The sequence below is a fragment of the Coprococcus sp. AM100_B19A genome (assembly GCF_027662015.1).
Lineage (GTDB): Bacteria > Bacillota > Clostridia > Lachnospirales > Lachnospiraceae > Allocoprococcus > Allocoprococcus comes.
In genome coordinates this window covers 230686-288356 of sequence record NZ_JAQDKN010000002.1, presented here as the reverse complement: position 1 = coordinate 288356, position 57671 = coordinate 230686, and the positions used below count along the sequence as shown (strand labels likewise).

General features: G+C 43.2%; 57 protein-coding genes, 1 tRNA gene and 1 pseudogene (2 of these 59 only partly in view). 7 read left to right on the top strand and 52 right to left on the bottom strand.

The window, feature by feature from the left end:
* The 4 genes in view from ruvB to PGQ33_RS03550 are tightly spaced (at most 14 nt apart) and all read right to left on the bottom strand, a layout consistent with a single transcriptional unit that may run on beyond the window.
* Positions 1–151 carry the 5' end (the start) of a Holliday junction branch migration DNA helicase RuvB gene (gene ruvB, locus PGQ33_RS03565; RefSeq protein WP_117556028.1) on the bottom strand. It extends 851 nt beyond the left edge of the window, so only the first 151 of its 1002 coding nucleotides appear in the window; the start codon lies at positions 149–151; its stop codon lies beyond the left edge, outside the window.
* Positions 152–161: 10 nt separating this feature from the next.
* Positions 162–773, bottom strand: coding sequence for a Holliday junction branch migration protein RuvA (gene ruvA / locus PGQ33_RS03560; RefSeq protein WP_055155575.1), 612 nt, complete (start codon positions 771–773; stop codon positions 162–164).
* A gap of 14 nt (positions 774–787) precedes the next feature.
* The gene (locus PGQ33_RS03555; protein WP_055155576.1) at positions 788–1291 is read right to left on the bottom strand and encodes a Gx transporter family protein; all 504 of its coding nucleotides are present in this window, start codon (positions 1289–1291) and stop codon (positions 788–790) included.
* A 3-nt stretch (positions 1292–1294) separates the two neighbouring features.
* Positions 1295–1699, bottom strand: a complete 405-nt coding sequence (locus PGQ33_RS03550) for a NusG domain II-containing protein (protein WP_118198345.1) — start codon at positions 1697–1699, stop codon at positions 1295–1297.
* Between the two features lie 463 nt (positions 1700–2162).
* On the opposite strand from PGQ33_RS03550, the gene PGQ33_RS03545 reads away from it, so the two are divergent.
* Complete coding sequence (locus tag PGQ33_RS03545; RefSeq protein ID WP_270205265.1) at positions 2163–3149, top strand: FAD:protein FMN transferase; 987 nt, start codon at positions 2163–2165, stop codon at positions 3147–3149.
* A gap of 96 nt (positions 3150–3245) precedes the next feature.
* Here the strand turns inward: PGQ33_RS03545 and PGQ33_RS03540 are convergent, their stop codons facing one another.
* The 5 genes from PGQ33_RS03540 to PGQ33_RS03520 all read right to left on the bottom strand — a co-directional run bounded on the left by PGQ33_RS03540 (position 3246) and on the right by PGQ33_RS03520 (position 8337).
* Positions 3246–5330 (bottom strand): sensor histidine kinase, encoded by a 2085-nt coding sequence (locus PGQ33_RS03540; protein WP_270205264.1) that lies wholly within the window; start codon positions 5328–5330, stop codon positions 3246–3248.
* Positions 5302–6009, bottom strand: coding sequence for a response regulator transcription factor (locus PGQ33_RS03535; RefSeq protein WP_117823222.1), 708 nt, complete (start codon positions 6007–6009; stop codon positions 5302–5304). Before PGQ33_RS03535 ends, PGQ33_RS03540 begins: the two co-directional genes overlap by 29 nt.
* A 159-nt stretch (positions 6010–6168) precedes the next feature.
* Positions 6169–6864, bottom strand: coding sequence for a hypothetical protein (locus PGQ33_RS03530; RefSeq protein WP_270205263.1), 696 nt, complete (start codon positions 6862–6864; stop codon positions 6169–6171).
* 125 nt (positions 6865–6989) lie between these two features.
* Complete coding sequence (locus PGQ33_RS03525; RefSeq protein WP_117834114.1) at positions 6990–8030, bottom strand: GH25 family lysozyme; 1041 nt, start codon at positions 8028–8030, stop codon at positions 6990–6992.
* Between the two features lie 13 nt (positions 8031–8043).
* Entirely contained in the window at positions 8044–8337 is a 294-nt protein-coding gene (locus PGQ33_RS03520) for a phage holin family protein (RefSeq protein ID WP_173826027.1), read from the bottom strand.
* A gap of 537 nt (positions 8338–8874) precedes the next feature.
* Between PGQ33_RS03520 and PGQ33_RS16945 the strand changes: the two genes are divergently transcribed.
* Positions 8875–9141 (top strand): tyrosine-type recombinase/integrase, encoded by a 267-nt coding sequence (locus PGQ33_RS16945; protein WP_334303943.1) that lies wholly within the window; start codon positions 8875–8877, stop codon positions 9139–9141.
* Between the two features lie 157 nt (positions 9142–9298).
* On the opposite strand, the gene PGQ33_RS03510 is transcribed toward PGQ33_RS16945, so the two are convergent.
* The 9 genes from PGQ33_RS03510 to PGQ33_RS03470 form a co-directional block, all read right to left on the bottom strand.
* Complete coding sequence (locus PGQ33_RS03510; protein ID WP_008375150.1) at positions 9299–10309, bottom strand: GGGtGRT protein; 1011 nt, start codon at positions 10307–10309, stop codon at positions 9299–9301.
* Between the two features lie 60 nt (positions 10310–10369).
* The gene (locus PGQ33_RS03505; protein WP_022220480.1) at positions 10370–11062 is read right to left on the bottom strand and encodes an iron-sulfur cluster assembly scaffold protein; all 693 of its coding nucleotides are present in this window, start codon (positions 11060–11062) and stop codon (positions 10370–10372) included.
* Positions 11063–11161: 99 nt separating this feature from the next.
* Positions 11162–12637 carry a GNAT family N-acetyltransferase gene (locus PGQ33_RS03500; protein ID WP_182420256.1) on the bottom strand — a complete coding sequence of 492 codons (1476 nt, stop codon included), beginning with the start codon at positions 12635–12637 and terminating at the stop codon, positions 11162–11164.
* 43 nt (positions 12638–12680) lie between these two features.
* Complete coding sequence (locus tag PGQ33_RS03495; protein WP_117834109.1) at positions 12681–13931, bottom strand: competence/damage-inducible protein A; 1251 nt, start codon at positions 13929–13931, stop codon at positions 12681–12683.
* Position 13932: 1 nt separating this feature from the next.
* Positions 13933–14475 carry a CDP-diacylglycerol--glycerol-3-phosphate 3-phosphatidyltransferase gene (gene pgsA, locus PGQ33_RS03490; RefSeq protein ID WP_117834107.1) on the bottom strand — a complete coding sequence of 181 codons (543 nt, stop codon included), beginning with the start codon at positions 14473–14475 and terminating at the stop codon, positions 13933–13935.
* Positions 14472–15812: a 30S ribosomal protein S12 methylthiotransferase RimO gene (gene rimO, locus PGQ33_RS03485; RefSeq protein ID WP_117834105.1), complete on the bottom strand. Its 1341-nt coding sequence runs from the start codon at positions 15810–15812 to the stop codon at positions 14472–14474. The genes pgsA and rimO overlap by 4 nt, the downstream gene beginning before the upstream one ends.
* Positions 15813–15930: 118 nt before the next feature.
* Positions 15931–16173 (bottom strand): DNA-directed RNA polymerase subunit omega, encoded by a 243-nt coding sequence (rpoZ, locus tag PGQ33_RS03480; protein WP_022220478.1) that lies wholly within the window; start codon positions 16171–16173, stop codon positions 15931–15933.
* Positions 16174–16189: 16 nt separating this feature from the next.
* Positions 16190–16813 (bottom strand): guanylate kinase, encoded by a 624-nt coding sequence (gene gmk / locus PGQ33_RS03475; protein ID WP_022220477.1) that lies wholly within the window; start codon positions 16811–16813, stop codon positions 16190–16192.
* A gap of 69 nt (positions 16814–16882) precedes the next feature.
* On the bottom strand, positions 16883–17761 hold the full coding sequence (locus PGQ33_RS03470) for a YicC/YloC family endoribonuclease (protein WP_008375132.1): 879 nt from the start codon (positions 17759–17761) through the stop codon (positions 16883–16885).
* A gap of 196 nt (positions 17762–17957) precedes the next feature.
* Here PGQ33_RS03470 and PGQ33_RS03465 point away from each other — a divergent pair, with 196 nt between their 5' ends.
* The gene (locus PGQ33_RS03465; RefSeq protein WP_117834103.1) at positions 17958–19694 is read left to right on the top strand and encodes an Rqc2 family fibronectin-binding protein; all 1737 of its coding nucleotides are present in this window, start codon (positions 17958–17960) and stop codon (positions 19692–19694) included.
* 175 nt (positions 19695–19869) lie between these two features.
* On the opposite strand, the gene murI is transcribed toward PGQ33_RS03465, so the two are convergent.
* Positions 19870–20652 carry a glutamate racemase gene (murI, locus tag PGQ33_RS03460; protein WP_117834102.1) on the bottom strand — a complete coding sequence of 261 codons (783 nt, stop codon included), beginning with the start codon at positions 20650–20652 and terminating at the stop codon, positions 19870–19872.
* The gene (locus PGQ33_RS03455) at positions 20633–21217 is read right to left on the bottom strand and encodes a DUF3877 family protein (protein WP_117834100.1); all 585 of its coding nucleotides are present in this window, start codon (positions 21215–21217) and stop codon (positions 20633–20635) included. Before PGQ33_RS03455 ends, murI begins: the two co-directional genes overlap by 20 nt.
* Positions 21218–21431: 214 nt before the next feature.
* On the opposite strand from PGQ33_RS03455, the gene PGQ33_RS03450 reads away from it, so the two are divergent.
* Positions 21432–22832, top strand: coding sequence for an aldehyde dehydrogenase (locus PGQ33_RS03450; RefSeq protein WP_270205282.1), 1401 nt, complete (start codon positions 21432–21434; stop codon positions 22830–22832).
* A gap of 183 nt (positions 22833–23015) precedes the next feature.
* On the opposite strand, the gene PGQ33_RS03445 is transcribed toward PGQ33_RS03450, so the two are convergent.
* From PGQ33_RS03445 to PGQ33_RS03375, 15 genes and pseudogenes are all read right to left on the bottom strand, one after another.
* Positions 23016–23570 (bottom strand): VanZ family protein, encoded by a 555-nt coding sequence (locus PGQ33_RS03445; protein ID WP_270205262.1) that lies wholly within the window; start codon positions 23568–23570, stop codon positions 23016–23018.
* A gap of 632 nt (positions 23571–24202) precedes the next feature.
* The gene (locus PGQ33_RS03440) at positions 24203–24634 is read right to left on the bottom strand and encodes a DUF2752 domain-containing protein (protein WP_227084694.1); all 432 of its coding nucleotides are present in this window, start codon (positions 24632–24634) and stop codon (positions 24203–24205) included.
* A gap of 49 nt (positions 24635–24683) precedes the next feature.
* Positions 24684–25238: a hypothetical protein gene (locus tag PGQ33_RS03435; protein ID WP_270205261.1), complete on the bottom strand. Its 555-nt coding sequence runs from the start codon at positions 25236–25238 to the stop codon at positions 24684–24686.
* 252 nt (positions 25239–25490) lie between these two features.
* Entirely contained in the window at positions 25491–26282 is a 792-nt protein-coding gene (locus PGQ33_RS03430; protein WP_008375116.1) for an RnfABCDGE type electron transport complex subunit B, read from the bottom strand.
* A gap of 18 nt (positions 26283–26300) precedes the next feature.
* Positions 26301–26876, bottom strand: a complete 576-nt coding sequence (locus PGQ33_RS03425) for an electron transport complex protein RnfA (protein WP_008375114.1) — start codon at positions 26874–26876, stop codon at positions 26301–26303.
* A 14-nt stretch (positions 26877–26890) separates the two neighbouring features.
* Positions 26891–27592, bottom strand: a complete 702-nt coding sequence (gene rsxE, locus PGQ33_RS03420) for an electron transport complex subunit RsxE (RefSeq protein WP_118198360.1) — start codon at positions 27590–27592, stop codon at positions 26891–26893.
* A complete protein-coding gene (locus PGQ33_RS03415) occupies positions 27585–28187 on the bottom strand; it encodes an RnfABCDGE type electron transport complex subunit G (RefSeq protein ID WP_022220471.1) in 603 nt (200 codons plus the stop codon). Before PGQ33_RS03415 ends, rsxE begins: the two co-directional genes overlap by 8 nt.
* Entirely contained in the window at positions 28187–29158 is a 972-nt protein-coding gene (locus tag PGQ33_RS03410) for an RnfABCDGE type electron transport complex subunit D (RefSeq protein WP_022220470.1), read from the bottom strand. Before PGQ33_RS03410 ends, PGQ33_RS03415 begins: the two co-directional genes overlap by 1 nt.
* 25 nt (positions 29159–29183) lie before the next feature.
* Complete coding sequence (rsxC, locus tag PGQ33_RS03405) at positions 29184–30503, bottom strand: electron transport complex subunit RsxC (RefSeq protein WP_022220469.1); 1320 nt, start codon at positions 30501–30503, stop codon at positions 29184–29186.
* A gap of 325 nt (positions 30504–30828) precedes the next feature.
* Entirely contained in the window at positions 30829–31908 is a 1080-nt protein-coding gene (gene rpsA / locus PGQ33_RS03400; RefSeq protein ID WP_008375104.1) for a 30S ribosomal protein S1, read from the bottom strand.
* Positions 31889–32743 carry a 4-hydroxy-3-methylbut-2-enyl diphosphate reductase gene (ispH, locus tag PGQ33_RS03395; RefSeq protein ID WP_270205260.1) on the bottom strand — a complete coding sequence of 285 codons (855 nt, stop codon included), beginning with the start codon at positions 32741–32743 and terminating at the stop codon, positions 31889–31891. Before ispH ends, rpsA begins: the two co-directional genes overlap by 20 nt.
* 47 nt (positions 32744–32790) lie before the next feature.
* Complete coding sequence (locus PGQ33_RS03390) at positions 32791–32928, bottom strand: hypothetical protein (protein ID WP_156337624.1); 138 nt, start codon at positions 32926–32928, stop codon at positions 32791–32793.
* A gap of 41 nt (positions 32929–32969) precedes the next feature.
* Complete coding sequence (locus tag PGQ33_RS03385) at positions 32970–33725, bottom strand: metallophosphoesterase family protein (protein WP_270205259.1); 756 nt, start codon at positions 33723–33725, stop codon at positions 32970–32972.
* A 2-nt stretch (positions 33726–33727) separates the two neighbouring features.
* A complete protein-coding gene (locus PGQ33_RS03380; protein WP_195501796.1) occupies positions 33728–34267 on the bottom strand; it encodes an RNA 2'-phosphotransferase in 540 nt (179 codons plus the stop codon).
* A 155-nt stretch (positions 34268–34422) separates the two neighbouring features.
* A pseudogene (locus PGQ33_RS03375) lies at positions 34423–34971 on the bottom strand (tyrosine-type recombinase/integrase); the annotation flags it as partial.
* On the opposite strand from PGQ33_RS03375, the gene PGQ33_RS17125 reads away from it, so the two are divergent.
* Positions 34948–35310 (top strand): zinc-ribbon domain-containing protein, encoded by a 363-nt coding sequence (locus PGQ33_RS17125; RefSeq protein ID WP_442872446.1) that lies wholly within the window; start codon positions 34948–34950, stop codon positions 35308–35310. The pseudogene PGQ33_RS03375 and the gene PGQ33_RS17125 sit on opposite strands and share 24 nt — an antisense overlap.
* 166 nt (positions 35311–35476) lie before the next feature.
* Here the strand turns inward: PGQ33_RS17125 and PGQ33_RS03370 are convergent, their stop codons facing one another.
* A complete protein-coding gene (locus PGQ33_RS03370; protein ID WP_270205258.1) occupies positions 35477–36643 on the bottom strand; it encodes a C40 family peptidase in 1167 nt (388 codons plus the stop codon).
* A 242-nt stretch (positions 36644–36885) separates the two neighbouring features.
* On the opposite strand from PGQ33_RS03370, the gene PGQ33_RS03365 reads away from it, so the two are divergent.
* A complete protein-coding gene (locus PGQ33_RS03365) occupies positions 36886–37254 on the top strand; it encodes a VOC family protein (protein WP_117556070.1) in 369 nt (122 codons plus the stop codon).
* Positions 37255–37358: 104 nt separating this feature from the next.
* Here the strand turns inward: PGQ33_RS03365 and PGQ33_RS03360 are convergent, their stop codons facing one another.
* From PGQ33_RS03360 to PGQ33_RS03335, 6 genes are all read right to left on the bottom strand, one after another.
* On the bottom strand, positions 37359–38858 hold the full coding sequence (locus PGQ33_RS03360; RefSeq protein ID WP_270205257.1) for a glutamate synthase subunit beta: 1500 nt from the start codon (positions 38856–38858) through the stop codon (positions 37359–37361).
* A gap of 12 nt (positions 38859–38870) precedes the next feature.
* Entirely contained in the window at positions 38871–43406 is a 4536-nt protein-coding gene (gene gltB / locus PGQ33_RS03355; protein WP_055155606.1) for a glutamate synthase large subunit, read from the bottom strand.
* Between the two features lie 147 nt (positions 43407–43553).
* A complete protein-coding gene (locus PGQ33_RS03350; protein ID WP_270205256.1) occupies positions 43554–44333 on the bottom strand; it encodes a CPBP family intramembrane glutamic endopeptidase in 780 nt (259 codons plus the stop codon).
* A 19-nt stretch (positions 44334–44352) separates the two neighbouring features.
* Positions 44353–45498, bottom strand: coding sequence for an alanyl-tRNA editing protein (locus PGQ33_RS03345; protein WP_270205255.1), 1146 nt, complete (start codon positions 45496–45498; stop codon positions 44353–44355).
* Between the two features lie 51 nt (positions 45499–45549).
* Complete coding sequence (gene argS, locus PGQ33_RS03340; protein WP_270205281.1) at positions 45550–47316, bottom strand: arginine--tRNA ligase; 1767 nt, start codon at positions 47314–47316, stop codon at positions 45550–45552.
* 252 nt (positions 47317–47568) lie between these two features.
* The gene (locus PGQ33_RS03335) at positions 47569–48192 is read right to left on the bottom strand and encodes a hypothetical protein (protein ID WP_270205254.1); all 624 of its coding nucleotides are present in this window, start codon (positions 48190–48192) and stop codon (positions 47569–47571) included.
* A 258-nt stretch (positions 48193–48450) separates the two neighbouring features.
* Between PGQ33_RS03335 and PGQ33_RS03330 the strand changes: the two genes are divergently transcribed.
* Positions 48451–48522 (top strand) — tRNA-Arg (locus PGQ33_RS03330).
* Positions 48523–48541: 19 nt separating this feature from the next.
* Here PGQ33_RS03330 and PGQ33_RS03325 read toward each other — a convergent pair.
* The 10 genes from PGQ33_RS03325 to PGQ33_RS03280 all read right to left on the bottom strand — a co-directional run.
* A complete protein-coding gene (locus PGQ33_RS03325; RefSeq protein WP_117823178.1) occupies positions 48542–48784 on the bottom strand; it encodes a hypothetical protein in 243 nt (80 codons plus the stop codon).
* Positions 48785–48797: 13 nt separating this feature from the next.
* Positions 48798–51194 (bottom strand): FtsX-like permease family protein, encoded by a 2397-nt coding sequence (locus tag PGQ33_RS03320; RefSeq protein WP_270205253.1) that lies wholly within the window; start codon positions 51192–51194, stop codon positions 48798–48800.
* The gene (locus tag PGQ33_RS03315) at positions 51191–51856 is read right to left on the bottom strand and encodes an ABC transporter ATP-binding protein (protein WP_117556084.1); all 666 of its coding nucleotides are present in this window, start codon (positions 51854–51856) and stop codon (positions 51191–51193) included. The genes PGQ33_RS03320 and PGQ33_RS03315 overlap by 4 nt, the downstream gene beginning before the upstream one ends.
* 69 nt (positions 51857–51925) lie before the next feature.
* Positions 51926–53086: a sensor histidine kinase gene (locus tag PGQ33_RS03310; protein ID WP_270205252.1), complete on the bottom strand. Its 1161-nt coding sequence runs from the start codon at positions 53084–53086 to the stop codon at positions 51926–51928.
* Entirely contained in the window at positions 53073–53786 is a 714-nt protein-coding gene (locus PGQ33_RS03305; protein WP_008375063.1) for a response regulator transcription factor, read from the bottom strand. Before PGQ33_RS03305 ends, PGQ33_RS03310 begins: the two co-directional genes overlap by 14 nt.
* A gap of 347 nt (positions 53787–54133) precedes the next feature.
* The gene (locus PGQ33_RS03300) at positions 54134–54511 is read right to left on the bottom strand and encodes a PBECR2 nuclease fold domain-containing protein (protein ID WP_270205251.1); all 378 of its coding nucleotides are present in this window, start codon (positions 54509–54511) and stop codon (positions 54134–54136) included.
* Positions 54512–54526: 15 nt separating this feature from the next.
* Positions 54527–55360, bottom strand: coding sequence for a DUF5688 family protein (locus PGQ33_RS03295; RefSeq protein WP_270205250.1), 834 nt, complete (start codon positions 55358–55360; stop codon positions 54527–54529).
* A gap of 251 nt (positions 55361–55611) precedes the next feature.
* Positions 55612–56169: an elongation factor P gene (gene efp, locus PGQ33_RS03290; RefSeq protein ID WP_022220387.1), complete on the bottom strand. Its 558-nt coding sequence runs from the start codon at positions 56167–56169 to the stop codon at positions 55612–55614.
* A 142-nt stretch (positions 56170–56311) separates the two neighbouring features.
* A complete protein-coding gene (locus PGQ33_RS03285; RefSeq protein WP_055297273.1) occupies positions 56312–57319 on the bottom strand; it encodes a TRAP transporter substrate-binding protein in 1008 nt (335 codons plus the stop codon).
* Positions 57320–57330: 11 nt separating this feature from the next.
* Positions 57331–57671 carry the end of a TRAP transporter large permease gene (locus tag PGQ33_RS03280; RefSeq protein WP_055260595.1) on the bottom strand. It continues 949 nt past the right edge of the window, so 341 of the gene's 1290 nt are visible here — the last part of the coding sequence; its start codon lies off the right edge, out of view — the gene reads right to left on this strand; the stop codon is at positions 57331–57333.

Here is a 57671-nt window from a genome sequence, read left to right as displayed (position 1 = left end):
CTCCCCTGCTTTTTGCCGCTTCTATATAAATCTTAAGAGTCTCTTTTGCCTTCGCCTGTCCAATATAATCTTCCAGAAGCTGAGGTCTTAAATGGCTCTCAATTTTTACATCCTCTTCCAGATTCTCTGTGGTAATAATTCTTCTTCCCATCCTAATCCTCTTATATCAAATATTTGAGTGCACCCTTCAGCAGATCTTCCACCGTCGTGCTCTCATCCATTTCCACTTTTCGTACTGCCTGCAGTGCCTCAGTACTTCCATAGCCAAGCGCCGTAAGTGCCTGTACCGCATCTGCCTGAAGTCCTTGTGCATTTACCGTATCTTCAGCGGCTCCATTTGCCGCTTCCACCTGGTGATCCAGTACGTCCTCAATCTTCAGCTTATCCTTCAGTTCCACAATCAGCTTCTCCGCCGTCTTCTTGCCAATTCCCGGTGCTGCAGAAATTGCCTTGATGTCCTTCGACATCACGGCAAATCGAAGTTCGTCTGGTGTAAGCTGCGCCAGAATCCCAAGACCTCCTTTCGGTCCGATCCCACTGACACCGATCAGAAGCTTGAACACAGAAAGCGCATCACGGTTTAAAAATCCATACAGCTGCATAGCATCTTCTTTGACATTCAGATAGGTGTGGATCTTCACTTTACTCCCAACCGGCGGAAGCTGTCCCATCGCCTGTCCGGACATAAAAATCCCGTAGCCCACGCCGCCTACATCTACAATCGCTTTATCTTCTTCGAGAGCTACAAGCTCCCCTCTTATATATGAAATCATCTCTTCCTCCCACGCTATGACAATACGATGCTGCCAAGTCTTTTGAGCATTTCATTTGCCACAACTCCGATAATAAATCCGGTGATCACTCCTGCGATCAGAAGCACCGGCACATAATAGGCGACGCTGAATGTCTCCACGACCAGCATCGCTACGATCAGCTGACCGACATTATGAAAGACACCACCTGCCATGCTGACTCCAAAAACACTGAATGATCCCCGCTTTTTCAAAATCACCATCACTGCAAGGCTTAAAAGTCCGCCTGCCAGACTGTATAAAATACTAAACAGACTGGCAAAAATAAATCCGGACAGCACGATACGCGTCACCGAAAGCAACAGGGCATCCTTTCCACCCATCTTGTACAGTGCCACCACAACGATCAGATTCGCCAGTCCAAGCTTAACCCCCGGAATCCCGATCTGAAACGGGATCAGAGTCTCTACATAACTAAATATCAGCGCAAGGGCAGTAAATACACCAAACCACGCTATTCTGACTGTATTTTTCTTCATATCTTAATTCGTCACCGCATCCAGTTCGGCTTCTTCTCCATCGACAATTTTCAGAACAATCTTATTCGGAAGGCAGATAATACTCTCTCCGTTCCTTGAAATTGCTTTCTGGTGTACACAAATCTGATCCGGACAGTTGGCCGCTGCCATTTTCACTTTTCCGTTCTCGATCTGGACGGTGTTCGTTCCTCCGTTGATCTTAAATGCACGCTCTTTCTGCAGATCCAGTGTCTCTACCACTTTCCCGTCAATCTGTATTTCTACAACGCCTGCGCTTTTCTGGCTCGTGAATAGATGTCCTGCAAAAAAAATGCCTGCCGCAGCAAATACAAGAAGGACAAGAATCAGATCATTCTTTTTGAAACCGGATGCTTTCTCCTCATGGCTCTTATTTTCTTTATGGCTCATAGGGTTCTCCTTTTTCTTTGTTTATTCTAACACATCATTTTATCTAATGCAATCAAGTGTTCGATTGATTTTTTTCATGGGGGAACGTATAATGGGGTAATTGGCGAAATGGACGGTCTGTGGGAAAAATGGAATAGAGACGCCGAGGGAGGAAATGGAAGTGTGCAGCTCTCAAGTTGTGCATACCATTCCGATGAACCTCTTAGGGCGAAAATCGTGTTCAGCAATGGCTTCCACGATTTTTGAGTTTCATCTCCATTGCACAAAATAGAGAGCTGCACACTTCCATTTCCTCCCTCGGCTGGTTATTGACTTTTTGCACAGACCTGGGATTCGTAAATTTTCATTATGTTGTTTGTTGAAGGTTTATGAAAAAAATAATGCTGTGGATTATGTTTTGATAAATTTTACTGTATTGGGAAAATTTTATGTAATTAGTGTTTTAATGGTAGGAGGTTCTGCGATGAAAATAAGGAATTGGGGAATTGGTATTTGTTTGAGTTTGTTTGGGACTTTTTGTCTGGGCGGATGTTCTGGGAGTTCGCCGCAGCCGGTGTCGCGGACGGTTACCGTGTTTGATACGGTGGTGACGATTACGGTTTATGATAAGGATTCAGAGGATGTTCTGGATGCTTGTGTGGCGAAATGTGAGGATTATAATGCGCGGTTTAGCCGGACTTCGGAAGGAAGCGAGATTTATGAGCTGAACCATGCAAACGGGGAGCCTGTGACACTTTCGGGTGATACGGTGGATTTGATTCAGAAAGGCGTGGAATACAGCCGTCTGGCAGATGGAAAGTTTGATATTACGATCGCTCCACTTAGTGACTTGTGGGATTTTAAGAATAATACGGGGACCGTTCCGGATGATGCGGCGATTCAGGAAGCGAAACGTCATATCGGATATGAGAATGTGAGGGTTGATGGAAATACGGTTCAGCTTCTGGATCCGGAGGCGGCTATTGATCTTGGTGGAATTGCAAAGGGATATATTGCGGATCAGCTGAAAGCATATCTGAAAGAGCAGAATGTATCCCATGCGCTGATCAATCTGGGCGGAAATGTGCTGGCTCTTGGCGGCAAACCGGATGGCTCGGATTATAATATCGGGATTCAGAAGCCGTTTGCACAGAATGGAGAAGCGATCACCAGTGTAAAGATCAAGGATCAATCTGTGGTTTCTTCCGGGATTTATGAGCGGTATTTTAAGGTGGACGACAAGATTTATCACCATATCTTAGATCCGAAAACCGGGTATCCTTATAAAAATAATCTGCTTGGGGTAAGTATTGTCTGTGACTCTTCTACGGAAGCGGACGCACTTAGTACAACCTGCTTTGCGATGGGGTTAGATGATGGATTGAAATATATCGAAGGAATCAAGGGGGCAGAGGCACTCTTTATCACGGATGATTATGAGATTCATTACTCCAGCGGATTTCCAAAGTAAAAAAGTTGAATGATGTAGGTTGTGAGACAAATCAGAAAAATAAATGGTACCAGATTCAGTTGTAAAAAAAATTGAATCCGGTACCATTTATTTTTCTTATGCTTCCTGCTTCACTGTCTCTTCTCCCGGCAAAGCCCAGCGGATTTCGGCTTTGAAGAGGTCTGCCTCGGTTTCGATGTGGAAGCTTCCACCCTGGAGACCTACGAAGCTTTTTACGATTGCAAGACCAAGACCGGAGCCTTCGGTATTGCGGGACTCATCTCCGCGGACGAAGCGTTCTGTAATTTCTTCCGGATTGAAGGTGAGCTCGGTTGCGGAAATGTTTTTCAGGCGGATAAATACATCTTTCTCCGTCTTTTCGATTTCCACATAAACTCTTGTTCCCGGAAGTGCATATTTTACAATGTTATTCAGAAGATTCTCAAAGATCCGGTAGGTCTTCTGACTGTCCAGTCGAAGAATCACCTTTTCCTCCGGGAAAGTGATCCTGAACTCCAGACCTTTTTCTTCGAACTTATCTTCCAGCTCAAATTTTACCTGTTTAAACAGATTGACGATATCCACGTTCATCAAATTCAGCTTTACATTCTGGCTGCTTGCTTTGCTGATCTCAAAGAGGTCTTCGATCAGGACTTTCAGACGCATAGATTTGCGTTCCAGAATATCAATATAATCCTTTCGCTTTTCCTCATCTTTCTCGTCTTTCAACAGATTCACATAGGTTATGATCGCAGTCAGCGGTGTTTTCAGATCATGTGATACGTTTGTGATCAGTTCTGTTTTCATACGCTGGCTTTTTACTTCTTCCTTTACCGCTTTCTTAAATCCGGTCTGGATCTTCTGGATTTCATTACGGAACGGACTGAACACACCAAGATCACCTTCAATTTCTACATCCAGATTTCCATCTGCAATTTTATTAGTTGCCTCCAAAAGCAATGCATATTTTTTCCGGAGATCATTAAAATATTTTTGCAGGATCAGAAATAGGATTACAGAATATACGATCAGTCCTGCAATTCCGTAATACCAGAACGAACAGATCACCAGCAGGATTGCGAAATTAAACAGCACGATTTTCAAAATAATCTTATTGTTCTTTTCCTTGAAATTGAACTGATCCAGAGAATGATAAAATGCTTCGATCTTATTCTTGCACCAACGGATACCACCTCGGATTCCGTTTCCGAATCTTCTCCAGATCCAGATCAGCAGAACTCTTTTTTTCACATATTCCTTTACTCCAAGAAGCCGGATCTGGCGTACACAGCCGGATACCCAGTACATGACTGCAAAGAAAACAAACCAGACCAGAAAATCGATTGGCCACACATTTCCTTTCGCGTGCGTAATCAGTTCTCCAAGATAGCTGAAAATCAGGCTAATTCCAGTAATACCAGTCGCTATCGCAATTTCAAATGGTACATGGAAAATTTTTTCATCTCCTGTATGCAGATCTTTCTTTATCGGAATCAGCCATGCCAGAAATGCGACCAACAATATAAGGGTCAAGATTGTATAAACCGCCGCGTTTCCCACCATTGAAGTAATCGGATATACCCGCATAACATAAGCATTCAGCTTTGCTTCCGTCATCATGAAATAATAGGTCCTGTCTTTTGGTGAAATATTTTCAATCTCACTTTCATCTTCATATTCAAATATTTTTTCCGGCAGATTTGAGGTCAGGATCTTCAGAACAGCTTCCTGTTTGGTTACTTCCGTTCCCATCACCTGATCAATCTTGATTTCACCGTTTTTGTCAAACGAGATCTTAATCCCAAGAGCATAATCTGCAAGCTCGGTATCTTTCACTTTTTTCCAGGAATCTCTATTCGACCGGTATCCATCGATTACCTCTCCGTTTGCATCCTGCACCTGGTAATTCATATATGCAATCTGCCGGTTAAATTTCTCATCAAATTCCGGATAATAATCATCCAGAAACTTTACGTTATATTCGTTTCCGGATTCTTTGGAATACAATACATAGCAGTCCCGGATAAATGTCTTCATAAAGGACTCACTCGTCCGGTAGTTCTGTGTCAGACTGTCCTGCTCCTTTTTTGCATTCTTATAAAAAGTATTATAGTTTCCTAACACGATCACCGTCGCAAGTAAGATTACACCTAAAATCAGGACAATCCCTAGTTTATGCCTGTTTTTCGATTTTGTATCCAACGCCCCACACCACCTTTAAATATTTTGGTTCTTTCGGGCAGCTCTCAATTTTTTCACGGATATTCCGGATATGGACCATGATCGTATCGGTATTGATCGCTTTTTCATTCCATACACGCTCGTAAATTTCCTCTGCCGAAAAAACTCTTCCAGGACTCTTCATAAGGAGAAGCAGGATTTTGTACTCAATCGGTGTCAGGCGCACCGGCTCTCCGTCAACCGATACCTCCACCGTTTCTTCATTCAGCTCCAGACCGCCGATCACATGGATATTCTGATTTTCTTCACGGTCTCTTAGCTTCTCTGCAAACATCCGGTATCTTCTGAGCTGTGAATTCACCCTCGCAAGAAGCTCCATCGGTGTAAATGGCTTCGTCACATAATCATCTGCCCCGATATTCAGTCCCATGATCTTATCCACTTCCTCTGATTTTGCTGACAGCATGATCACCGGAAAATCATATTTTTCCCGAAGCTTCATCGTCATACGGATTCCATCCATCCGCGGCATCATAATATCGACGATTGCAAGATGGATTTCCTCTTTCTCGATCACTTCCAGACCTTCAATCCCATCTGCCGCCTGAAATACTTCATATCCCTGACTTTTCAGGTAAATTTCCACACCTTCTCTGATTTCCTTGTCGTCTTCAACGACCAGTACATGATTCATTTCCATAACTGCTTTTCTCCTCTTTTTCTCATCCTTGACTATAGTCTATCTCTTAAAGCTAAAGAGAACCGGAATAGATTTCTAAAGAATTTCTAAAAAAACGAAAAAGCTTTTCAGCAAAGCACTGCTGCCTTGCCAAAAAGCCCATCACCATCAGATACTTATTTAATAACCATAATAGCTGATACCACCACCAACTACTACAATCAAAATAAAGAAGACCACAAGTACATACGAAATAACCTGAAGAATCAAGGATGCTCTGCAGTAGTTACGCCGGTTCAGATTACCACTATTACCAAACGCCCAGATAATATACAGGATCAGTCCCGCACATGGAATAATTCCGACAATCAGCGTCAAAAGCCATTCTCCGGTAGAAAGTGGCGATAGATCCATCTGCTTTGGCGGCATCTGATAATTGCTCTGGCTATTGTAATTGTTATTGTAGCCATTGGCATTAAAACCGGTATTATAACCACCATTCTGATACTGGTTGTCAGAGTACCCATTGGTATAAGCTTCGCTCTGATTGGTTCCGTTATAATACGAATTTCCGTTGTAAGTATTATTTTCATAAGTTCCATCCGAAGTTCCGGAATGGCAAGCGTTTCCGCCCAGTGCTGACTGTCCGTAGCCGCTTCCGTTTTCTGACTTTGGCATTTCACCGTAAGTATATGCCGGATGACTTTTTTCTTCCTGCTTTAAATTATCGTCCGCTGCCTCTTTTGGCACGCTATTGTCATTCTTTGCCTGCGGCTCTGCTTCTGTATATCCTGCATTGGGATCGGTGTAAGAAGATGTACTCTTTTCCTCCCCTTCACTATTCTCAGTTGTCTGGTCATTTAAGTTATTATCCATATCCCAAAACCTCCTGTGTATTCATTTTTTTCATCATAGCACACCAAAAAGCTGAAAACAATAGCTCTTTTTACCAAATTACTGAATTCAAAGACCAGATTCTGAATATCAAATCTATTAGCCGGTTATTCGATCCGCAGCCTCTGACCGACATAAATCAGATTCGGATTTTGTAGTTTGTTCAACCTTGCGATTTCCTGATAAGATGTTCCGTATATCGCTGCAATTTCCGAAAGCGTATCCCCGGATTTGACGATATGATACTTGTTTTCTTCGGAATTGACTCTGCTTTGTACTTCTTCATACCGTTTCCCCAGAACCGTTTTCCGCACTTCCCCGTTGCCATATTTCCCGGCACGCACTTCCTTTGCCAGTGTCTCTGTACTGGCACCAGAAATATAGTCGATCATCCCCTGCACTTCTCCATATCTGGTTCCAAGCCGGCTTTTCCGTTCTTCCCCATTTCCAAATTCTCCACGCATCGTCCAAAAAACCAGATCCAGCGTAGTTCCTTCCTGGTTTTCTTCCTCTTCAGAAGGTTTCTCTGGAGTTGTCTGGTTTCCTTTTCCAGCATACCGGCTCCACGCCTGCCGGTCTCCGTAGAATTTATTCAAATCCAGATTGCCATTCCATCCGCTTAATCTTCCCGAAGAACTGTACTGCCGCATCACACAGGCATATGCACCCTCATTCCATGGATTTTCCTGGTACCCGATTGGCTCCATACTCGCGTACTGCGCTACCCACAGTCCATAGTTTCCGATATTCTGCAACCGGCTCATCATACTTTGCTGCACATAAACCACAGGATTGACGCTGGTCTTTGTTGAAATATAATTACACCAGGCTTTCACCCATTCCCGGTCATTCACACCAAATGCCGGATTGGACCGCCCTTCCCAGTCCAGCACAAGCATTGCCTCCCCCACACGGCTCCCTGCATTCTTCAGAAAATATTCTGCCTCCGCCTGTATATTTCCACCAGACGCATAGTGATAAATGCCCAGGCATTTCCCTGTTGTTTTCGCCTGACGGTAGGCTCTTTCGTAATCCGGATTTACATAACCGGTTCCTTCTGTCGCCTTAATCACCACAAAATCACACGGGACAACCGCAAGATTGATCCCACTTTGCCAGTTGCTGATGTCAATTCCATTTAATGCCATACCACTTCTACTCCTACTCTTCTTTTCCTGCCTGCTTGATGATCTGATGAATGTAGGTACTCAGTCCTGCAACAACAATGCCCTGCGTTATGGATGCGAAAACTGCGGTCAACACATCCTGTGCTCCTGCGAAATGTGCGGTAGATGTCACCCAGATCCCGCAGATGATAATGCCTGTCGCCCCAAGCGTGATCGGAATATATTTATCTTTGATAAATTCTGCTTGCTTAAGTGCAATTCCGAAAAAGTATAGAACTGCGGTCACAATAAGCAGTTCCGGTTTTACATAATCCATAAGTTGCTCCATTATCTGGATAGCCTGCCTTTCTTTTTTAGAACTTTAAGGAAGATTTTATATATAAACGATTCAATCAGATGTGATATTAGTATATGTGAGAAATAGGATTTGGTGTCAAAAGAAAGTAATGTCCTGTTGGCTTAATTTTGCATACGTATTGATTTAATGCGTATCCTGATCACTTATATAACCGGCTAAAAGAGCTTTCATTTCCTCTTCAAAATAATTTACTTTTTCTTCACTCACTGCTTTTACCTCCATACATAAAAATAGAAGACTCAGCTATTAACCAAGTCTTCCGTAATGTTTTTAGTCTGTTATTTTAATTTCTTTAATATCGTGTTCATTAAACCCTATCCAGTCGCCAGGACGTTGAGGACAATCTTCGATACAAATTCCAGCTACTCCTTCTGGCTCATTATCTTCAGGATAAATATAGTCAGATACAATTCCCTCAAATATTTCGTTATCAATATCTGTAATTTTTACTCTTTTGACGTGTCAGCTGTATACGGTATATGACTACGTTTAAGTGCTCCATAAGAGTTGAACAGTGAATACTTATTTAATTGTACCGATACGAATACGGCAAAATCTAATTTAATGCTAACATATGATAAGTATAGACGTAGAATAGAAGCACTTGTTGATGCTTTAGAATTGAATCCAGATCACAGAGCTCACGATGGTAGAAATACTTTTATAACGATGTGTAAGAATGCTGGTGTTGACGAATACGCTATTAAAACAATGGTGGGTCACGAAATATACGACATTACTGAAAAAGTCTATACTAAGCGTGACCCACAATGATTACATAATGAAATACTGAAAATACAGTAGTTTTTTTGATATCTAGTGTATCAGTAGGGTGTATCAGTAATGTATCAGTAGTATATCAGTTACCTACTTTTACACACTTTTTACTACTATCTACTGCATTCACAAGCCCTTATTTTACGCGGTTTTCTTAGAATTTACCAGCTTTGTGAGCTTCCTCGATACTTACAGCAACAGCGACTGTCATTCCGACCATCGGGTTGTTACCTGCACCGATAAGACCCATCATTTCTACGTGAGCCGGTACAGATGAAGATCCTGCGAACTGTGCATCAGAGTGCATACGTCCGAGTGTATCTGTCATACCGTAAGAAGCCGGTCCTGCTGCCATGTTGTCCGGGTGAAGTGTACGTCCTGTACCACCACCTGAAGCAACTGAGAAGTATTTCTTTCCTGCTTCTACGCATTCTTTCTTGTATGTACCTGCAACCGGATGCTGGAAACGCGTCGGGTTTGTAGAGTTACCTGTGATAGAAACGTCAACGCCTTCTTTCCACATGATAGCTACACCTTCACGTACATCATTTGCACCGTAGCAGTTTACTTTAGAACGGAGTCCGTCAGAGTAAGCGATTCTCTGAACTTCTTTCAGTTCTCCTGTATAATAGTCATAGTCTGTCTGAACATATGTGAATCCGTTAATTCTTGAAATGATCTTTGCAGCATCTTTTCCAAGACCGTTCAGGATAACACGAAGAGGTTTCTGACGAACTTTGTTTGCTTTTTCAGCGATACCGATTGCACCTTCAGCAGCTGCGAATGATTCATGTCCTGCAAGGAAGCAGAAGCAGTCTGTTGTTTCTTCAAGAAGCATCTTTCCAAGGTTACCATGTCCCAGACCTACTTTTCTCTGATCTGCTACAGATCCCGGAATACAGAAAGCCTGAAGTCCTTCTCCGATTGCTGCTGCAGCGTCTGCTGCTCTTGTACATCCTTTTTTGATTGCGATTGCTGCACCTGTGATGTAAGCCCAGCATGCGTTTTCAAAACAGATTGGCTGAATACCTTTGATCTGGTTGTATACATCCAGTCCGGCATCCTTTGTGATCTTTTCAGCTTCTTCGAGTGAAGCAATGCCATAGCTGTTTAAAACTTCATTGATTTTATCAATTCTTCTCTCATATGATTCAAATAAAGCCATTTAATTGTCCTCCTGAAAATATTGTTGCCTATATAACCCGTTAATTACTTATGTATGTAATTAGTTTTTACGCGGATCAATGATCTTAACGGCATCAGCTACACGTCCGTACTGTCCTTTAGCTTTTTCCCAAGCTTCGTTCGGAGTATCGCCTGCTTTGACAAAGTCTGTGAATTTTCCAAGACTTACGAACTGGTATCCGATGATTTCATCATGGTCATCAAGAGCGATTCCTGTTACATAACCTTCTGCCATTTCCAGGTAACGTGGTCCTTTTGCGAGAGTTCCGTACATTGTACCAACCTGTGAACGAAGTCCTTTACCAAGGTCTTCAAGTCCTGCACCGATCGGAAGTCCTTCTTCTGAGAATGCACTCTGAGTTCTTCCGTATACGATCTGTAAGAAAAGTTCTCTCATTGCTGTATTAATTGCATCACAGACAAGGTCTGTGTTAAGTGCTTCCAAAATAGTCTTTCCTGGAAGAATTTCTGAAGCCATAGCTGCGGAATGAGTCATTCCTGAACATCCGATAGTCTCCACAAGTGCTTCCTGAATAATACCATCTTTAACATTCAAAGTGAGCTTACATGCACCCTGCTGTGGAGCACACCAGCCGACACCATGTGTAAGACCGGAAATATCCTTGATTTCTTTAGCCTTTACCCATTTTGCTTCTTCCGGAATTGGAGCTGGTCCGTGGTTTGCACCCTGAGCTACCGGACACATCATTTCTACTTCATGTGAATAAATCATGTTAAAACTCCTTTCAAATACATCTGTTTTTCTTTTATAAGGCGTTTGTGATTGTTTTAACACCATATGTATTTATTTTCGCACAATTTTCGACATTCGTCAATTGTTACTTTGTACAAGATTCCAGAACTCACTGTCTGTTTTATATTCAATTATTTCTTTCATAGTAAACGGCGCTGTGATCCATCCACTCTCCGCAGAAGATTTTTTTCCATCTCCCGGGTAATGGTAAGTAATTCCGATCTCAATTCCATCCTTATCTACAAAGAATGCATCAAAGTACCGGTTCTCCAGGATTTCCCCATTTAAAATCTGTCGGAAATCATTTAATTTCACACTGCTTAACACCTCTGCCGATGGTGCTTCACCCTTCATCTTTTTCATCCAATCGTGCATAAATGCATCGCTTAGATCCACAATATCTGCCACTTCAAACTGCTTTGCGTCAGAAATACGGATGTTGCGGGTACGGAGGTCACAATACTGCGCAGAAGTATTTCCTGCATAATAAATATCATTGAATGCTACGCTGATAAAATCTTCTCCTGCATAAGAAACCTTGTACGTTACAAGACTTCCTAAAAACGGGTTCGATTCCTCCAACATTTTCTCTTTCATAGAATCACTCGGAGCCAGATATAAGGTATTGACCGTACTCATCGCACAGTCCTTCAGCATTTCATTGATCTTGTCAATATTTTCACCTTCCACACCTGTGATCTGCGGATATTTGACATCAAACTGCATCGGATATTCGCCTTTATTTCCATTGGAAAAATAAGTGTAATTTTCCTCCGTGATCGTATACGGCAGATTTTCTGCCTCGTAGTCTTCAATTGCCTCGATTCCCTGTGCTTCTTCAGAACTGCTGTCCTTATTATCCTCTTCATTTCCATTACTGCCAAAGATATCGTCAATTTCTCCGTCCTCATCCGGGTTATATTCAAAAAACTGTGACGAATCCTCCTGTTTTCCTTCACCACTCGCAAAATTGCTGATGATTTTTCCGAAAAGCAGTCCCAGGAATATCAGAAAAATAAGTACGGTAACTGCGATCCCGATAAAAAGTCCCGTATGTTTCTTTCCATTATAGAAAGATCTTACATTTGCCGGTGATATCATCAAATCCATCGGAACAAAACGGATCCCGTTCTTTTCCTGAACCGGTGCCAGATCCCGGAATCCCATATGGTGATAAGCTTCCGTACTCACAACCGATGCATTGACCGTCATACGCATCAGAGCAAACTGCATCGTACAGTATCTGCACATTTCACCAACAAGAGCCTTCGCAATCCCTTTTCTCCGCAAATCCGGGCGGACAAACAGAAGGGAAATATGTCCATCCCTCCGCACGGCTCCGACACCGCCAAGATCCTGTCCTTCTACCGCGCCAAAGACGATCATCTCTCCGCTTTCGACAAGAGGCATAAAATTCTCCATCTTGATAAAACGGGCAAATTCCTCGATTCCCTGCTGTGTACAGGAATTGGCGTTTTCTCTGATAAATACATCCCATACCAGATGCAGACCTTCCACAACCTCCTGACTGCTATATAGTCTTTTTATGATCATTTTTCTGTACCTCATCTTTTCCAGAATGAACTGGTTTTCTCTCTTACGCCCTCTTTAAAAGTTCTTCCCGCAAGAGCGTGATCGCACGTGCAACCGCATAGTCCCGGTTCTTCTCACGATTGCCGGTAAAACGGTACTCTCTTACCGTTACCTCTCCATTTACCGCACATCCGATATACACAAGTCCGACCGGTTTTTCCGCTGTGCCGCCGCCAGGTCCTGCGATTCCGGTTACACTAAGTGCCGCATCCGCACCTGCCGCCTTTGCTGCGCCAAGTGCCATCTCCGCTGCTGTCTGTTCACTGACTGCCCCGTAGGTTTCCAGTGTCTCATGCTTCACACCAAGAATCTTTTCCTTCGATGCATTCGCATAAGTAATATATCCTTCATTGTACACGCCGGAAGCTCCCGACACATTCAGAAGTCTGCCAGAAAGCTTTCCTCCTGTACAGGATTCTGCCGTTGTCACAGTCATCTTCTTCTCTTCCAGAAGACGGATCACCGACTCTTCCAGTGTCACATTCTCTTCGGTCGTATAAACAGCATCACCAAAACGCTTCTTCATCTCTTCGATCATCGGCCCCATCAGTTTTTCTGCCGCTTCTTCAGAGCATGCTCTTGCAGTCACACGAAAATGTACCTCTCCTGTCTTTGCATAAGGCGCAAGCGTCGGATTGGTCTGTGCATCCATCAGATCCGCAACCATGGTCTCTGCCCTGCTTTCCCCGATCCCGCACACTTTTACCATATGGGAATAGATTCCCTCCGGCTGCTTTTTATTGAGGTACGGTGCAATGTCATGTTCAAACATCGGCTTCATCTCATTCGGAGGCCCAGGGATCAGGATCGCTGCTTTGCCGCGCTCTTTATCCTCCAGGATCAGTCCAGGTGCCGTTCCGTTCAGATTGTCGATCACGATCGCGCCTTCCGGAACCAATGCCTGCTTCCAGTTATTCTCTGTCACCTTTTTACTCTTAATCTTCTCAAAATAGTCCCGGATTCGAGTCCTGGAATGTTCATCCATATAAAGTTTTCTGCCAAATACCTTTGCGGTTACTTCTTTTGTCAGATCATCCTTGGTAGGGCCAAGTCCCCCTGTCAGAATTACGATATCAGCGCGCTCTATTGCCTGGCGGATTGCTTCTTCCATACGCTCTTCATTGTCACCGACAACAGTCTGGTGATATAAAGAACAACCTAGCAGAGCACATTTCTCTGCTAGGTATGCTGCGTTTGTATTCACAATGTTGCCAAGTAAAATTTCAGTGCCGACAGAAATCAGCTCTACAACCATTTTACATGCCTCCCTGTGTTAATACCTGTTTGTTCTTTGCGATATAATCAATCAGTGAAACGACGGTCAGGATCAGTGCTACCCATGTAAGGACTGTTCCTGCAACATTCCACACACCGCCCAGATCCATGATCAGCACAATGATCAGTGCCATCTGTGATACGGTTTTAAATTTGCCCCAGTAGCTTGCCGCAATGACGATTCCATTGTCAGAAGCAACCAGACGGAATCCGCTAATGATAAATTCTCTGGCAATGATCACCAGAACAACAATGACATTCAGTCGGTTCATAGATGTCAGACAGATCAGCGCGGTACATACCAGCAGCTTGTCTGCAAGCGGATCCATAAATTTACCGAAGTTCGTTACCAGGTTGTACTTTCTGGCAATTTTCCCATCCAGCATATCCGTCAGGCTGGCAACACAGAAGATCACAAGTGCGATCCACTTATCTGCTGCTCCGGTAATATCAAATAACATAAACACTACAAAAAACGGAATTAAAATCACTCGTAAAATCGTTAACTTATTTGGTAAATTCATAATAACTCTCCTATCAAATCATAATCTGCTGATCCGGTCACTTTTACCTTTGCAAAATCTCCCGACATCAGTTCTTCCGATGTGTTCACAAAAATAAGTCCGTCTACATTCGGCGCATCCCGGTAGGTTCTTCCCACATAGGCATTCTCATCTGCTACCTTGCCTTCGATCATCACAAGCAGCTCTTCCCCAATCCGGTCTTCTGCCTGGTCAAATACGATATCCTGCTGAAGTTCCATGAGCTCTGCCTGACGTTCCTCTTTGACTTCTTCCGGGATCTGATCCGGCATAGATGCTGCAGGAGTATCCTCTTCCGGTGAGTAGGTAAATACGCCAAGTCTGTCGAATTCCATCTGATCCACAAAATCCATCAGCTCTTCATGCTGTTCCTGTGTCTCTCCCGGGAATCCGGTGATCAAAGTCGTGCGAAGTGCGATATCCGGAATCTCACGGCGAAGCTTCTCAATGGTCTCGATGAGCTGCGCTCTGGAAGTCCGTCTTCCCATTCTCTTCAGGATACCATCGCTTGCATGCTGGATCGGGAGATCCAGATAATGGCAGATCTTTGGTTCTTCCTTGATCACCTGAATCAGCTCATCCGTGATCTCCTCCGGATAGCAGTATAAAATACGGATCCAGCGAAGTCCACTGATCTTGCAGAGCGCTCTCAAAAGCTGTGGAAGCCTCTTCTTCCCGTACAGATCGGTTCCGTACATGGTGGTCTCCTGCGCTACCAGGATCAGCTCCTTCACCCCTCCGTCTGCCAGATTCTGCGCTTCCTCCAGCAGATGCTCCATCGGTACACTCCGGAAATCTCCACGTACCTTTGGGATAATACAGTAAGTACAGTGCTTGTCACAGCCTTCTGCGATTTTCAGATAAGCGAAATGTCCGCCGGTCGTCACCATACGGTGCGTGTCTGTCACCGGGAGATAATCCACATCCTTCATGGTCAGGCGCACATCTCCGCGCTCCATCGGACTGTCGCTTAAAACTCCATCGATCACGTGTGCGATCTCTTCATAAGAAGTCGTTCCGAGAACCGCATCAACCTCCGGAATCTCCTGAATGATCTCTTCTTTGTATCTCTGTGCAAGACAGCCTGTTACGATCAGGGCTTTTAATCTACCGGTCTTCTTCAGTTCTGCCATCTCAAGAATATTCTGGATACTCTCTTCCTTTGCGTCATGGATAAAGCAGCAGGTGTTAATGATAATGACATCTGCCATTGTCTCATCGTCCACCATCTGATGACCGTCCTTTGCAAGAATCCCAAGCATGACCTCCGAATCCACAAGGTTCTTGTCACAGCCTAATGAAATGAATAATATATTCATAAAATAAATTTCTCCTCAAGCATAATTTCTGGGCGGCAGGGGAAATCATCTTCACCGGAAAATAAAATCCCCTATCATAAGAATACCCCGCAGACAGCTGCAGGGTATCGAACTTCTTTTATTTATCTGCGTCTTCTGCAATAATTTTGATCTTTCCACTGTTCAGCTCATCAATTGCAATAGAAAGCGGTTTTTCGCCGTCCTTAACAGGAACAAGCGGCATCTCGCCGTCAATGATCTGTCTCGCTCTCTTTGCTGTTGCAAGAACGATAGAATAACGACTGTTGACAATCTTAGTTGCGCCTTCTTCCACGTCCTGATTGACTACTTTCATCAAATCGGTATATGATGGATGTAACATAAATTCTGCTCCTTTCCTACAGTTCCTTCAGTTCTTTTCTGATATCATCTATAAAGTCAGCATTCCGGCTTACCCGGTCATGCTCACCCTGAATAATGCTGTGCATCTCTTTTGCGCAGCGCTCCAGGTCATCATTGATCACAAGATAATCGTACTTCTCTACGCCCTGTGATTCTTCTACGGCCCGCTTCATTCTCGAATCGATCACTTCTGCGGTCTCGGTTCCCCGTCCTACCAGTCTGTCTTTCAGTACCTGCGCACTCGGCGGAGTCACGAACATCAGCAAGGTATCCGGATACTTCTCTTTCACTTTCAGCGCACCCTGGATCTCAATCTCAAGGATCACATCCTTGCCTGCCTCTAACTGCTCCATAACATACTGCTTCGGAGTTCCATAGTAGTTTTCTACATATCTAGCATACTCTATAAGCTCATCACGCGCAATCATTTTTTCAAATTCTTCTTTGGTTCTGAAAAAATACTCTCTTCCATCTTCTTCCCCGACACGAGGCTGCCGCGTGGTTGCAGAGATCGATAATGCATAATTATCATAGTCCTGCATCAGCTTTTTCATCAGTGTTCCCTTACCGGCTCCGGAAAATCCGGATACTACAATAAGGATTCCTTTTTTTTCTCTCATAATCAGTTCTCCTGCATACTCAGACATTGAAATGTTATTTTAACACATCTTTTTACATTTTTCAAAGCTTTATTCAATATTTTGAATCTGCTCACGGACTTTCTCAATCTCAGTCTTCAGATCGATCGCATAATTGGATACTTCCAGATCATTTGCCTTGGATAAGATCGTGTTCGCCTCACGGTTCATCTCCTGCGCAATGAAATCAAGCTTGCGTCCGATTCCCTCTGTCTGTTCCAGAGTTTCCTTCATATGCTTGATATGGCTTTTCAGCCTTACCACTTCTTCATCTGTACAGATCTTGTCAGAGAAGATCACAACCTCAGCCGCGATCCGTCCTTCGTCAATCTGGGTGTCCCCAAGAAGTTCCTTCACTTTCGTTTCCAGCTTCTCCCGGTATTCAGCAACGATCTGCGGAGATCGCTCTTCAACCCTGGCAACAACTTCCAGCATTCCATCCAGCTTACCAATGATATCCTTTTTCAGGTTCTCACCTTCTGTAGTCTTGGTCTGTACAAACTGTTCGCATGCGCCTTTCATTGCTTTTTCAAGACCACTCCACAGTTCTTCCTCATCCACAGACTGTTCTTCCATCGTAAGGACTTCCGGGCAGCGTGCAAGTGTGGATACCCGCACATCATTGTCAAGCCCAAACTGTTCTTCCATCTGCTTAAAGCTTGCCATATATTCTTCTGCCAGCTTCTGGTTATATTTCAAAGTCATCTGGCTTTCTGTCATATCTTCATACCCGATGAAAATATCAATCTTTCCTCTCTGCACATACTGCTTGAGCAGGTTGCGGATCGCGGACTCAAAGAAGTTAAGCTTCTTTGGCATACGGATATTCACATCCAGGTAACGGTGATTAACCCCCTTCATTTCTACGGTAAATTTGCGGTCTGCTTCGGCGATCTCACACCGTCCAAAGCCTGTCATACTTTTTATCATTTGATTTTCCCTCTTCTTACTGACCTTTTAAGGGCCGTTTTACTATCGATTATTATAGTTCATTTACACTTACTCGTCAACCGGGTGACAGGGCATTTTCACTTGTCTATGCATGCCTCTCTATGCTATAATGAGCCCATTGAAAAAAGAATGTGCCCTGGCATATTCCCGGATAAATATGAGGTGAATTTTTAAAATGGCTTTTGATGGAATTACAATCGCAAATATCGTAAAAGAATTAAATGATACCATCCTGAACGGACGGATCGCCAAGATCGCACAGCCGGAAAATGATGAACTGCTTCTCACGATCAAACCTGCAAAAGGACAGGTAAGACTGGTCATCTCCGCAAGTGCATCCCTGCCGCTGATCTATCTGTCCAGAGATAACAAACCAAGTCCGATGACTGCGCCGAATTTCTGTATGCTTCTGAGAAAACATATTGCAAATGGCCGCATCGTAGGCATTTCTCAGCCTTCCCTGGAACGGATCATCCGCTTCGAGATCGAGCACCTGGATGAACTTGGAGATCTGTGCCGCAAATCCCTGATCGTTGAGATCATGGGCAAGCACAGCAATATTATTTTCTGTAATGAAAAAGGAATGATCATCGACAGTATCAAGCATGTTTCCGCGCAGATGAGTTCTGTGCGTGAGGTTCTTCCGGGAAGAGAATATTTTATCCCGGATACTATGAAAAAAGAGAATCCACTTGGCATACCGGAGGAAAATTTCACACAGGAACTTCGCTCCAAACCAATGCCGGTCGGAAAAGCGATCTACAACAGTTTTACCGGAATCAGTCCGGTTGTCGCCGAAGAGATCTGCTATCTGGCAGGAATCGACTCTTCTGTTCCGGCATCGGAGATGTCCGGTGATCTGCTGGCTCATCTGTACCGGCAGTTTACCTATTTTATGGAGCAGGTGACAGAAAGCAAATTCTCTCCTGCTATTTATTACGATGGAAATGAGCCGAAAGAGTTCTCATCTCTTCTGCTCACCCACTTTTCCAACTATCAGGTAAAATCTTATGATTCGATTTCCGAAGTGATCCGGACTTATTATTCTTCCCGTGATCTGATCACCCGAATCCGCCAGAAATCTTCGGATCTGCGCCGTGTGGTTCAGACAGCACTGGAACGTAACCGCAAGAAATACGACCTGCAGTTAAAGCAGCTTCGCGATACGGAAAACCGCGATAAATACAAGGTATACGGGGAACTGATCCACACCTACGGTTACAATCTGGAAGAAGGTGCAAAAGAACTGGAAGCACTCAATTATTATACTAACGAAATGATCAAAATTCCGCTGGATCCGCAGAAAACACCACAGGAAAATGCAAAGAAATATTTTGACCGGTATAATAAACAAAAACGTACTTTCGAGGCTCTTTCAGAACTGATCAAAGAAACGAAAGATGAGATTGATTATCTGGAGTCAGTCAGCAAATCCCTGGATATTGCACGAAGCGAGGATGACCTGATCCAGATCAAGGAAGAACTGATCGAAAGTGGATTTATCCGCAGAAAGCAGTCTGCCAAAAAGGTGAAGATCACAAGCAAACCGTTCCACTATATTTCTTCAGACGGTTTCCATATGTATGTTGGAAAAAATAATCTTCAGAACGAAGAACTCACCTTCCATTTTGCAAATGGCGGGGACTGGTGGTTCCATGCGAAAAAAGCACCAGGTTCCCATGTCATCGTGAAGACGAACGGGGAAGAACTTCCGGACCGGACCTTTGAAGAGGCAGCCAGACTTGCTGCGCATTACTCGAAGAATTCCGGGGCTGAAAAGGTGGAGGTTGACTATGTAGAGAAAAAGCAGGTTAAAAAACCAAATGGAAGCAAGCCTGGGTTTGTCGTGTATTATACCAATTATTCGATGATGATAGATAGTGATATTACTGGGATTCAGGAAGTACAATAAGATAGGTTGTGACACCACCAGAGAAGAATTAAATTCACCCCATTCCAAATTGTGCAAAGCATTCCGATGAGCCTCTTAGTGCGAGAATCGTGTTCAGCAAAGGCTTCCACGATTCTTGAGTCTCATCTCCATTGCACAAGATAGGAATGGGGTGGATTTTATTCGATATCAGTATTTACTTGATCTCATATACTTTATCTAACTGCGTCATACATGCCTGGATTTTCTTCATGCCTTCAGCGTCGGCTGGGGTTCCGGAGAAATAGTAGGTGACTTTGCCTGGGGTGCCTGGTCTGGTTTGTTCGGAGAGAACTCTTTTTAGCTGGCGAAGGGTGCCTTCGTTGCCGTCTACAAAGTGGATTTCTCCCGGGAAAATTTTACGGAAGGATTGTTTGAAGTAGTTGAAGTGAGTACAGCCAAGTACGACCGCAGCGTACTGGTTGAGTGTATAGCTCTGAAGGCTGTTTTTCAGGTATTTATCTACTTCCGGGTCCTGGAATCTTCCGGCTTCGGCAAAGCGGACCAGTTTTGGAAGTGGCGCAAGGTCTACTTCGTGTTCGGTATCTACTTTTTCCAGAAGGTTGTGTAATTTTTCTCCGGCGATCGTAACCGGTGTTGCTGTTACCAGGATCCGTTTCTGCATATCCTGATAGAGCTTGAGCGCGCGCTTGACTGCCGGTTCCATACCGACGATCGGTACGGCAAATTCGCCTCTGAATTCTTTCGTTGCCACGCTGGTTGCCGTATTACAGGCGATTACGATTGCATCAACCTCCTTCGCGATCAGGAAATTCAGAACCTCTTCTACATATCCTTTGATCTGTTCCCTCGTCTTTTCTCCGTATGGAACATGCTTTGTATCCGCATAATATATAAATTCTGCTTCCGGCATCTTTTTCAGTGCGCGGTGAAGCACAGAAAGTCCGCCGATCCCTGAATCATATATTCCGATTTTCATTGGTGTTACCTCGATTTCTTATTTTCTTATCTGGTTTAAATCCAAAATCTGCATAATCTTCCGGCAGGAAACGATGATAAATAATATGGCATCCTTCATCTTTAAAGCAATAATAATACTTGTCTTCTCCCTCTTCAAACCGGATCATCCGGTCAAATTCTCCATTGTCCATAGGTTCTGCCACGATCTTGTCTGAATGAGAACGGAACAATACTTCGATATCTTCCATCGTGCAGCCATGCTTTGCGACAAGTTCCACCAGCTCTTTGATAAATTCATTCGGTTTCATATTTTCATGTACATATTCCGATGCATTTTCCGATAAAGCAAAGCAAAAACGGTCCTTTGCATGTGTAATCCCGACTTCCCCGAAAATATCTTCTGCTGCTTTCGGAAAATCTGCAAGGAGCTCCTGCATTTCTTCCGAATCTGCATTCGTCTCCATAAAATGATTCAGTGAACTGAGCGGATAATAAAGCCGGATCATCTCTTTCCGATATCCGAGCTTTGCCTGCTCTTCCTTTACCAGATCGATTAAACTTTTTTCCAAACGCTCGTATCCCATATATATTAAAACTCCTGTCTTGATAAAATTATGTAAGTCTGCTGCTGCAAACAAAAATATTTTATCACATTCTTTCCATTTTCGCCACTCACACCGTTGAAGAATTCCCTTATTTTCGTTATCATAAAAGAAATATACATTATTTTCAGTATAAAAGACTCTTCAAGAATATAAACACAATTTGGAAAACAGGAATCGAAACTTAAATATCCAGATACCTGGGAGGTTAAAACACATGGATGAACAGACAATCAGACAGCGGATTTCCACGCAGCGTGATTTTTTTGCAACCGGCGCAACACTTCCGCTTTCTTTTCGATTAAAACAATTAGAACAGCTAAAACTTGCACTCAAACGCCATGAACAAGATCTGTACACAGCACTAAAAGCGGATCTTGGAAAAAGCCGGATGGAAAGCTATATGTGCGAAATCGGTCTGACGCTTTCCGAGCTTACCTGGATGCAAAAGCATTTACCAAAGCTGATGCGCTGTAAAACCGTCCCTACTCCGCTGGCACACTTCGCCGCCAAAAGCTTTCAATCGCCATCCCCCTACGGAACCGTACTGATCATGAGTCCCTGGAATTACCCGGTACTCCTCACTTTAGAACCGCTGATCGATGCGCTCGCCGCCGGAAATACCGTCATCCTGAAGCCAAGTGCTTACGCTCCACACACTAGTCAGATTCTGAGTCAGCTTCTCAAGGAATGCTATCCGCCGGAATATGTAACGATGATCACCGGAGGCCGGGAAGAAAATCAGGCGCTCTTAAACCAGCGTTTTGACAAAATCTTTTTCACCGGAGGAAAAACGGTTGGAAAAGAAGTCCTTCGTCATGCCGCCGAATACCTGACTCCCGTCACTCTAGAGCTTGGTGGGAAAAGCCCGTGTATCGTGGATTCCACGGCGAAAATTTCTCTCACCGCAAGACGGATCGTATTCGGAAAATACCTCAACTGCGGACAGACCTGCGTTGCTCCGGATTATATCCTCTGCGATGCTTCTGTTCGAAACCAGCTGCTTCAGGCACTGGAAAAAGAAATCCACCGGCAGTTTGGCAAACAGCCTCTTCAAAATCCGGATTATGGGAAAATCATCAACGAAAAACATTTTCACCGGCTGCAGAACCTGATTGCTGCCGATAATCTGGTCTGTGGAGGTGAGTCCGATCCGTCTGCCCTGCGCATTGCCCCGACCATCCTAAAAGATGTCACCTGGGACGATCCGGTCATGGGCGAAGAAATTTTCGGACCGATTCTTCCAGTACTTACCTATTCTGACCTGAATGATGCAATCCGGCAGGTCGAATCCCATCCACACCCGCTTGCACTCTATCTTTTCACCGAAGATCCTGCTGCCAAAAAGAAAGTCCTTGCCAGATGCCATTTTGGCGGCGGCTGCATCAACGATACCATCATCCACCTCGCCACCAGCCAGATGCCGTTCGGCGGTGTCGGAGAAAGCGGCATAGGATGCTATCATGGAAAAGAAGGATTTGAATGCTTCACACATCAGAGAAGCATAGTCGATAAGAAAACCTGGATGGATCTGCCGATACGGTATCAGAAGTACCGGTTCTGGAAAGAAAAAATGCTGAGAGGCTTCCTGCGCTAGGATTAACGCGGGAAGAGCTTCCCAGCAGATATAACATCACGAACTTACCTTCTCAATCAGACACTGATGTTCTATCACATCAAAAGGGCTCCTCATCATAAATATCTGCCGCAATTATCCAGAATGCTCTGTACTCCCCGCAAATCGAATATTGAAATTCCAGGAAATTATTTCTGGATAATATCAGCACTTTTCACTCAGACATGTTCTGAGACACTTGCATACGATCTTCCATATCGCCCATCCGATAAACATCCCAACTGTATTTGTTACCACATCATCCAATTGTAAATATCCTCTCTGCGTAATATGCTGTGTGATCTCTATACCACAGGAACATAAAAAACCAATCAGCACACATTTCCAACCGCTTCTGACTTGTTTAAAAACTATTGGTAACAATACACCAAAAGGAATAAACATAATAATATTCTCAATAAACATAGCATGCATATGGAAAGAATGTCCCCATGTTTCAAATAACACTAAACTAATTTCTTTCCTGCTCCCCGCTTCTCTTGAAAAAAAGACAGTCTGAAAGGTAACAATAATATAGGCAATAAATAATATCCAAGCAATTCTATATTTTTTATTAATTCCATTATCCTTTTCCTGCTTTTGAGAACCTTTCTTATACACCCAACTAATAAAAAGTACAAGACAAGCACTAAAAATGATTGCCGGAATCAGCCACATTACTGGTTGATTAAAATCTTGAATTATTATTTTTTTGTACAACTTGATTTTTAATCACCTTCCTTTTTAGTATCATATCAAATCAATTATTTCAGATATTTTTATTCTTTCTTCCTTCAACAGGCTCACTTCAATTACAACAATGGTATCGCATACTTTTTCATTTTGTGCCTCCAAACGATTTTACCACTTATCCAAGATTGTTTTCAATATTATCTTTTAGTAATAATTATATCCTAAAATAAATTTCTAAATTCCACCTCTTCGTCTCGGAATGAATGACTCATCCTTGTCCACAGCTTTGTTCTTATATTTTCTGATGCTTCTTCTGTTTTTTATTGCTTCGATCATTTTTCCTCATATTCTCCTTAACCTCGTCCGGTACATCGATCAGACCGAACCGGTAGAACATTCCGTATATGATTAGGGTGTCAAAATAGTAAAAAAAGTTGCGATATTTTGATAAAGTTTTACAGTTAAAGCACCTAAATCCGTTATGCCTAACTTGACGAAATATGTTAAAAATGATAACATTATTTATGTTGTAGAAAAATACTGGGTAAAAAAGAAAGTCGCTTATGTGGAAGATAAGCGACATTTGTTTTTATAATTAATCCAAAAAAGTGCCGCTCCATCATCGTTTTGATGACTTCGCGGCACTTTTATATACTCTACTATAAATAATTTCTTCCACTTCTAATTATCTCCCACACCCGGTATCCCACGCTTCCATAGTAATAACTCATCGGAGCATCTCCCGGAAAATACCTTACCATTCGGAACACATAATATAGAATCAGCCCTACGCACAGAAGAATCACCCATTTCCCAAGACTCTTCGTTTCTTTTCTCTGTATATATCTCCGCATGCCAAACCATCCCACCAGAATAATCACACCATAAATAAACGGATGCATTTTCCATGCCCCGGCAAAGTCCCCTCGCAGCACCATAAACATCGCTCTTGTAAGCCCGCATCCCGGACAAGGAAATCCCGTCATGATCACCATTGGACACAGACTGTATAAAAACTTTCTTCCTATAACAAAATAAATTGCAAATACAAGAATCGCAATGCGGATATTCCATAAGTCCTGTAAAAGCATCTTTATTCCTGCTATTAATCTATTTTTCACAAAAGTATTCCCAACTTTCTTACTGAGGTGCATCTTTTTTCAAAATATCCTGCACATAATCAACCGGTCTTTTTACTGCTTCCGAAATCATTTCATCTGTGCATTTCATTTCATGTAAACTCCAGATAAATTTAACCGTTGTCTCCTCTCGCCCTTCTTCTCTGCCTTCTTCTCTCCCTCTTCTAACTAATATATCACTAAACCCTGTCATCGTCATAGCCACATCCTCCTTAAATTCCTCTTCCCATTCAATATGTGAATATGTCTCTATTTCTTCTATATTTCCCACAAATATCTGATTAAGATAATCAAATATCCCTGCATCTTCGCCCCGTATCCGATATTCATCCGTCTCCGAAACCGGTGCGTCACTGACAACCTCATCCGATGTAATCGATGCCAGATCCAGACAATTCAGGATCTCTTCCTGAGAACACCCTTCAAATTCCGGAATCACCATCTCCATAATCGGCACAATGATCTCTTTGCTCTTAAAGAGTTTCTTCACGCCCTTGTCATACTCTGCGCCAATATTTACAGATGATGCAATGTCGTATTTTGTCTCTATTTTCATTTCTATTTTGGATGATTTTCCACCTAACCGTCAACCAATATATTTTCTTTTCCTTCTCCATTTTTTCTATTATAACATACCCCACGATATTCTAAAAATTAAATTTTCCTAACTTTCTCTTTCCATCCTTTCATCCTTCCGCAGTCGAATGAACTCAATAAAAAAAAGGATCCGGATGCATTTGCAGAAGCCTAAGAAAAACTTGTTCTTAGCCTCCGAAACAGCATTCGGATCCTTTTTTTCATTATTTATTTACTTAATGATCTTCTTCGGACATTTCTCCGCACATTTTCCACAGTTTGTACATTTTTCCGGATCAATGTGTGCGATGTTATCTACTACATGTACTGCATCAGATTCACATACTTTTTCACACATCTTACATCCGATACATCCTACGGAACATACGCTCATAACGTCTTTTCCTTTATCTTTTGAGCTGCACTGTACGAGATGTTTCTGTTCATAAGGTACAAGCTCGATCAGATGTTTTGGACAGGTGGCGATACATTTACCACAGGCTTTACATGCTTCTTTGTCAACTACTGCAATTCCGTCTACGATATGGATCGCATCGAACGGACATGCCTTTACGCAGCTTCCGAAACCAAGACATCCGAAAGAACATCCTTTTGGTCCGCCATTCTGCATCATGGCTGCCATCTGGCAGTCTGTAATTCCTGTATAATCATATGCCTGTTTTGCTTTTTCGCAGGTTCCTGCACATTTTACAAATGCAACTTCGTGTACGCTTTCACCGGCTTCTTCGCCCATGATCGCTGCGATCTTTGCTGCTACCGGAGCACCGCCGACCGGACACTGTCCGACCGGAGCTTCTCCTTTTGCGATAGCTGCTGCAAGACCGGAACATCCGGCATATCCACATCCACCACAGTTGTTACCCGGAAGTTCTGCGAGAATCGCTTCTTCTTTTTCATCTACTTCAACTGCAAATTTCTTGCCTGCAATTCCAAGGAAGACACCGATGAATACGCCGGTACCGCCTACGATAAGTGCAGCAATCAATACTCCTGTTATACTCATAACACGGTCCTCCTTCTGTTAAATGATTCCTGAGAATCCAAAGAACGCGATGGACATCAGTGCTGCTGTAAGCAGTACGATCGGAGTTCCCTGGAAAGACTCACTGATATCGTTGTATTCGATCTTCTCACGGATACCAGCCATGATCACGATCGCGATCGTGAATCCGACTGCTGTGGAGAATCCGTATACAACACCTTCAAGAATGTTATATCCTTTTGTTACACAGTTCAGTGATACACCAAGTACTGCACAGTTTGTTGTGATCAACGGGAGATATACACCAAGTGCATTATAAAGCGGAGGCATAACCTTCTTGAGGAACATTTCTACAAACTGAACGAGTGCTGCGATAACCAGGATAAATACGATGGTCTGCAGATACTCAAATCCTGTCGGATGTAAGATGAACTGGTAGATCGCACCGGTAATGAAAGATGCGATTGTAATAACGAAAACAACTGCGCCGCCCATACCGGCTGCTGTCTCAATTTTCTTAGAAACACCAAGGAAAGGACAGATACCGAGGAACTGGCTGAGTACGACGTTGTTAACAAGCGCCGAACCAACTGCTATAATAAGTAATTCTTTCATCTCTTATCTCCCTCCTATTCCTTTTCCTGACCTGTCGGGAACACGTGTCCGTCGCATCCGCCGCATGAAGCACATCCGCCTTCACAGCATCCCTGCGCTTTGACAACTTTCTTTCCTTTTGCTTCCAGTTTCTTCATGATCTTGTTACGTGCAGCAACAAGGAATGCAAGAACAAGGAATGCACCAGGAGCAAGGATAAAAATAGTAACAGGTTCGTAGATATCAGGCATAACCTGAAATCCGAATAATTTTCCGGAACCAATCAGCTCTCTGACGATACCGATGCAGGTAAGACCAAGTGTGAATCCAAGTCCCATACCAATACCATCAAATACAGATGGAAGGACCGGGTTCTTTGATGCATATGCTTCTGCACGTCCAAGGATGATACAGTTAACTACGATCAGAGGAATATATACACCAAGTGATGCATAAAGACTAGGTACAAAACCTTCCAGAAGGAACTGTACCACGGTAACAAGTGTTGCTACGACTACGATGAATGCCGGCATACGAACGGAATCCGGAATGATCTTACGCAACAGAGAAATCAAAAGGTTGGAGAAGATCAGTACCACTGTGGTAGAAAGTCCCATACCAATACCGTTGATTGCGGATGTTGTAACCGCCAGTGTCGGACACATACCAAGCATCATAACAAAGGTCGGGTTTTCTTTTACAAGACCATTATAAAGTCTTTCTGTACATTTATTCATTTCCACTACCTCCTAACGCTGTCTGGTAATATCCAAGTGCTGTGTTGACAGCTCCTGTGACTGCACGGGAAGTGATAGTTGCACCACTCAAAGCATCGATCGGCTGTCCGTCTCCGCCATCTTTGGATACATAGAATTTTTCAGCCTGCTGTCCTGCAAACTGGTTGTAAAAGCTTGGTTCTTTCGCACGCATACCAAGACCTGCTGTCTCGCTGATGGAAAGGAAAGAAATGCCATTTACCGTACCGTCACTCATGATACCGACTGTGATCTGGATATCTCCGCCGTAACCATCTTTGTCGGTTACTGTTATAACATAACCAGCTTCGCTCCCATCCATAACAGCAGAATAGACTTCATCTACTGTTGCATTCGTTCCCATCTTTTTGATTGCTTCTTTGGCAGCTTTCTGATCTACGTCCATTGCCTCAAAGGAATCTGCTTCCGGATAAACGGCCTGACAGGCTTCCTGTTTCTGCTTTGCCTGTGTCTGTGCGATTGGACCTTTTGTCACTTCGTAAGCAGCTCCAAGTACCAGACCGGATACAACGGTGATTGCTGCAAGGATCAGTGTATTTTTGATAATCTTATTCATTATTTTTCTCCTCCTTTACCGAAAGGCTTTGGAAGAGTAACTCTCTCGATCAGCGGTACAAGAAGGTTACTGAAGATGATCGCATAAGATACACCTTCTGCTGAACCACCGAACAAACGGAACAGACCAGTCAGACATCCAAGAAGGATACCATATACGATCTGCCCTTTTTTGGTGATCGGGGAAGTTACATAATCGGTTGCCATAAACCATGCTCCAAGCATCAGACCACCACCGCAGAGTTCTGCTGTCATGTACTGAACATTGAAGAATCCAATTCCATCTACAAATCCACCGAAGATTCCGATGAAAAGTGCAAATGTCACAATATATGTACCCGGGATACGAAGATCAATGATTCCTTTGAGGATCAGGATGATCGCTCCGATCACGATTGCGATAACGGATGTCTCACCGATGGTTCCGGCAATATTTCCGATCAGCATGTCCATGCTGTTCACACCGTCAAGTGCTGCATTTCCTGCTTCGATATTAGCACGGATCGTTGCCAGTGGTGTTGCACCGGATACGCCGTCATATACGAAGCTTGTCATTCTTCCTGTGAAGGAAATAAGAAGGAAACATCTTGCTCCAAGTGCAGGGTTCATGAAGTTCTGTCCCAATCCGCCAAAGAGCTGCTTTACAACCAGGATCGCGAATACACTTCCGATGATTCCCATCCAGATCGGGGCTGTCGGCGGAAGGTTGAGTGCAAGCAGAAGTCCTGTAACTGCGGCACTGAAATCCTTGATCGTAATCTTTTTATGCATCAGTTTTTCGTAAATGTACTCCGTAAGAACTGCTGCTGCTGTTGTCACAATAACAAGCAGCCATGCATGTGTGTCACGGAAGTTGTAAATTCCAAAGAAAGTTGCCGGTAACAGAGCGATGATAACCCACAGCATGATATTGCCGGTTGTCTCTTTAGAACGGATATGTGGTGAAGATGATACTTTTAACTGTTCACTCACTTTTGTTCACCTCTTCCTCTCTATTCTATTTTTTCTTTTTGTTGGCAAGTGCGGTTTTTCTCATCGATCCGATTGCCTGCTTCAGTTGTCTCTTAGCCGGACATACATAACTACAGGATCCACATTCTACACATTCAAGACCATTGAATTTGAGGAACGCTTCTTCGTCATGGCGTTCTGCAAAATCAGCCAGTCTTGACGGAATAATGCGGCTTGGACAGGCGTCAACGCACCGTCCGCAGTTGATACATGCTGTCGGTTCACAGGCTGATACTTCATCTTTTGACATGCAAAGAATAGATGAAGATGTCTTGGTGATCGGTGTATCTGTCGTATACATCGCAAATCCCATCATCGGTCCACCTGAAATAACTTTTTCACAGCCTTCTTTGAGTCCACCGGCGGCTTCGATCAGTTCGTTCTGGTTGGTTCCGAAGAGTACTTTGTAGTTACCAGGATTTACAACTCCATCCCCTGTTACAGTAACGACACGTTCCATAGAAGGAATGCCTTTTACTACTGCATTGTAAATGCTGATGATGGTCTCTACATTGTCTACTACACATCCAGCATCTGCCGGAAGCATGGTAGAATTGATCGCACGTCCTGTATTTGCAAAAATCAGCTGACGTTCTGCGCCCTGTGGGTACTTGGTCATCATCTCTCTGACTTCCATACGAGGCTCGTCCTTGGTCAGCTCTTTTAATTTTGCGATACAGTCCGGTTTGTTATCCTCGATTGCAAATAAACCTTTCGCATTGTCAAAAAGCTTCAGGATCACACGCATACCCTCTACCAGAAGTTCCGGATTCTCCAGCATTCTTCTGTAATCAGCAGTAATATACGGCTCACATTCCGCACAGTTTGCAATGATATAATCAATCTTGTCTGGCTCTTTTGGTGAAAGCTTCACTCTGGTAGGGAAACCTGCTCCACCCATACCTACTACGCCAGCCTCTCCAATGATATTCAGAATCTCTTCTTTTGTCAGTTCAGAAAGAGGTTTTGGCTGTGGATATTCTACTTCTTCGTACTGACCGTCATTTGCAATGATGATACTGTTCACTTTAGAACCTGTCGGATTCACACGTGGTTCAATCGCTTTTACAGTACCTGATACGGATGCATAGATCGGTGCAGACACGAAGCCCCCCGCTTCGGCAATTTTCTGCCCTTTAAGCACATGGTCACCTTTTGCTACTACTGGCTTAGCCGGTGCTCCGATATGCTGGGATAACGGGTATACAAGATCACCCTGTGGCAGAAGTTCTACGATTGCCTTGTCTTTCGCAAGACTTTTTCCGTCGTTCGGATGAACTCCGCCTTTAAATGTCAAAAGTCCCATTTTGATATCCTTCCTTCCTGTTTTCTCTCTTATAAATATACTAAAATAAATCCTACAATTCCAGTAACTTTCGTCATTTTATTGTATATTTTCCAGTACATCTTGTCGTTTTTTTAACACAATAGTCTCCTTACGAAAAAAAGAGAGGCTACTACGACCTCTCTTTGTGAATTTTCTGACTATTCGGTAAAATTTTTCATCTTACTTATCGAGATCACTTATGGATCCGAAAACTTTTTTCAGCTGTAGTTAGTTATGTCTACCACTTTTTTCAAACAAAAGATAGAGACTTCAATCAGTCTCTATCCTTGTATATCTTATTTAATTATTCTTCAGTTTCTTCCTGAGCTTCTGCATTTTCAAGTGCTTTCATGCTAAGGCTGATCTTCTTGTCAGCTTCGTTAAGATCTACGATCTTAGCTGTAATCTCCTGACCTACAGAAAGTACGTCTGAAGGTTTTTCAACATGTGCTCTTGAGATCTGTGATACATGAAGGAGTGCATCTACTCCAGGAGCAAGTTCTACGAATGCACCAAAGTCTGTCATTCTTGCAACTTTTCCTGTTACAACTGTACCTACAGCGTACTTCTCAGCTGCGTTAGCCCATGGATTTGTCTCCGGGAATTTTAAGCTGAGTGCAACTTTTGTATCATGGATATCTTTAACAAGAACTTTAAGAGTTTCACCAACTGTGAATACTTTCTTCGGATTGTCAACTCTTCCCCATGACATCTCTGAGATATGAAGAAGTCCGTCTACTCCGCCGAGATCGATAAATGCGCCGAAATCTGTTACGTTCTTAACTGTTCCTTCGATCACATCACCGACTTTAAGTTTAGCGAAGAGTTCTTTCTGCTTTTCTGCTCTTTCAGCAACAAGAAGCTGTCTTCTGTCACCGATGATACGGTTTCTTCTTGGATTGAATTCGCTGATAACAAATTCGATTTCCTGATCTTTGTACTTAGAAAGATCTTTTTCGTAAGTATCTGATACAAGACTTGCCGGGATGAATACTCTTGCTTCATCTACAACAACACTTAATCCACCGCCAAGAATCTGAGTAACCGGTGCTTTCAGGACTTCTTTGTTCTCGAATGCTTCTTTTAATCTTTCGTTACCTTTTTCTGCAACAAGTCTCTTGTATGTAAGAAGAACCTGTCCTTCTCCATCATTGACTTTCAGTACTTTAACAGTCATCGGATCACCAACAGAAACAACAGTTGTAAGATCTACACTGTTATCATTGGTATATTCACTTCTGGTGATGATACCGTCTGCTTTGTATCCTATATTTAAGATGATTTCATCTGGCTTAACATCAATTACAGTACCATCTACGACCTCTCCATTATGAATTGTTTTAAATGACTCGTCTAACATTTGTTCAAAAGTTAATTCTGACATTATTTTGAACCTCCTCAATTATATTGTTGGGCGTGGATGCCCCTGCTGTAATACCTACTGTTTCCACGGACCTTAATTGATTCATATCAAAATCGTCAAGTGTCTGTATATAGTACGTATTGTGACATTCCCTGCTGCATATTTCATACAGTTTCTGGGTATTGGAACTATGTTTGTCTCCGATTACAATCATAGCATCCACCTCTTTTGCAATGCTCCTTGCTTCTGTCTGACGCTCTCTGGTTGCATTACAAATCGTATTTAAAACACTTATATCATAACCCTTTTCTGAAATAATTTCAACTAAATCTTTGAATTTATTGTAATTAAATGTCGTCTGCGACACAATACAAATTCTTCCGGATGTAGTATTTTCAAATTTTTCTGCTTCTTCTGCATTTTTTATAACGGTTACATTTTCTCCTGCCCAGCCCCGGATTCCTTCAACCTCAGGGTGATCCGGATTACCAATGATAATGATCCGGCTGCCTTTTTTACTTTCTTCGGCAACAATCTTATGGATTCTTTTCACAAACGGACAGGTTGCATCTACATATTCGATGCCTTTTTCATCCATTAGGTCACAGATTCTCTTTGGAACACCATGAGAGCGGATAATCACCAGTCCTTCTTCCAGACCTTTCAATTCTTCCTCACCGCGCAGGACTTTTACGCCATGTGCTTCCATGTCCTTTACAACCTCTTCATTATGGATGATCGGACCATAAGTATAGATCTGTTTTCCTGTCTGTTTTTCGACCTGCTCATATACTGTATCGACAGCGCGTTTTACACCAAAGCAGAATCCGGCACTTTTTGCGCGTATTACTTCCATTTTTAGTTTCCTCCTGTTGTTTTTATTTTTCTGATAAGTGATTCTTTTTACATACTTAGAAATTTGAAACATGCATAGCGCAGATTCATCCGCATCTTCAGATTACATTTTTCGCCCGGAACAGTAAGTTTTTTCATGAACCGGTTCAGTGTACGTTTCTCATATTCTTCCATCAATTTACACATATGTCGAAACTCTCCCTTCGTCATACACAAATTATAATTTCTCACAATATCCGAATAATCTGCTCATATATCAGTATTTCTTTCGGTCCAATATTCTTATTATCATGATAATGACCAAAGAACCACTTCTTAAAATTTACCCGCTGCTTCACTAACTCCAGATAATCTGTCATGGAATCTGCTGAAAAAGTCTTATCTACAAATTGTGCCTGAGTACTTGTAGCACAACAATGACTGATAATAAAATCTATCTCATTGTTATACTGAGATAAATTTCTTAATCCTTCTTCCATTTCCTCATTTGAAGCCATTTCTTTTTTCCACCAGGAAATGTGATTCACACGATACGGCAGCCATTCCTTATCCAGTTCTTTCTTTTTCTTCTTAAAATCCGGGGCTTCTGGATCTAAAATCCCACCGTCTATATCATGACTTTTTGCTCCGCCGAATACAAAAAATTTCTTTCCGCAAAGTTGAAAAACCTGTCCTCGCATAAGATGTATCACCGAAGGTCTAATTTTGTGTACATTTCCACCATTCCATTTTTCTACAGGATAGCTGTAAAGCCTGTCAAAATTCTCATGGTTCCCCTCACAAAAAAGAGTTGTAAAAGGCCGATCTTCCAGCCAGTCCATCCAATGCTTCTCATGTTTATTTTCTTCAAAGCGATTCCATACTCCGCCAAAATCACCGCAGATAATGACATAATCATCTTTTGTCATTTCATATTGTTCCGGGAAAATTTTAGTATTGAACCTGGTAAAATCAGCGTGACAGTCACCGGTTATATAAATCATCCTTACTGCTCCTCTTTGATCAAATATTTTACGGGTACTTCTTTCGTTAACCACACTCCATTTTTTGATAAATAGAATTTATATCCATCGTCATGCATTTCTTTTGCTTTTACGGTATAAAGCACTGGTTTCCCGTGACGTGAACCAACTTTCGTAGCTGTAGCTGCGTCTGATGATAAATGCACATATAACCTACCCTTTGGAATCAATCCTTGTTGATCAATGGATGCAACATATTTTTCTCCAGTTCCATGCCAGAGCGTTTCAGGCGGTATTGCTGCTGGTAATTCTACATCAACAGGAATCGAATGTCCCTGATTTGCCCGAATCTTTGTTTTATCTTCATTAAAGGTAAATCTTTGCTTATTATCTGTCCGAACAATTTCTTCCAGTATTTCTCTGTTAAATTTACGCGTTTTGGAAATTCCGGCAATCAGTCCGTCTACATTTGCCCAACCATGTTCATCCAATTGGATTCCAATTGTTTCTGGTTTATGGCGCAGGATTAAACTTACAAATTTACTTGTACTTGTTAAATTCATTTTCATTCTCTTTTCTTTTGGAAAATTCATATCTTTATATTACCATAATCAAATATACTGCACAATAAATGACCCAACTTATCTATACCAATTTTTGTATAAATAAATCAGGTCATTTTCTTATCACTCTTAATCAACGCAAGCCGTGTAATTCGTTAACTTAAACTTGATAATGAACGCATAACTAAATCAATATCTTTATTTTCCAATTCCTGAATAATATGTAAATATGTTTTCTGTGTTGTTGTCATACTCGAATGTCCCAATCTTCTTGCGACACTAGCAATAGATACGCCTGTAAACAGCAGCAAAGACGCATGCGTATGCCGCAATCCATGAATTGATATTACTGGTATATTGCATTCTTTACAGTGTCTTGCAAGTATATTGTTTACTATTGAATTGTATACTGCCCCATCAACAAAAATTGGCTTATCCTCTGGCAATTGCTTAATTAGTTCAGAAAATCTCATTCCTGTTTTTGCAACCAACAAAATAAAATAGTCCCAATCCACCTTATCTTTCAGCTCTAGTGATGCCAATAAATTGTGTAATTCAAACTGATTCAAATACTTGATTTTCTTAATTGCCGGTGTTTTTCCTTTAATTATTGCCTTTCTTGTCGGATCACGTTCAATCAATCCTTCATCTACTGCATCTAATATTGCGCCCTTTAACTGATGATGAAAATCCATTGTTGTCCTACTTGTCACGGTAATTATCCTGCTCGAATCATCGAAGTTATAAATGGAGTTACAGATTGCCCTTATTGTTCCGGTCGTAAAGCACTTCCTGGAAAAATATCCTTCGCCGCGCTTCATTCTGATTTAATGGAAGATTGGGATTTTATTGCAAACTATTACCTTGTAAATCCCGATAAAATATTAGATGCATATTCACAAAAGGTTTGGTGGAATTGTAAAAGAAGTTCTGATCATAAATATCCCTTAAGTCCTGCTGATAAAGTCTTCTATCAAAAGAGACATCGGGAATCCTGCCCTTATTGCAAAGGACGTCGCAGAAAAAAAATTTTTCTAATGTAAATGAAATAGTTTCAAAAAAAGAGATTTTCAAATGACATATGCCAAATGAAAATCTCTTTTATTTTGTACGTTTTTCAATTTTTCATCAAAAATCAACATTTAACTTCTCATGGAATTATGTACGTTTTCATCGATTTCCGTGAAAAAACTTTTACTTACAGCCTACTTACCAGTATCTTCTATACCAGTGGTATGCATAATTAACACTTGTATAACATACGACCTCACCCGGCTGCGGTGCATGAATCATCTGTCCGCCTCCTGCGTAGATTCCCACATGTCCTCCGTAACATACAACATCACCTGGCTGTGGGTCTGACACTGCCTGTCCGCCACTTCCCTGACTGTATGAGTTACGTGTAATTGGAATACCACATGCCTGATGTGCCAGGTATACAAGACCTGAACAATCAACACCACTTCCCGAAGTACCGCCCCATACATAAGGAACTCCAAGGTATGCTGCTGCTGCACTTAAAATAGCGCTTCCGTTGCCATATGTACTTCCACCGTTATCACTACTGCTGTTATTATTACTTGTATCCGGAGTCACTGTCGGGGTACTTGGTGTACTTGGTGCACTCGGTGTAACGGTTGTGTTGTTATTATTGTTATTTGTTGTATTACCTACAGTCTGTGAACCACTGTTGCTTGTCGATGCAACGGTCGAATTTGACTTTGTTGACTCAGCTGCTTTTGCTGCCTTTGCAGCTTCTTCTGCCTGCCTCTTTGCTTCAGCTGCTGCTACAGCTGCCTGAAGCTGTTGATCCAGATCTGCGACTTCTTCTTTCTTAGATTCCAGCGTATTACTCAGCGTCGTCTGCTCTGCCTCATAATCAGACTGCATAGACTCCAGATTCGCCTGATCTTCTTCAAGCTGTGCTTTCAGATCTGCAATCTGCTGCTTGGTATCAATATATTCCTGAAGCTGCTTTCTGTCATAACTATGTACGTTCTGAACATACTCTGCTTTGTTAAGCAAATCTGAGAAATTCTCAGCACTGATCAGAGTCTCAATCGCAGTCGAGTTGCCTTCTTCATACATATACTTGATACGCTTCTTCATATCTTCGTACTGCTGATGTTCTTTTTCTTTAGCAACAGTAAGATCATCCTGTGCCTGTGTGATCTGCTGACCTGTTGACACCAGATCATCTTCCAGCTTACTCATTTTTTCAATTAGTGTCTGCAATTCTGACTGAAGAGAATTCACTTCACTCTGTGCTGCATTTTTACTATTCTGCAGATTGCTGACATCATCTGCAAATACTGGCGTAACTACCATTGAACTTGCAAGAACAGATGCCAAAAATACTTGTTTAAATTTTATCATAATCACCCATCCTATATTTTTTACTAATTATTTTCCTAACCCTGTGGTCGATTATATACCATTTTTCTATTTTTTGCAATACAATTTAACATTTTTGTAATATTCTACTAGGGTATCATAATATACTGATATTTTCGTTATCACTCCTAATAACCATTCCTTGCGTAATCCTTATTATTTATGCTAAACTGACTTCATAATCAATAAATCTAGAATACTAAATAAGAAAGAAGGATTCCACTATGAATTTCAAATTCAACCATAACAACTTAAATGTACGTGACCTTGAAAAATCAATTCAATTCTACAAAGATGCACTCGGACTCACCGTAGTCCGCGAAAAAGATGCTGCTGACGGAAGTTTTAAGCTCGTCTACCTCGGTGATGGAAGCTCCGTTCATCAGCTCGAGCTCACCTGGCTTCGCGACATGGACCGCCCATACGACCTCGGTGACAACGAAATCCACCTCGCCTTCACTGTAGACGACATGGATGCCGCCCTCGCACACCATAAAGAAATGAACTGCGTCTGTTTCGAAAATGAGTCCATGGGCATCTACTTCATCGAAGACCCAGACGGCTACTGGTTAGAAATCGTACCTGAAAAATAAATCTATTGCACATTTTCATTAAAGGCGTAGCCCGCCGCAAGGTGCAGGAACCACTTCCTACACCTTGCGGCGGGCTACGCCTTCATAAAATCAAACGCCACTAATTACTGTACTGACAGATTCGTATACCCCATCAGATCCAGATCTATCTGCTGTGCCGCTTCTCTTCCTTCCCGGATTGCCCACACAACCAGCGACTGTCCTCTGTGCATATCTCCTGCCGTAAATATATTCGGCACATTCGTTTTATACTCACCCGGAGCTGTTTTAACATTCGTGCGCTCATTGACTTCCACACCGAATGCCTTTGTCACATAATCTTCACTTCCGAGGAACCCCGCTGCGATCAGCACCAGTTCTGCATTTACCGTGTACTCACTTTCTGAAACCTCTGCCATCATCATACGTCCGGTCTTTTCATCCTTCTTGCTTTCCAGTTTCACAAGAACCACCTTGCAAAGATTTCCATTCTTATCTTTAACAAATTCCTTTACCGTTGTCTGATAAACCCTCGGATCATGTCCCCAGAGAGCAATTGCTTCCTGCTGACCATAGTCTGTCTTGCAGACTCTCGGCCACTCCGGCCATGGATTCATAGCGCTTCTCTCATCCGGAAGTTTCGGCATCATTTCCAGCTGAAGAACGGATTTTGCACCATGACGGATCGACGTTCCAACACAGTCATTTCCCGTATCGCCACCACCGATGACAATTACATTTTTGCCCTTTGCAGAAATATATTCGCCTTCTTTCAACTGCATCTCATTTTTCCAGAGACATTTCGTAGTTGATTTCAGAAAATCTACTGCAAAGTAGATTCCTTTCGCATCTCTTCCGGGTACTTTTATATCACGCGGATGGGATGCACCGCAACAAAGCACCACCCGGTCAAACGCTTTCAGAAGTTCTGCAGATTTCTTATCTTTTCCAATATTGCAGCCAGTTTCAAAACAGATGCCTTCTTCTTCCATTACTGCAAGTTTCCGGTCGATGAACTGTTTTTCCAGCTTCATATTCGGGATTCCATAGCGGAGAAGTCCACCCGGCTTATCTTCCCGCTCAAATACTGTTACCAGATGTCCTCGTTTATTTAACTGATCTGCGACTGTGAGACCGGAAGGTCCGGAACCGATTATCGCTATCTTTTTGCCGGTACGCGCTTTCGGCGGACATGCTTTTGCATATCCCTTTTCGTAAGCATTTTCAATAATCCCATATTCATTTGCTTTAGTCGTCACAGGGCTTCCGTGCAGGTTGCAGGTACATGCCGCCTCACAAAGTCCCGGGCATACCCTGGAAGTAAATTCCGGAAAATTGTTTGTCTTTTTCAGCCGGTAATATGCCTCTTCCCAGTTGCCGTGATAAATCAGGTCATTCCACTCCGGCACCAGATTATGCAGAGGACAGCCGCTTGCCATCCCTGCGATCATCTGTCCCGCCTGGCAGAACGGGACGCCGCATGCCATACATCTGGCGCCCTGTATTTCCTGCTCTTCTTTTGACAGAGGCGTGTGGAATTCCCGGAAATGCTTAATTCTCTCTTTTGGAGATTCGCACTCTGCATCGCGTCTGTCATAATCCATAAATCCTGTTGCTTTTCCCACGTTTTTGGCCTCCTATCTTCCTTCTTTGATCGCATAAAATGCTTCGGTTTTTGCCTGTTCGCTGCTGAGACCTTTTTCTTCCAGCTGAAGGATGCGGGTCAGCATTCTCTCGTAATCACGCGGAATGATCTTCTTAAACTTCGGCAGGTATTCTTTGAAATGATCCAGGATTTCTTTTCCCGTCTCGGAATTGGTTGCTGCTACATGTTCTTCGATCATACCTTTCAATTCAGATACATCGAACTTAGATGTTACTTTTTCGATATTAACCATCTGTTTGTTGACTTTTGTATAAAGATCACTGTCCATATCCAGAACGTAAGCAACACCGCCACTCATACCTGCTGCAAAGTTCTTTCCGGTCTTGCCAAGAATTGCAACCCGTCCACCAGTCATATATTCGCATCCATGATCACCGACCCCTTCTACAACCGCTGTTGCTCCGGAGTTACGGACACAGAAACGTTCGCCTGCCACACCATTGATATAGGCTTTTCCGCTTGTTGCACCATAAAGCGCTACGTTACCAATAATAATATTTTCATCAGCTTTAAATTTCACACCAGTCGGCGGATAAACGATCAGTTTACCACCGGAAAGTCCTTTTCCAAAGTAATCATTGCTGTCACCGGTCAGTTCCAGTGTCAGACCTTTTGGTATAAATGCTCCGAATGACTGTCCGCCTGCGCCCTTACATTTCAGCACATAGCTGTCTTCTTCCAGTCCGTCCGGATAACGTCTTGTAATCTCAGAACCGAAGATTGTGCCGAATGTACGGTCTGTATTTTTTACATCCAGCTCCAGGATTCTCTTCTGTTTCTTTTCCAGTGACGGGAGAAGTTCCTTTACCAGAACTCTTTCATCCAGTGTTTTATTTAGTTCAAAATCAAAGACTTTCTTCGGATTGAAGATCATGCCTTTCTTCTCTTTTGCATACGGATTATTGAGGATTCTGGAAAGATCCAGTGTTGCGGCACGTTTGGATGTCGGCACATCTCTCACTTTCAGAAGGTCTGTCCTTCCCACCAGTTCATCCACAGTACGAATACCAAGTTTTGCCATATATTCTCTTAATTCTTCCGCGATAAAACGCATGAAATTGATGACATATTCTGGTTTTCCGGCAAATCTCTTTCTCAGTTCCGGATTCTGGGTTGCAATTCCGACCGGACAGGTATCCAGGTTACATACACGCATCATTACGCACCCCATGGTTACAAGCGGTGCCGTCGCAAATCCAAATTCCTCTGCACCGAGAAGTGCTGCAATCGCCACATCACGACCACTCATCAGCTTACCGTCTGTCTCGATACGGACTCTTTCTCTCAGTCCGTTCTGGATCAGTGTCTGATGTGTTTCAGAAAGTCCAAGCTCCCACGGAAGTCCGGTATTATGGATAGAACTTCTCGGTGCTGCTCCTGTACCTCCGTCATAACCGGAGATCAGAACCAGTCCGGCCCCAGCTTTTGCAACACCCGCTGCAACCGTTCCGACACCGGCTTCAGAGACCAGTTTGACAGAAATTCTTGCATCCTTGTTTGCATTTTTACAGTCATAGATCAGCTGTGCCAGATCTTCGATCGAGTAAATATCGTGATGCGGCGGCGGTGAGATCAGTCCCACACCCGGCGTAGAATGTCTGGTTTTTGCTACCCAAGGGTAAACCTTTCCCCCCGGCAGATGTCCACCTTCTCCAGGTTTTGCTCCCTGCGCCATCTTGATCTGGATCTCTTTTGCACTGACAAGATATCTGCTTGTAACACCAAAACGTCCACTGGCAACCTGTTTGATCGCAGAGCCTCTGTCGGTTCCAAGGCGCTCGATATCCTCTCCGCCTTCACCGGAGTTTGACTTACCGTGCAGTGCATTCATTGCAAGGGCAAGGGTTTCGTGTGCTTCCTTTGAAATCGATCCGTAAGACATTGCACCGGTCTTGAATCTGGTCACGATCGAATCCACACTCTCTACTTCTGAAAGCGGAACTCCTTTCTTTGGATAATTGAAGTCCATCTGTCCACGGAGTGTGATTCCTTTGGATTCTTCATCAACCATCTGCGTGTACTGCTTGAACATTTCATAATCCCCGCGCCTTGTGGACTGCTGGAGCATATGGATCGTTCTCGGGTTGTACAGATGCTTTTCACCACCGCTCTTCGACTTGTGCTGTCCCACACTGTTCAACGTCAGATCTACGGAAAGTCCCAGCGGATCAAAGGCCTCGGAATGCCTTGCCATATAATCTTTTGCAATTTCTTCCAGTCCGATACCACCGACACGGCTGACAGTTCCGGTGAAATATTTTTCAATGAATTCCGGTTTTAATCCAATCGCTTCAAAGATCATGGATCCCTGATAAGACTGGATCGTGGAAATTCCCATCTTCGATGCAATTTTGACAATTCCGCTTATAACAGCTTCATTATAGTCATTGACTGCTGCATAATAATCTTTCTGAAGCATATCTGTATCGATCAGCTGTTTGATCGATTCATGTGCAAGATACGGGTTGATCGCAGATGCACCATATCCCAAAAGCGTTGCGAAATGATGTACTTCTCTTGGTTCTCCGGTCTCAAGGATCATGGCAACCTCTGTTCTTCTCTTAGTTCTTACCAGATGCTGATGAACCGCTGAGGTTGCAAGCAGAGACGGGATCGCAATATGATATTCATCAACACCTCTGTCGCTTAAGATCAGGATATTCATACCTTCACGGATCGCACGGTCTACCTGAATAAACAGATAATCGATCGCTTTTTCCAGGCTGGAATTTTTATAATAGGTAGTAGAAATTTCTGCCACACGGAAACCGTCGACTTTCATGTTACGGATCTTCAGGAGATCGGTATCTGTCAGGATCGGATCGTTGATCTTTAGTACATGACAGTTTTCTTCTTTCTGTTCCAGAAGATTTCCTTCTTCTCCGACATATACCGTTGTCGAAGTCACGATTTTTTCACGGATCGCGTCGATCGGCGGGTTCGTTACCTGTGCAAATAACTGTTTGAAATATCCAAACAGAGACTGATGTTGCTCAGAAAGAACGGCAAGTGGTGCATCGATACCCATGGCTCCGATTCCTTCGCTTCCATTCATTGCCATATTTAAAATAGAAGTCTTCACTTCTTCGTAAGAATATCCAAATGCTTTCTGCAGTCTCTGGCATTCTTCTCTAGAATACTGCGGTACTTTTTGATTCGGGATCTTTAAATCGCTTAAATTGACCAACTGACTGTTCAACCATTCGCCATAAGGCTGTCTTGCCGCATATTCTTCTTTCAGTTCCTGGTCGTCGATTACACGCCCCTGAACGGTATCAACAAGAAGCATCTTACCTGGATGGATTCTTTCTTTGACTACGATCTTCTCCGGCGGGATATCCAGAACACCAACCTCAGAAGAAAGGATCAGTGTGTCATCATCTGTGATGTAATATCTGGAAGGTCTGAGTCCATTTCGGTCAAGTACGGCTCCTAAAATATCTCCATCTGAGAACAGGATGGATGCCGGTCCGTCCCATGGCTCCATCATCGTTGCGTAATACTGATAGAAATCCTTGATTTTCTGTGACATCGTTGCATTCTGTGCCCATGGCTCCGGAATAGTGATCATAACTGCCAACGGAAGCGGCATACCACTCATCACCATAAATTCCAGCGTGTTATCCAGCATGGCAGAATCGGAACCTGCGGTATTGATTGCCGGAAGGACTTTATAAAGCTCTCCTTCCAGATGCTCGGATTCCATGTTTTCCTCTCTGGCCCGCATCTTATCTGCATTGCCACGAATGGTATTGATTTCTCCGTTATGTACGATGAAACGGTTCGGATGTGCTCTTTCCCAGCTGGGATTAGTGTTTGTACTGAATCTGGAATGTACAACTGCAATTGCAGATTCATAATCCGGGTTCTGCAGATCTTCAAAGAACATCCGGAGCTGTTTTACAAGGAACATTCCTTTGTACACGATGGTTCTGCTTGACAGGGATGCTACATAGGTATCATCACTGCTCTGTTCAAAGACTCTTCTTACCACATAAAGTCTGCGGTCAAAATCCAGTCCTTGTTTTACTTTTTTCGGTCGTTCGATAAATCCCTGCATAATGCACGGCATGCATTCGAGTGCTTTCTTTCCAAGGATCTCTTTACGGATCGGCACTTCCCTCCATCCAAGGAATTTCAGTCCTTCTTTTTCGACAATGACTTCGAAAATATTTTTTGCCTGATTCCTTTTCAGTTCGTCCTGTGGGAAGAAAAACATTCCCACACCGTAATCTCTCTCAGAACCTAAAAAGATGCCGAGGGGACGACAGACATTTGTAAAGAACTTGTGCGAAATCTGTAACAGTATTCCTACACCGTCTCCTGTCTTCCCTTCGGCATCCTTGCCAGCTCTATGTTCAAGATTTTCTACGATTTTCAGCGCATTTGCGACTGTATCATGACTCTTTTGCCCTTTGATGTTCACAACAGCTCCGATACCGCAGTTGTCATGCTCAAAATCAGGGCTGTATAAGCCTTGTTCTGTATTTTGTTGTATTACGCTCATATAACCTGCCCTTTCTGTAAAACGGTTTTGTTGTTGCTTTTATGATTTAACACTATACAGCATTTGTCTGCAAAAGTAAACCCCTAATTATACAGAAATTGTCAGATATTATTTATTTCGCGAACTTTTCCAGTATTTTTCAGTTAATTATCGTATTTCCTGTCTTATATTTTTTATTTTTACATAAATTATAACAGTAATCAACGTAGCCAGTACAGTAATTCCAACTGCTTTTCCCTCTGTTCCCAGGATCCATTCAAAGCCTCCATACCACGAAAGCAATAATGACGTAATATTCACAACAATATGGAACAGGACTGGAGCTGCAATATTCCGGAATTTCTCATAAATACCGGCAAGCAGAAATCCAAGTACCATCGCGTAAAGTCCCTGTGGCAGATTACCATGCCCCACTCCAAACAGGATTGACACAAACACACCTGCCTGCATGGCTGTGAGGCTCTCTCTCATCCGCCGATAGATCATGCCCCGATAAACAAGTTCTTCCGCAATCGGAGCCAGCATTCCGGCTCCCACCATCTGAAGCCAGCGTGGCGTACTGTAGATGGTCTGCTCCATGCTCTGGTAAACTCTGCTGATCTTCTGCATATTCATCAACATGACAATATCATTCATTGCCACACATGCAGTCACTGCGCCAAGAAGCATGACAAACCACATTCCGTATCCGGAAGCGGCTTTATATTTCCACCAGGATTCCTGCTCTTTTTCGTAACGTCCCTGATCCTTCCTGTAGATCCACCCAATCATCGGAATCGTAATGATCGAAGATATCGCCCCGATTCCCATGTTGCTGTGCAGACCACAGGAAAGGGCAAATGTAGCGACTGCAATCTCAACGCCCCATTTGATCAGAACCGCACTGAACAAATACCAGATAATTCTCCCTGTTTTCCTGTCTCGCATTCTTCATCTCCGCCTTCTCTTACTCAAAAACTTTTCGGATTGCCTCTTCACTTCCATTTACAGAACCCTGTACCATGACCGGTTTTCCACCGCCTCTTCCGTCAAACTGTTCTTTGAGGATCTTGCTGTACGGGCGCACATCCTCTGTCTCACTGCCGATCACATAACGATATCCACTCTCTTCGTTTCCTGCAAATACCGCACATACTTCTGTTCCTTTTTTCAGTACAAGGTTCATAAGCTCACGTGGTTCATTCCCACTTAATTTGCTATCAAAAATACAGACCTTTTTCTGTCCATCCGGAATTTTTTCTGCCTGTGCTTCAAGAATCTGATATCTTGTCTCTGCAAGTTCACTCTTCAGCTGTGTACATTCCTCTTTTACGCGTTCAACTGCCTCAGCAATCAATTCTTCCTTCGCTGAAAGGCTTCCCATGATCGCCTTCACGCTTTCTTCTTTCTGCTGATAATCCTTCAGTGCCCTTCTTCCGCACAGCATAGTGATCCGGATACCGCCTTTATAATTCTGACTCTGCACCAGTTTGATAAGACCGATCTCTCCGGTAAAATACACATGCGGTGCACAACAGGCACACACGTCATATCCCGGTATCGTCACGATACGCACCTGTCCGTCAATCTCTATCTTACTGCGGTAATCCAACGTCTTCAATTTTTCTTTGGACGGATAACTTATCTGAACCGGTACATTTGCAAATACCGCTTCATTTGCCGCATTTTCCACCTCGCGAAGCTCCTCCTTCGTGAGCGGGCCACTTAAGTCCAGAGTGCACAACTCATCATTCAAATGGAATCCCACATTATCATATCCAAAACGTGCATGAACAATTCCCGATACGATATGTTCTCCGCTGTGCTGCTGCATCCGTGAAAAACGTTTGTCCCAGTCGATCTGACCGGTCACGGTCTTTCCTTCTTCCAGTTCTCCTTCCAGATAGTGGAAGATCTGTTCTCCTTTTTCCTGTACATCATATACTCTGATCCCGTCAATCACTCCGGTATCTGCTGCCTGACCGCCGCCTTCTGGAAAAAAGGCAGTTCTTGAAAGAACTGCCTCATATCCGTTATCACACGGGCGGCAGGACACAACCTCCGCAGTAAATTCCTGCTGGTGACTGTCTGTGTAAAACAATTTCTCTGTCATATGTCCTCGCCTCTTTATCGTATTGTCATTACTTCTGATGCTTCTGCTTTTTTACATTCTCTCCGGTGCTTCAAATCCAAGCAGATCGATGCAGGTTGTCAGAATGTCTCTTGTAAGCGTGAGAAGGGCAATGTAGCTCTTCTGCTTCTGTTCATCCTCTTCTGCCAGGATCTTTGTCTCATGGTAGAAACGGTTAAATGCATTTGCAAGATCATAAATATATGCGCAAATCTTGTGTGGTGCAAGTTCTTCGTATACATTCTCCATCACACTGCCAAACTTCGCAGCTTCCAGCATCAGAGCCTTTTCGCTCTCACTTGTAGCCGGAAGGATCTTGATATCGTCCATACTCTTTCCTGATTCTTTGTACTTGTTCAGGATTGATTTGATACGAACGATGGTGTACAGGATGTACGGACCTGTATTTCCTTCAAAAGAAGTGAATCTGTCTACATCGAATACATAGTCTTTTGCTGCCTGGTTGGAGAGGTCTCCGTATTTGATCGCAGCCATTCCGACCATCTTCGCTGTTGCTTTTGCCTCCTCTTCCGATACTGTACGGTTCTCTGTGATCTTTTCATACATCTTTTCTGTAATCTCGCGGATCAGGTTCTCAAGACGCATAACGCCGCCTTCTCTGGTCTTGAACGGTTTTCCGTCTTTTCCGTTCATCGTACCAAATCCAAGGAAAGTAAGTTTTGTATCCTCTTTTACAATGCCGGTCTTCTTTGCGCAGCGGAATACCTGTACAAAATGCAGTTCCTGACGCTTGTCAACTACATAGATGACTTCGTTCGGCTGGAACAGTTCTTCACGCTCTACCAGTGTTGCAAGGTCTGTGGTATCATAAAGTGCTGCACCGTCGGACTTCAGGATCATACACGGTGGGATCTCTTTGGTATCGGTCTCTTCTTTGACATCTACCACGAGTGCTCCGTTATCAATATGCGCATATCCTTCCTTCTTCAGCCTTTCCACCATATCCGGAATGTATCTCTGTGCGTCAGATTCCCCTTTCCAGAGGTCAAATTCGACATTCAGGTTCGCATAGTTTTTCTTTAAGTCTGTCACAGACACATTCATAATATGATCCCAGATTGCACGGTAACCGCGCTTTCCGCTCTGCAGCTGGAAGGTCGCATCCAATGCTTCTTCTCTGTAATCATCATGCTCTTTTGCATAAGCGGACGCTGCCGGATAGATTTCCTCCAGGTCACTGATGGTAAATGGTGCTTCTTTTGGATATTCTCCGGTGAAATTATCATCAAAATACGGAAGATCCGGCTGGCGCTTCTTCAGTTCTGTGATGATCAGTCCCATCTGATATCCCCAGTCTCCAAGGTGGATATCACCAATTACTTTATTGCCCATAAAACGGGTGATTCTCTTTACGCTTTCTCCGATGATCGCGGAACGGAGATGTCCGACGTGAAGCGGTTTTGCCACGTTCGGTCCGCCGTAATCAATGACGATTGTCTTTGGATTCTCTACTTCTTCCACGCCGAGCTTTTCGTCTGCTTCCATCTGGTTCAGATAATCTGCGACTGCTGCCGGGTTGGTCTTCAGGTTGATGAAACCTGGCTTAACTGCTTCTGCTCCGCTGATATATCCGTTCTCCGGAATCTTTGCCACAACTTCTTCTGCGATCATGATCGGTGCTTTGTGGTACTTTTTTGCACCTGCCATCGCACCGTTGCACTGATATTCACATAAATCCGGGCGGTTAGAAAGTGTAACACGCGCCAGTTCTTTCTCGTATCCGGCATCTGCAAATGCCTGTTCCATTTCTTCTGTAATCAGATCCAGGATCTTCTTCATAGTATCGATCGTTCCTCTCTTTTTCATCATAAACGTTAGCGCAGACTCTTTGCCTGCGCCGCTTTATTTATTATATCTGAATCCTTATGTAAGCGCAATAGAAAATCGTAATCCGGAGACTGGATGTTACCTGAAATTCTGCATTCTTTATGAATTTTTGGCAAGATAGCATCCACTTCTGCTGACGCACAACATTTTTTCATAGACTTTACCGCTTTTTTCAGACGTTACTGGCTCGCTGTATTTACAGTGTTACTGATCCACTGCATTTTTCAGATCTTCCACCGCCTGTGCGAGCATTGCATCTGAACCAAGTGCCTGTTCATAATCCGCTTCTACCTGTGCAAACAGCTCCTGCACATCTGTCTGTGCGGAAACTTCTTCAATTATCGTCTGAATCTGCTCGTCAGAGATCTCTGCCTGAATATCGAATTTTCCATCTTTGTCCTTGACCGCATATAAGGTTTCAAGTCCCGGTACTTCAGTGTAAATTCCACGGATCTTCATATTGTACCGTACATACAGGATCCTGCTGCCTTTTGCTTTGCCGTCTTTCGTGTAAATCGCAATCCCATCGTATGCTTCGGCATAGGCTTCTTTTCCGGAAAGTTCCTGATAGTATGCTTCTACTGCATCCGCAAGCTCTTCGTCCCGGTTCTCCAGAAGTGGATTGGCTTCCATCGCTGCGTATCCGGTATTTACTTTTGGCTCTTCTGTAACAACTGCACTTACTTCTTTTACCTCATCTTTTTTCTCTTTCGTAAGAAAAACGGTGACTCCCGCCGTCATAAAGCAGACCAGCAGATACACAAGACCAGTGTAGAAAATCTGCTTCTTTTGGCCTGTAAGGACGGGCATCCTTTTTTCTTCCGACATGGCATTTCCTCCTTTGCCACCTATCATACGCAATGCCCGCTTTTACGTCAATAGCGAAGAAAGACTTGTTTTGACTGGTTTTGTCGAAGCGATTATTTATTCTTTTTCTGCATTAAAATTGCTTTATGCTGATGCCCACTCTGTGTATCAAATCACTTTCAAATGGTATTTCGGCTGCTATTCTGTTCATCCCGTTTTACTTGTCCTGTTCGAAATTTCTTCTTGATTTTTTTCTGGGCAAGTGCTATATTAGTAAATGTCCTTGTAGCTCAGTGGATAGAGCACCGCCCTCCGGAGGCGGGTGCGTCAGTTCGATTCTGATCAGGGACGTGAAAAGACTGTGAAGCTTTTATGGCTTGACAGTCTTTTTTATTGCCACTAATCCAATTCCCATCTGAATCCGTTCTTTTGCTTCTATACGCTTTGCCTGAATCAGCAGAACACCAATAATGAGCAACTCGATTCCAACCGGATTGGAAATACACTTAAATCCCCATTCCGATAAATCCGTCATATTCTCCGGTGCAAACCATTTGAACGGCATTAGAATAACGCTGATTATGCAGCAATATAGGATATAGGTTTTCTTCATCTTGAAGCCTCCTCTATATCAGTCGGCAAGCACCCCATAACGTAAGAACTCCAATCACTCCTGCGCATCCCGTCATCCAAAGAACTTCTATCCGATGCATTTTCTTCAGGAACTTTTCTTCCATTCCAAGTGACTGTAAGATTTCCCCTTCTCTTTTTTCTTCCTGCTTCTCCGCAAGAAACATCTGATACAAAACTATGGAAATCAGAATCATGTAAAACACTGCAAAAATGCTGTACATTCCTATAAAGGAATATAATTCCTGACGTATTTTCTTATACTCTTCATGGTTATTCTGCACATTTACAGCTGTTCCCTGTTTTAAAATACTTAGAATATGCCCTTCCGTATCATACGCATCCGCATCATCCGATACCAGAATTTTTACGATCTGATCATATTCCATAATTCTGCTTTTCCCAAATTTCTTCCAGAAATTCTTTCCAACAATCATCGATATACCAGATCCACCTATCTGTGGATTCCGCACATCTTCTTCCTTCATGCCACGTAAAATCGCTGTTACTGGAATCGGATTTTCGTTTCTACTTCCATTCTCATTCAATGTATAAACCGGAAGTTCATCACCAACCTGTACCGTATCTTCTGATATTCCTTGTCCGTCCGGGCTGAATGCACTCAGATATTTTCCGTCATATTCCTGCAACTCTGTAAGATCCAGAATGCAAAAATCTCCCTGTTCAAATTCTTCTTTTGTCAGGCTGCCTTCATCCAGATTTCTCAGAAAACGCTGTATATCCTGCCATCTGTCTATTGTAAGCAAAGACAATCTTACTTTCTCAATAGATATCTTTTCCTTTATTGATGTCTCATTCAGATATGCCACCAATGTTTCGACTACTTTCTGAAAATACTCGCTTTCAACATATTCTGACAGATCAATCCAGAACTCCTCTTTTTCATTGTTATGATATTGTTCTACAGAAGTTACTCCGGCAACCTGTTCCAGTTTATCAACTGTCTGCCTGGAAATTCCCGGAGAATTCGTAATCTCCATTGTACTCAAATAGTATCCATTTCCTGTCAGCCTTTGATATACTTTCAGTTCTTCCTGTCTGGTTGATATTTCCATCTTTCCAAATCCCACGATCAGCAAAGCACTTGCCAGAAGAACAATTTCTACACTCTTACGCACACGATGCATCTGCCATTTATGAAGTAAAACTCTTCCCGGCGTGAACCGGACGATCTTCCTGTACTTTCCCCTTCTTTTCTGAACTTTCTTCTTTTTTTCTTTCAGAAGTATTCGAAGCTGTACTGCACTGAGCCCATAACTTGCAGCAATACATAAGATACTGAAGCCAGTTCCAAAAAGGACTCCTTCCCATGCAATCGCCTGTGGTAATGTCTGCTCGGTTATCTTTTCAAAAGCAGGGATAACCAGCTGGTAAATCCCAATCCCTGCAAGATTTCCAACAATAACAGCTCCTGCACCAAACAGAACTGCTTCCCAGAAAATAATCTGGTACATCTGCCCTCTTCTCATTCCAAGTGCATCCAGGAACCTCCAGAACTGTTCTCTTGAGATAATCGAACGCGATACCGTAAGAAACAGGATACAGATCGACGCACCACCAATCAGCAAACGGATATTTTCCAGAAAATCCATATACGGAAGACTTGCATCAGAAAGTTTATCCTGTTCCACATTGTCATCCATGCCGCTGGTAAATTCTTCGCTGTCTTTCAGATCTTTATAAACACTTTCACTGCCCTCTTTCGCTTTTACAAGCATATGCATATCCTGAACAGAGCCAATCCTGTTCCCGCCTTCCTGTGTCACAATTCCAGTTGGAAACCGATGCCGGTTGCAGATTTCCCAGTTTATCTGATAATCTTTTAGAATCCCGCATAAAGTATACGAATAGCTTTTTGATTCCCCCTGCTCCAGAATGGAAAGCGCCGGTGTAATATCCAGTGTAATCTTTTTTCCAAGCATCTCCTCATATCCAAGTGAGCGAAGTGTACTGTATTCCATTACGATCTCATGCTCATTTTCCGGCAGGCGTCCTTCTTTCATTTCCAGTCTGCCAAGCTTCCACGCCGTCTCGTCCATTGTCCCGATATTCATCTGACGGTTTTCCAGATAATCTCCGGCGATCGCCCCATAGATACTTATTTTCCCGGTCTGTGCAAGAAATGGATTCTCTTCTGCTACTTTTACCGAGCTTTCATCCATATCCAAAAATACCTGTTCCCACTCCCCATATACTGCTTTACGATTCTCGATATATGCGGCTTTCAGTCCTTCCGACATCTGAAAACCAATCTGAATCAGTGTGCAGGTAAGAAGCAGGACTGAGACTATCAAGATACTGTATTTCTTCTGGCTGCGGATTCTTTTTATACTGAGTTCCCGTTCAATTCCATGTCTTTTCTCTCTTTTCATCGCAATGCACCATCTTCCATATACACAATCCTGTCCGCATAATTGGCACTGTCCATATCATGTGTCACCATGACAATTGTCTGACGGTAAAGCTCTCTGGATGCGCAGATCAGTTTCATGATCTCCTGTCCAGTCTGATAGTCCAGATTCCCGGTCGGTTCATCCGCAAGGATCACTCCCGGCTTTGCTGCCATTGCACGGGCAATTGCCACTCTCTGCTGCTCTCCACCAGATAACTGATCCGGATAATCTCCGTTCCTGTCCCATAATCCGACCTTTTCAAGAAGCTGTCGGATATAAGCTTTATCCGGTACCGTATGCGCGATATAAAGCGGCATGCATACATTATCCCAGATCGTATACTCCGGCAGTAACTGATACTGTTGGAAAATAAACCCGATTTTCTTCTGCCGGATCTTGCAGATCTTCTTTTGGGAAAGCCCGTTAATCTGTATTCCATTCAGGAAGACTGCTCCGGTATCTGGCTTTTCCAGTGTTCCTGCAATCTTAAGAAAAGTAGATTTCCCGGATCCGCTTCGTCCCATCACTGCCACAAATTCACCGCTTTTCACTTCAAAAGAAAACTCCTTTAATGCTGTGATTTTCTTTTCACCAAGGGTATAGCTTTTGCTTACCTTGTCCAGTCTGATTACGGTTTTCATCTTCTGCCACCTCCTTCATTTGTTAGTCTTACTATATCAGATCAGTCTTTCGATTCACTTACCCCAATCTTACGAAATCGTAAGATTTATTTCTTCCTGTGCATGATCTTTTGCGATCATCTTCGGCAGTATAAACTGGAAGGTTGTCGCCTCCTCCAAGCCGCTTCGATCCACAACCTTCAGTGTTCCCTGATGGAGCGTGACAATTTCCCTTGCCAAATGCAGACCAATTCCGATTCCACTTCCCTGTTCCATCTGGTAGAAACGGTCAAAAATCAGCTCTCTTTTCTCTTCTTTAATCCGTTTTCCCCGATTGGTGATATACAGCTTATAATAGTCCGTATCTTCTTTCAGCAGAATCTGAATCAGGCTTCCTGTATCTGCATATTCTACGGCATTTTTCAGTACATTTTCCATTGCCTCTTTCAGCCAGAATCCGTCGCAGGAAAGCAGGCATTCTTTTGGAACATCCATTTCAAATCCAACTCCTTTTTCTTCCGCTAAAGGCTGTGTTCTGTCTATACATTCTTCGATCAGTCCGGTCAGATTTTCTTTTTTCCGCTTCATCCAGATTTTCCCGGAATCAATCTGCGCAAGCCTAAGAAGCACGATCGTCATATCGGACATCCATTGCACCTTTTTCACACAGTCTTCCAGCTTCTGATACCGTTTTTCATCCTCTTCTGTCACAAGAAGCACCTCCAGATTCAGAAGTGTTCCCGCAATCGGTGTTTTTAGCTGATGGGAAATATTTTCCATGTAAGTTCCCATTTTCTGCCGGTCACGATGCAGAAATTCTTTTTCTTCCGCCAGCTTTGCTTCCAGTTCCCTGTCTTTTTCTACCAATTGATTATCCAGTGCTTTTTTCCGTCTTTTCTCCATGTGCAGTTCTGTCAGCAGACCAACAATGCAGAGGATGCCGATCGCAGCCACAAACACACCTATTCCGTAACTTCGGATTCTCTTTTCTAGCCAGATTTTTCCTGTCTCTTCATACCCTGCCTCTTTCAATGCCTCGCAGCCCTTCTGATATGCTTCTTCATCCGGTTCTGTAAAGGCAGAAACCGTTCTGTCTTTTTCTGTCTGTCCGATCCAGGAAACAACCTGTCTTTCATAATTTTCTGCAAGAATATTCTGGTATCTATAAAAAGCCAGCAATATCAAAAGAAAAATCAGAGTCCATTTTCCCGGTATTTTCCATTTCTCCGTCTTTCTCTCAGATCTCATCATACACATCCTCAGCTTTCAGCGTCCATGCATAACCGACTCCACGCTTTGTCTCAATCGGATCCTGCTCATTTTCTGCAGTCAGCTTCTTTCTCAGCCTGTTCATATGTACAGACAAGGTATTGTCATCGATATAATTTTCATTGAAATCCCAGATCGTGTCCAACAGGAACTCCCTCGCAACAAGATTCGGTGCGTTTGCAAGAAGGCTGCACAGAATCTGATATTCGGTCCTTGTAAGATCGATTCGGACACCATCCTTCTGCAAAATCTGCTTCTGCAAATCCAGTTCATATTCTCCGCTTTTGATTCCTTTTTTCACTTTCTTGCCGTTTTGCATACCGGTACGTCGCAGCAAAGCCTTGATTCTCGCAATAAATTCAAATGTGCGGAAAGGCTTGATCACATAGTCATTTGCTCCCGCTTCAAATCCTTCTACGATAAATTCTTCACTGTCATAGGCTGATAAGAAAAGAATGGGATTGTCTGTATATCTGCGGATCTCCCTGCAGAGCATGATTCCGTTCCCGTCTGGCAGCTTCATATCCAGTACATACAGCATATATTCTTCTCCTCGAATCCTTACGAGTGCTTCGCTACAAGACTTCGCTGCAACCGCATTCCATCCCTTTAGTTCCAGGATGTCTACGATTCCCTGTCTTACCAGGTCGTCATCTTCAATTACTAAAATTTCTGTGTTCATGCTCGGAATTCCTTTCTTTATTTCTATTGTATGATTACGTAAGCTGACTCCTACTTGATTCGTATACTTTGTACACCATCTCGCTTAACAGCCAGGTGATGTACATTCGCAAAATACAGATTCTTGTGCAAGCACAAATCTGCACTTGGCTCATCGTATACACAAAAAGGTGCCGCAAACCTGCGACACCTCTTTAAGTCTTCTTCAAATGATTATCCAGCAGGCGTGCGCTTCTCCTGCATCTCTCAGGTTTCCCCTGTCTATACCATCGGCGTGTGGATCGCACGAAATCTTCCACCTTAGATAATCATATGAATGAATTTTTCTCTACATTCAGTATATCAATATTATTCTCTTTTGTAAAGAATTTTCTTGTTGCGCAGCAGCCTGTTCCATTCCTTATCATCTATTTTCATAAATGTGATAATTGAATTTTTGTAGTCCAGATTATCCTTTGATGTAATCAAACGTAAAACCATTTTAAATACTTCTTTAACGTCCTTAATTTCTTTTAGTATCAACGCTGTATTGGGTTTCTTCGCTTCAATTATATAATCCGGATCCCGTATTATCTCGTCAAAGTATGGAGAAAAAAGTTCATAATCATTGGGATGTCTTTCCCGAATATGCATAATCTGCACAACAGTTATAATAACTTCATCTGTTACTATATCCTCTGCTATACAATGGTATATTTCCCTGTCAATTTTCCCTACTCTATACACGTTTATAATCTATCCCTACTTCGCCACGATCCGAATCTCCTCCCCATCAAAGTAATACACGGAATCCGAAAGCACTTCCTCCGGTACCACTCCGGTCTGATTGATCTCTTTTACCATTTCCTGCATCCGCTCCGGCTCCAGTCCAAAGCTTTCCGGCACCAGTATCACTTCATGGATACTGCTTGGCAGGATATAGAAATCCCCTCTGATCATCCCCCTGACCTTTTCCCGGAAAGCCGGATACCGCATCACTGCTGCCCCCAGACTGCACTGCTCGTTCGTCGCCACATACATAAAGCGCACAATCTGCCGGATCTGCACCGGATAGATCCGCGGTGTATTCTTCTCGGCAAGACGGCGGATCTCTTCCTTTTCCACACGCCAGTACCGCAGATGCTCGTTGCGGATCTGGATCGCCGCCGAGCCAAAGCGTGTGTTGTCTATCTGGATATAATAGACCACTGCCAGATCCAGGAACGGCTCATAAGGAATCTGCTTTAACAGTTCTTCGTTGGCATCCCGCCGGATCAGCTTGTACACGATATGCTCTTTTACATGATTAAAATCAAACAGATTCTGACAATCACAGGTCTTCTTCACCCGTATCTCCTGATAAATACTGCAAATGGAATCTGCCAAATCCGGTACCTGCTGCCCCTTCAGGTACTTCTGGTAAAATTCCTCCAGATAGATCGTCGGTGCAAGGTTGCTGTCCTCCTGCTTAAAAAGAATCCCTGTTCTTCTGGTTCCATTATTCTTCGTCACGGTGTACAGCTCCGTCCTCACCTGCGCATCTACCTGTCCTCTGATCTCGCATAACATAGCATTCATAAATTCTGTATAATTCATCCGTTCTCCTTCCTGAAAGCCATGCGCCGCAAAGAACCTTTTCTGCCATCTTAAGGCAGCTTATGATTTGAATATCACCTGCATTCAAGCAGGTGTGTACTGCCAATTATATCTGCCCTTTTTTCAGATTACAAGAACATTCTTTTCCTCTCCAAAATGGCATTGACATGCAAAAAAGCCGAAAGCATGAGGACTTGCCTCTGCTTTCGGCTTTTATCTCTGTCTTAATTTTGTGAATTATGACGAAAGGATTATGCTCTTGAACTGTACTCTCCTGTACGGGTATCAATTTTGATCTTGTCACCCTGGTTAACGAAAAGCGGTACAAGAACACTTGCTCCGGTCTCAACGATAGCCGGTTTGGTAGCACCTGTAGCTGTATCACCTTTTACTCCCGGCTCTGTCTCTGTAACTTCAAGTTCCACACTGATCGGCGGCTCTACTGAGAATACGTTACCTTCATGTGAACATACTTTAACCATCTCGTTCTCTTTTACAAACTTGAGGGAATCTCCTACTGTATCTCCATCAACTGCGATCTGGTCGAATGTCTCAACATCCATGAAGTGATAGAGTTCACCATCAGAATACAGATACTGCATATCTTTTCTGTCGATATGAGCGGTATCGAATTTCTCTGTCGGACGGAAAGTCTTTTCTACTACACCACCACTGATGATGTTTTTAAGTTTTGTTCTAACGAAAGCTGCTCCCTTTCCCGGTTTTACATGCTGGAATTCCAGAATCTGATAAATGTTACCTTCGATCAGTACTGTAAGACCATTTCTAAAATCGCCTGCTGAAATCATTGTAATATCCTCCTTATATATGCCCTGGGGCATTCCTTTTACTTTTTATATACATTACTTATAATTCTATAATAAAAAACTCTATTTTTCAACAAAAAATTTCAATCAATTACAGATTTCCCTGATTTTCCGTATTTTTTTGCTATTTCATATAGGCATTATAGAGTTTTTTATCCACATTTTTCTCGATTTCATCGTAAACCGGCTGCACTGCCTCACGGATTTCCGCTCTCAGTTCATCACTAAGTGTAACAATCTGTGTTCCACTGTCCTCAATTACTTTGATCTTGTCTGCAATCCGGTCATCCGATGCCTGGCGAGCCTCTTCTTTGGCGATCTCAGCAGCTTCTACAAGGATTGCCTGCTTATCTTCCGGCAGATCCTGAAAAAATTCATCACTGACGATCAGAGAGATCAGATGCGGCAGGTGATTGGTTTCCACCACATAATCCTGCTGTTCATAAAGCTTGTTGGATACGATAACCTCGTATGGATTCTCCTGGGCATCAATGGTTCCCTGCTGCAGCCCGATATACACCTCACTGAAACTCATCGGTGTCGGAGATGCTTTCAGTTTTTTCCAGAAATCCATATGGTAGGAATTCTCCATGGTACGGATCTTCTGTCCTTTAAAATCAGCCAATGATTCGACCATTTTATTCGTTGACATGACACGGAATCCCTGGTCTGCATAGCCAAGGAGCTTATACCCGCCATTCTCATAGACATCCTCCAGAAGCCCATAGAACTCCGGATCATCTACCTTTTCACGTACTTCATCAATCGTACTGAATCGGCACGGAATATCAAACACCGCAAGGTCCGGCATGAAGGTTACCTGCGGTGCGGTATTTTGGATCACAAACGGAATGTCCCCATCCTTACAGCTCTCCAGAAGCTCCCTGTCCCCTCCGATCGTACCGTTCGGATAGACCTGGATCTTCATCTTGCCATCACTTAATTCTTCTACTTCTTCCGCAAATTTTTCTGCATAGATCTGTGTTACGGTATCCTCCGGACTTGCCGTTGCAAGCGGCCATGCATATCGCTGTACTTCATCATCCGCAACCGTCTTTTTCTGACACCCCGCACTGAGTGCAAGTGCCGCACACATTCCTGCCGCTACCGCCATTCTTACTGCTTTCTTCATGCTGCTACCTCCTATATCAGTGCCAGGCTGATCGCCGGGATAAATGTAATTAACAAAAGTGCAACAAGGAAGTAGCCTATCATTGGCATCGCATGTTTGGAAATGCGCATGATCGGGATATCTGTAAGCGAGCTTGCCACAAACAGATTGACTCCGATCGGCGGTGTTACAAATCCGATTGCAAGGTTGACAACCATCATGATTCCAAAGTGGATCGGATTCATGCCGACTGCTGTTACGATCGGCAGAAGGATCGGTGTCAGGATCAGGATTGCCGGTGTGGTATCCATGACCATTCCCACGATCAGAAGGAATACATTGATCACCAGAAGCAGGACGATCTTATTGGTAA

Excerpts from the sequence above, each read along its gene's own strand:
- PGQ33_RS03545 (WP_270205265.1), top strand. The coding sequence starts at position 2,163 with ATGAAAATAAGGAATTGGGGAATTGGTATTTGTTTGAGTTTGTTTGGG.
- PGQ33_RS03370 (WP_270205258.1), bottom strand. The coding sequence starts at position 36,643 with ATGATAAAATTTAAACAAGTATTTTTGGCATCTGTTCTTGCAAGTTCA.
- PGQ33_RS03295 (WP_270205250.1), bottom strand. The coding sequence starts at position 55,360 with ATGAATTATACAGAATTTATGAATGCTATGTTATGCGAGATCAGAGGA.
- PGQ33_RS03465 (WP_117834103.1), top strand. The coding sequence starts at position 17,958 with ATGGCTTTTGATGGAATTACAATCGCAAATATCGTAAAAGAATTAAAT.
- pgsA (WP_117834107.1), bottom strand. The coding sequence starts at position 14,475 with ATGAATTTACCAAATAAGTTAACGATTTTACGAGTGATTTTAATTCCG.
- PGQ33_RS17125 (WP_442872446.1), top strand. The coding sequence starts at position 34,948 with ATGATGAAAATCCATTGTTGTCCTACTTGTCACGGTAATTATCCTGCT.
- rimO (WP_117834105.1), bottom strand. The coding sequence starts at position 15,812 with ATGAATATATTATTCATTTCATTAGGCTGTGACAAGAACCTTGTGGAT.
- PGQ33_RS03285 (WP_055297273.1), bottom strand. The coding sequence starts at position 57,319 with ATGAAGAAAGCAGTAAGAATGGCGGTAGCGGCAGGAATGTGTGCGGCA.
- rsxC (WP_022220469.1), bottom strand. The coding sequence starts at position 30,503 with ATGGGACTTTTGACATTTAAAGGCGGAGTTCATCCGAACGACGGAAAA.
- rpsA (WP_008375104.1), bottom strand. The coding sequence starts at position 31,908 with ATGTCAGAATTAACTTTTGAACAAATGTTAGACGAGTCATTTAAAACA.
- PGQ33_RS03535 (WP_117823222.1), bottom strand. The coding sequence starts at position 6,009 with ATGGAAATGAATCATGTACTGGTCGTTGAAGACGACAAGGAAATCAGA.
- PGQ33_RS03495 (WP_117834109.1), bottom strand. The coding sequence starts at position 13,931 with ATGGTTGTAGAGCTGATTTCTGTCGGCACTGAAATTTTACTTGGCAAC.
- PGQ33_RS03440 (WP_227084694.1), bottom strand. The coding sequence starts at position 24,634 with ATGCTTTTACAGGACTTATGGAATATCCGCATTGCGATTCTTGTATTT.
- PGQ33_RS03555 (WP_055155576.1), bottom strand. The coding sequence starts at position 1,291 with ATGAAGAAAAATACAGTCAGAATAGCGTGGTTTGGTGTATTTACTGCC.
- PGQ33_RS03325 (WP_117823178.1), bottom strand. The coding sequence starts at position 48,784 with ATGAAGAAAACCTATATCCTATATTGCTGCATAATCAGCGTTATTCTA.
- PGQ33_RS03385 (WP_270205259.1), bottom strand. The coding sequence starts at position 33,725 with ATGATTTATATAACCGGTGACTGTCACGCTGATTTTACCAGGTTCAAT.
- rpoZ (WP_022220478.1), bottom strand. The coding sequence starts at position 16,173 with ATGTTACATCCATCATATACCGATTTGATGAAAGTAGTCAATCAGGAC.
- gmk (WP_022220477.1), bottom strand. The coding sequence starts at position 16,813 with ATGAGAGAAAAAAAAGGAATCCTTATTGTAGTATCCGGATTTTCCGGA.
- PGQ33_RS03335 (WP_270205254.1), bottom strand. The coding sequence starts at position 48,192 with ATGTCGGAAGAAAAAAGGATGCCCGTCCTTACAGGCCAAAAGAAGCAG.
- PGQ33_RS03425 (WP_008375114.1), bottom strand. The coding sequence starts at position 26,876 with ATGAAAGAATTACTTATTATAGCAGTTGGTTCGGCGCTTGTTAACAAC.
- gltB (WP_055155606.1), bottom strand. The coding sequence starts at position 43,406 with ATGAGCGTAATACAACAAAATACAGAACAAGGCTTATACAGCCCTGAT.
- PGQ33_RS03390 (WP_156337624.1), bottom strand. The coding sequence starts at position 32,928 with ATGTGTAAATTGATGGAAGAATATGAGAAACGTACACTGAACCGGTTC.
- PGQ33_RS03315 (WP_117556084.1), bottom strand. The coding sequence starts at position 51,856 with ATGAAAACCGTAATCAGACTGGACAAGGTAAGCAAAAGCTATACCCTT.
- PGQ33_RS03430 (WP_008375116.1), bottom strand. The coding sequence starts at position 26,282 with ATGAGTATAACAGGAGTATTGATTGCTGCACTTATCGTAGGCGGTACC.
- PGQ33_RS03500 (WP_182420256.1), bottom strand. The coding sequence starts at position 12,637 with ATGATCATAAAAAGACTATATAGCAGTCAGGAGGTTGTGGAAGGTCTG.
- PGQ33_RS03365 (WP_117556070.1), top strand. The coding sequence starts at position 36,886 with ATGAATTTCAAATTCAACCATAACAACTTAAATGTACGTGACCTTGAA.
- PGQ33_RS03305 (WP_008375063.1), bottom strand. The coding sequence starts at position 53,786 with ATGAACACAGAAATTTTAGTAATTGAAGATGACGACCTGGTAAGACAG.
- PGQ33_RS03380 (WP_195501796.1), bottom strand. The coding sequence starts at position 34,267 with ATGAATTTAACAAGTACAAGTAAATTTGTAAGTTTAATCCTGCGCCAT.
- PGQ33_RS03415 (WP_022220471.1), bottom strand. The coding sequence starts at position 28,187 with ATGAATAAGATTATCAAAAATACACTGATCCTTGCAGCAATCACCGTT.
- ruvA (WP_055155575.1), bottom strand. The coding sequence starts at position 773 with ATGATTTCATATATAAGAGGGGAGCTTGTAGCTCTCGAAGAAGATAAA.
- PGQ33_RS03320 (WP_270205253.1), bottom strand. The coding sequence starts at position 51,194 with ATGAAAAGAGAGAAAAGACATGGAATTGAACGGGAACTCAGTATAAAA.
- PGQ33_RS03550 (WP_118198345.1), bottom strand. The coding sequence starts at position 1,699 with ATGAGCCATAAAGAAAATAAGAGCCATGAGGAGAAAGCATCCGGTTTC.
- PGQ33_RS03345 (WP_270205255.1), bottom strand. The coding sequence starts at position 45,498 with ATGACAGAGAAATTGTTTTACACAGACAGTCACCAGCAGGAATTTACT.
- PGQ33_RS03520 (WP_173826027.1), bottom strand. The coding sequence starts at position 8,337 with ATGGAGCAACTTATGGATTATGTAAAACCGGAACTGCTTATTGTGACC.
- PGQ33_RS03505 (WP_022220480.1), bottom strand. The coding sequence starts at position 11,062 with ATGATTTATTCACATGAAGTAGAAATGATGTGTCCGGTAGCTCAGGGT.
- PGQ33_RS03470 (WP_008375132.1), bottom strand. The coding sequence starts at position 17,761 with ATGATAAAAAGTATGACAGGCTTTGGACGGTGTGAGATCGCCGAAGCA.
- PGQ33_RS03435 (WP_270205261.1), bottom strand. The coding sequence starts at position 25,238 with ATGAAAATAGAGACAAAATACGACATTGCATCATCTGTAAATATTGGC.
- PGQ33_RS03530 (WP_270205263.1), bottom strand. The coding sequence starts at position 6,864 with ATGGATAATAACTTAAATGACCAGACAACTGAGAATAGTGAAGGGGAG.
- efp (WP_022220387.1), bottom strand. The coding sequence starts at position 56,169 with ATGATTTCAGCAGGCGATTTTAGAAATGGTCTTACAGTACTGATCGAA.
- PGQ33_RS03510 (WP_008375150.1), bottom strand. The coding sequence starts at position 10,309 with ATGGCTTTATTTGAATCATATGAGAGAAGAATTGATAAAATCAATGAA.
- PGQ33_RS03455 (WP_117834100.1), bottom strand. The coding sequence starts at position 21,217 with ATGGGATACGAGCGTTTGGAAAAAAGTTTAATCGATCTGGTAAAGGAA.
- PGQ33_RS03350 (WP_270205256.1), bottom strand. The coding sequence starts at position 44,333 with ATGCGAGACAGGAAAACAGGGAGAATTATCTGGTATTTGTTCAGTGCG.
- PGQ33_RS03525 (WP_117834114.1), bottom strand. The coding sequence starts at position 8,030 with ATGGCATTAAATGGAATTGACATCAGCAACTGGCAAAGTGGGATCAAT.
- PGQ33_RS03310 (WP_270205252.1), bottom strand. The coding sequence starts at position 53,086 with ATGATGAGATCTGAGAGAAAGACGGAGAAATGGAAAATACCGGGAAAA.
- rsxE (WP_118198360.1), bottom strand. The coding sequence starts at position 27,592 with ATGAATAAATGTACAGAAAGACTTTATAATGGTCTTGTAAAAGAAAAC.
- ispH (WP_270205260.1), bottom strand. The coding sequence starts at position 32,743 with ATGGAAGTAATACGCGCAAAAAGTGCCGGATTCTGCTTTGGTGTAAAA.
- murI (WP_117834102.1), bottom strand. The coding sequence starts at position 20,652 with ATGAAAATCGGAATATATGATTCAGGGATCGGCGGACTTTCTGTGCTT.
- argS (WP_270205281.1), bottom strand. The coding sequence starts at position 47,316 with ATGAAGAAGATCCTGGATCTGATTACAGAAGAAATGGAACAGGCATTT.